This window comes from Nostoc sp. CCY 9925, assembly GCF_963920935.1.
In the GTDB taxonomy this organism is placed as follows: Bacteria; Cyanobacteriota; Cyanobacteriia; order Cyanobacteriales; family Nostocaceae; genus Nostoc.
Map to the genome: position 1 here is coordinate 1 of NZ_CAWUDO010000076.1, position 41,350 is coordinate 41,350.

The following is a 41,350-nucleotide window of genomic DNA, read 5'->3' on the forward strand; positions in this document are numbered from 1 at the left end:
TAACAATGATTATCATTTTTACTATCTGTATATTTTATTTTCTGGAAGTCCCTAAGCCAGAAGCTAAAAAGCTTATTCTGTCAGGATTGAATAAAACTGGAATTGATCAAAGCAAGGATAAAAGTGGAATCATTTTGTCAATAAGGTTCACAAATGAAACTAATCTCAGTAATATGTTTTATTGACAATAGATAAAAACAGAGCTTTAGACCGAACAACGATAATTCAAGGCTTTTGAGGATTTCTTATACCGAACTCAGGTTATTTACAAAGGACGAATGACAGATGTTGGTATAGGTTCAGATGGTTTGTTCGCAGTTGATCATCCACGGTGTCCCGAACTGATCGGTCAACATACCAAAGCGCGATGACCAGAACGTTTGCGCGATCGCCATCTTCACCTTGCCGTTTTCTGCTAGAGCGTGAAAAAGCCGTTCTGCCTCAGCGATTTCAGGAACGCTAATTTGTACGTAGAAACCTTGCGGGGTTTCAAAGTATCCTGGTGGGCAGTCAGATCCCATCAGGAGGCGATCATCTAGTTCAAGGCAAGCGTGCATGATTTTGTCCTGCCATTCCGGTGAGACATTTTCGGCAGAAGGTGCTTCTTTGTGTGTCATCATCATAGTTATCTTGCCACCCAGACATTGTTCATAGAACTTGAACGCTGCCTCACAGTTGCCGTTGAACATCAGGTAAGAATTGAGTTGCATTGATTTCTCCTTTTGTAATCGATTCTGCGTTTTGATGAGTGGATCGTTCGCATATAAACATCATTTGCGCGGTTGCTGATGACCAAGCCCCGTTGGGGCGGGTGTGGGGTGTGGGGTTGCAGGTTCGTGAATATTTAGCCCCAACAACCATAGAGTTACAAGCCCCGTATGAGTCAAGACGATAGCATTGATGGGGGTTCAAGCCCCGACCAATGCAGTCTTCCCTACACCCCACACCCTACCCCCTACACCCTTCTTGTTGACGTTACTCTTGCTGCTGCGTTTCAACCTGAGCGCGAATGCGGTCTTCCTGCTCCCTTAAGGCAGGTGTCAGGACTTCACCAAAATCCTCTGCCTCGAATACAGGACGAATCTCAATCTCGGAGTCTCCTGGCATAGGGTTAGGGCAGCGCTTTACCCAAGCAACTGCCTCTTCCATTGAGTTCACCTGCCACAGCCAGTACCCTGCCACTAGCTCCTGCGCTGGAGTGAAAGGTCCCTGGGTGACGGTGCGATCGGTTCCTGAAAAGTGAACTCGCACCCCTTTTGAGCTAGGATGAAACCCCTCAGCGGCGAGCAAGATACCTGCCCTGGCTAATTCTTCGTTGTACTGCCCCATTTCAGTTAAAAGCTGTTCGCTCGGCATGACCCCAGTTTCGGAGTCTTGGGTTGCTTTGACAAAGACCATGACTTTCATTGTGAAATCTCCTGTTGAATGGTTTTGAGTTAGATTGCGAGGGGTTGGTTGTGCTGATTAGCGCAAAGCGCAACTCCGAAGGAACCGCTAATCAGCAGCGACACGCTTGAGTTCATCAATCTCGATCTTCTTCATTTGCAGCATGGCAGTGGTCACTTTTTGAGAGGTTGCCGCGTCGGGGCGGTTGAGTAACTCAATCAGAATGCGAGGAATAATTTGCCAGGAGACGCCGTATTTGTCTTTGAGCCAGCCGCATTGCTGTGCGGTTTCATCCCCACCGGCAGACAATTTTTGCCAGTAATCGTCCACGTCCGCCTGGGTATCGCAAAAGATTTGGAAGGAAATCGCCTCGTTAAATTTGAAGGTCGGACCACCGTTGAGTGCTGTGAACGGCTGACCATCAAGTTCAAAGCTGACAGTCATGACGGCTCCGGCTGGAAGTCCCTGAATTTCCTGTCCAGCGTCTCCATATCGACTGACGTGGACAATTTTGGAATTGCGAAAAATCGACGTATAAAACTGAGCGGCGGCTTCGGCTTGATCATCAAACCATAAACAGGGAGTGATTTTGGAATTGTTTTGCATGAGGGTTCTCCTTAAGTTCAAGCAGTTAAGGACGGTCAAAAGAGGCAGGGGGGCAGGGAGCAGGGAGCAGGGGGGAGGATTGGAAGGAGCTTGCACTCCCACCAATCAAGAACGCCCTGGAAGGGCGGGGCTTGATACCCATGTTCCGCTCCGCTTCACGGCTTCTCTGCGAGACGCTGCGCGAACGGGACAGGGATTGCTCCCCCTGCTCCCTGCCCCTCCGCCTCTTCGGTCAGGGCTGTGCTGGTAGTCCCGCAACTTCGATGACAGGACGGATTTCGACGGTGCCGACTTTTGCACCTGGGATGCGGGTGGCGATCGCAATGGCTTCATCCAAATCCTGAGCATTAACGAGGAAGAATCCACCCAATTGTTCGCGGGTTTCGGCAAATGGTCCATCGGTCACGAGTGATTTGCCATCACGGACTTGGACACTGGTTGCGGTTGCAACAGGATGGAGTGGAGCCGTCGCCAGAAATTGTCCTTGAGGGGAGCAAGTCCTGGGCGAGTTGGGCAGATTCCCCATAGCAATGCTCCCGCTCGGTGTCGCTCATGGCGTTTTCGTCCATATAAATCAGCAGCAAATATTTCATTCGGTTGCCTCCTTTGTGATTAAGTCGAACGGGAATTGTCCAAATCGACACCTGAGTGCAAAAATTTTGTCTAGTACAATTGAACTTTATCTCCCTTTATTAGTCAGTCGAACGGCAATTGCTCAAATCGACACCTTGCCCAAAATTCTTTATGTCTTTTTGTGAAAGGTATGGCTTCAATCCCAAAAACAGATGTGGCTCAAGCAATTGCTGCCCTTTATCGAACTGAATGGGGGCGCATTGTTGCTATTCTGATTCGGCTGGTCGGAGATTTTGATGTAGCTGAAGAAGCTGCACAGGCAGCATTTACAGCGGCAGTGAATCAGTGGGAAAGCGACGGTATTCCCGATCGTCCCCGTGCCTGGATTATCTGAACTGCCCGGTACAAGGCGATCGATCGCCTCCGACGACGCACGAAACTGACCGAAAAACTGGAGTGGTATGCGGCATCTGGCTTAATTCCATCCACTGAAGAACCAACCTATGACAGTGATGAAATTGGAGACGATCGCCTGCGATTAATCTTTACCTGCTGTCACCCGGCACTGGCAACGGAAACTCAAGTAGCGTTGACCCTCCGAATGTTGGGTGGACTGGAAACCGACGAAATTGCCCGCGCCTTTCTTATACCGACTGCAACAATGGCACAGCGGTTAGTTCGTGCTAAACGCAAAATTCAAGACGCAGGCATTCCTTACAAAGTACCTGAGACGACTGATCTCGCTCCCCGGATAGAGGCAGTCCTGACAGTCATCTATCTCATCTTCAACGAAGGCTATGCCGCAACCAAAGGAGATGCGATCGTGCGGGCTGACCTCTGCATCAAAGCGATTCGCTTGGGGCAACTGGTGCGGCAATTGCTGGCACCCCAACCCCCATCTGAAGTCACAGCACTGGTGGCGCTGATGTTATTGCACGATTCGCGGCGCAATGCGCGTCTAGATGAGGCAGGCGATTTGATTTTGCTAGAAGATCAGGATCGCAGTCGTTGGAATCATCTACAGATTGCTGAGGCGTTACCTCTGGTAGAGGAAGCGTTGCGGGGTGGAACCGGAGTGTATGCCCTGCAAGCGGCGATCGCAGCCCTCCATTGTCAGGCAACCCGCGCCGAAGAAACAGACTGGGCGCAGATCGTGCGGCTCTATGAGGTGTTGGAACGCTTGCAGCCCTCACCCATTGTGACCTTGAACCGAGCAGTGGCGATCGCAATGGCAGACAGTCCTCAAGCCGCATTTGGACTGATTGATAGCCTTGCTCCAGAACTGGACAGCTATCATCTCTTTCATGCCACCCGTGCAGATTTATTCCGGCGTGTTGGAGCATTAGAGGAAGCGACCCAGAGCTATACACGGGCACTAGAATTAGTGACAAATGACAGTGAGCGTCGTTTTCTGGAACGTCGGTTGCGCGAAGTTCAATCTAACATTCAGTCCGGCTAAGGGTTTACAACAGTTTAAAGCGCCAGGCATCCATGATGCCGGTAAAGAAGGCAGGAGGCAGAGGGCAGAAGGGAAGAATTTGAACGGGGCTTTAACCCCGCTCAATTCTTGGCCACCAAATCAGAGATTATGGTGGGGGACTCAGACCCAAGTTCGGTCTGGTCACGGGCAGAGGGCGAAAATAGTATTCCTTCTGCCTCCTGCCTTCTGCCCTCTGCCTTTCTTGTTGAAAAGAAATGAAAAATCTTCTAACAGGGTGAACTTGTAACTTAACAAAAGGCAAAAGAAGACAAGTCGGCTTAGTACTTTAGTACTGTTATAATCCAATCGTTTCATCAAGTTGTGTTAGGGTGCAGCAAATTACCGATCGGCTCTCTAGCACATCCACATCAACTGATAGAGGATTCCGACATGGATAACAATCCCAGCATTCTCTCGCACGTTTCGATTGGTACTAATGATTTTGAACGAGCGATCGCCTTCTATGATGCTGTGTTGCCAACATTGGGCTGTAAGCGATTTATGGAGCATCCGGGGGCGATCGCCTATGGCAAACAGTATCCCGAATTTTGGGTGGGAACTCCCTTCGACGGGCAACCTGCAACGGTTGGCAATGGAACTCACATTGGTTTTATTGCTCCTACAAAAGAAGCAGTCCACGCCTTCTATGAGGCAGCATTAGCGGCAGGAGGCAAAGACGATGGTGCCCCCGGTGGCAGACCCGACTATAGTGAGCCGTATTACGGCTGCTTTGTGCGCGATCCAGATGGACACAAAATAGAAGCCGCCTTCTGGGATGAGCAGCTTGAGCAGCAACTCAACCAGAACAATGGTTGACCAGAGAGTCACAAACCCTGCTCTTAAGAGACAGGGCTTGTAAGAGAAAGACTAACCATCCTTTTGATACAAGACTAAAAAAGTGTCTAGCTTACAGGCGTTAAAGCCTAAACTGAATTGCCTGGGCGTGGTAGCCCACCAAACGTTAAAAATGCTTCCCAAGTTTTTAACCTCTTAGCTCCTCGACATATAATAAGAATGCGTCTAGAAGCGATGCCTGCGGCGGGCTATTCGGTGTCGCCCCCATCTCTTTAGTTTTGTAGTCAGGCGATCGCACCTACAAATGATTAACTGTGATGCATAAGTTGTTAGATTATTTCAGTTAAATATATATATTCAATAACCAACACAGAATCACCTATGAAACTCACTAAACCGCTCAATTTGGCAAATCTTGTTGGTTGTATTTTACTACCTAGAATCGCTAATAATCAAACAGCTACTTCTAACAAGAGTGAAACATCAATTACTTTACCCAGTAATCCCATAAATATCATTTACCTGGAACCCTTTGATACTGCTGTTATTGCTTATCACATGATGGGTCTTGGCAACTTTGAATAAAGCATAGTTTCAGTACAGCCTTTGAAAAGCTACTTTACCTCTCCAACTTGGGAGGGGTTTTTAATTGGTGCATTAATTCTTAAAATCAACATTATATTACTCCAGAAGATAGAGACATCTTAGAAAAGTTAAAGCACACGTAGTAAGAGCAACTTTAACTATTCAATAATGGTATGATAATGTGGCTAAAATATGGTGTAAATGAAGAAGGTATCTTGATATGTATTGAAGATATCAATAGGGGGAAGACTTCACTTCAGTGTCCTTACTGTAATAGTAGTCTAACTGCTAAAAAAGGCAAGGTGAAAGAGCATCATTTTGCTCATAATGAAGAAACCTGCCGCCCCATAGCTAACCGAGAATTCCCTACTCTGCCACTCTATGACAATTTCAACGTTCAATTATCTGGTAAAGATTTGGCACAATTAAAGCTGCTTTGGCAGGAGTACGGAGCCAAAAATTACCCTATTAGTTCCTACTTAATTACTTCTGGTTTACTCAAAGCAGGAGTGTTAAGAAAAAACCTGTATTTAACCCCAACAGAGTATGAATTTAGTGATTTGGGTAAAATTCCCGTTGGAGCGCTAGAGTTTGCGCGGTTCAATGATGTACAGGAGCCACTATTACTTAAAAAACTGCTGAAATTTGAGCTAGCTTTTAAACACGCCGAGTACAAAAACGCCCCAGATTTAGCATATCGACTTACTGATTTAAAACTCTACCGCGCTCAACTTCAACGTATTCTATCCTCTAGCCTATATTTTTTAGAAATACAAACGAATATTGGCACTTTGTACAAAATAGGAGTAACCCAAAGACCAGTTGTCAAGCGAGTAGCAGAAGTAAAAATTGATTTACTTGCTCATTATTCCAGTGTTGCTATTAGAGTATTAGGAACTTGGGAACACAGGGGAAATATTGAATTATATTTCAAACATCGTTATCAAAGCTTTAATCATCCCATAGGGAGTTTAACTGAGTACTATAAATTTAATGCTGAGGATACCGAAATGGTACTGCGTGACCTACAACAAATGCAACCTAAAATACTTTCTCTTGATGAAAAAAATATTCTTGAGGAGAATTCTAGTTGGGAGCAAATTGCTGTGTAGTATTCTCATAATCCCGTAGCAAAATCTAATTAATTACCAAATAAAAATAATTATTTTATTGCTATATCTCTAAATACTCTACTACTGATGATAAGGCGACTGCCGACTCTTGATACAGCAGTATTTACCGAGTAGCGATGGCGTAACCGCCCAGCGTAGCTGATCGCAGTGGTCAAGTGCATTACTTGAGACTATGCACTCAACGATTTAAGAAGCTAGCAAACCCGACATCTCCAATACTCGCTGTGACCAAGTAGACGCAACAGATGCAATATCTGTAATTTCCATTGATTTGTCCCAAACATTAATCCAGTTTTGTAATAAGTTTTGGAGTTGATTTAATTCAACATTATTTATTTCACTTTTTTGTTGTATTAAAGACACGTACAACAAACTTTCTGACAACAATATTGGAACTAATTCACGAATTGCACTCTTTTGTGACCAAGAGTTAAGGCGTGCCAAACTAGCTGCCAATTCTCCTAATTGTTGCGCGTGGGGTTGACGTAAAAAACTCGCTTCAATTGCACTCCAGTTAGGCATTACAATCCTCCTAGCAATTGCTTGGTAATTTGGCTAACTTGTTCTCGAATTTGGTTAGACTGTATTATCATACTACGGTTATTCTGGCTTGGGCGAATGTTGATGATTGACTCAAACACGATTTCTTGAGTCAAAGGAGACCAATCCACACCCCAAATATCTCGTTGTCTGCTACCGTCTTTGAGTAACTCTTGTTCGCATTCATAATGGCGAACGCCACCACCTGCAAGAATTTTGCGTTCGATATCTACTGCTATTTTAATGAATACATCCCAAGTTTTCACCATTTCATCTATTTCTTCACGACTAGCAGGCTCACGGATTATTAAAATCAATTGAATTTAGTCCCAAGTAGCAATCAACAAGATCATTCCATAGATTAGTGAATCACGCCAAACAATTGAACATAACCCAAGTGAGTAATTTTATCTGTGGTGTTGTGGCAAGACATGGAGAATACACTCTTGAAATCGACTACCTTAAGTTACTAAAGTACTTTGCAACACAACTGAAGCAGCTACCTCCAGCCTTGGACGATCGCGCCGCCGAAAATGCTACGATTCACCTCGCTGGTGAAGATGCTATAGGGAAAGGCGGGATCAAGGGCACTGCTCTCGTCCAGCGTCCGGATCTGTTCCGGGGTGAGGCGGATGTCCAATGATGCCACATTGTCATGCAGTTGATCGAGCTTGCTGGCACCCAGAATCGGCGAGGTAATGCCAGACTGCACCAAAACCCAGGCAAGGGCGACCTGCGCCAAGGGGCGATCGACTTGTGCTGCTACCGTTCGTAGGGTATCAAGGACACGCCAGTTACGATCGGTGAACATCTGGTTCCCGAAAGGATTGGGGCCAATCAGCCGTCCTTGACCGCTCGCCCCCGCCTCCTCGCGCTGGTACTTGCCAGTGAGGAAACCGGCAGCAAGCGGACTCCAGGCACAGATGCCGAGACCGCATTCACGGGCGGCGGGCAGATGTTCGCGCTCAATGCTACGTTCAACGAGCGAATACGCCAGTTGCATGGCGATGGGCCCAGGAATGTTATGCGCTGTGGCGATCGCGGCTGCCTTGGCAGTGTACCAGGCTGGCACATTTGAGAAGCCGAAGTAGCGGATCTTGCCGACGCGCACCAGGTCGCCGAACGACTGTAGTATTTCTTCAACGGGCGTCACCATATCCCAGGTGTGCATCCAGTAGAGGTCAACGTAGTCGGTACGGAGGCGGCGCAGCGAACCCTCAAGCGCCCGATGCATGTTTTTGCGTCCGTTGCCGCCCGCATTCGCGTTGCCCGGTTCGCCGCCGTGAAAGCTGAACTTGGTTGCAAGCACTAGTTGGTCGCGTAGGCTGCGATCGGCGATATAGCTACCAATCAGTTCCTCGCTGCGACCCTTGGCATACACATCGGCGGTGTCGATGAAGTTGCCGCCAGCATCGACATAGGCATGGAAGATGGACTCAGAAACCTCATCGGGCGCACCCCATCGCGGAGTGCCGAAGGTCATGGTGCCGAGGGTGAGCGGGCTGACGATCAAGCCGGAGTGTCCGAGAGTGCGGAAGGTGGTAAGGCTCATAGGTTTCTTTTCTGGCTGAAACAACAAAGTCGATGAAGAGTGCTGAGTTAAAAGTGCTGTTAGCGGATAGCTAAGGTTTAGCCCGTGCTGAGTAATAAGAGGAGTACTAAGTACTCAGAATGGTAAAAGTGTCTTGTCTGTGTCAATCAAGCTCATGACGCAAAGAAGGGACACAGAAGTGATGTCTTCAATACCTAGAAGGCGCTGGCTGTCGGGCGGACAATGATTTCGTTAACATCGACATCATCCGGTTGGGACACAGCAAATAAGACAGATTGGGCGATCGCCTGAGGGGTGAGGGCAGTTTTGCGGAGTTCTTTCAAGAAGCCTTTTACTGCATCGTCCGTGATCTCAGAGCCGAGTTCGGTCTCAACGACACCGGGGGATATAATGGTCACGCGAATGTTCTTCGACTCCTGGCGCAGTCCATCAGATATGGCCCAAACAGCATATTTTGTCGCGGAATAGACTGCACTGGTTGGCCCTACCATGTGAGCAGCGATCGACGCAGTATTGATAAACTGTCCGCCGCCTTGTGCTTCCATGATCGGTAAACCAGCCGCAATGCCGTTCAATACGCCACGAATATTTACATCAATCATGGTGTCCCACTCCTCGACTTTCAGGGCATTCATTGAAGACAAGGGCATCACACCTGCATTGTTGAAGATCACATCGACGCGACCAAATTTTTCTTTAGCAAAATGAATGAATGCTTTCACATCCTCGCGATCGGTGACATCCACTGCTTTGAATTCTGCAATGTTTCCCTGGTCGTGGATCTCTTTGACAATCGCTTCTAGCTTTTCTGTACGCCGTGCCCCCAGAACCACATTTGCACCGTTTTGAGCAAGTAACTTCGCGGTGGCTTCACCGATGCCACTACTGGCTCCAGTGATCACAATAACTTTGTTTTCTACATTTAACATGATGACTGTCCTTGCTGTTGAGGTTGATTTGACTTAGAAAAATATGCCTCTAGAGACTTCAATTATTTGGGTATTTACTCATCGGTTTCCGCTATGGGTGAATGGCCACAGTAGGCGATCGCAGAAACAACACTGTTCACTTTTGCCTCACTGCTGCGATCCGTCACAATTACATGAACCCCTTTTTTCGCCAGTGCCAAAGCGGTATTTTTCCCTAGTCCTTGGCTCGATCCCGTGACTAAAGCAATTTTTGCCTTGTTCCTCTTCATTGCCTCATCCTTTCAGCCTTGTCTTTCAGCATGGGTTCATCATAAGCTTGAAAAGCTTTTCCCTAAATACACAAACCTTGCAGATGATTGCCTAATCCTCTCAAGTCAGCCGTTGGCAAGAAAGAAATATTTTCTATAATGAGCGTATGAGGATGGTATCAGTCAGGAATGAGCGCGTGGTGATTGAAACACTGAACTATGAAGCGGCAATTAGCAAGTGTGACGAACTAGCAGCATTAGTCGCTCGGCACACTGACAGTAGGGGAAACGGTGTTCATCCAACAGCAATTAGTCAGTTAGAATTCATGCGGGAATCTGATACTTCAGCCAAAATGCAGGGAGTCGCTGAACCAATTCTTGGCATTGTCGTTCAAGGCAAAAAAGAAGTGTTGCTGAATGAGGAAACCTATGGGTATGGTGTGGCTCAATATCTAGTGGTTTCGGTAGATTTGCCGCTCTGTGGATGTGCGATCGAGGCGACACCTGCGAAGCCGTATCTAGGATTTAAGCTAGATTTAGACCCCGTTCAACTCTGTGACATTATTGCTCAAACTAACCCAGGCATGGGTAAGAAAGAAAACTCGGTTAGAGGCTGGTTCATCAGCGATGCCGATCCATCGTTGATTGATTGTGCTATCAGGCTGACACGGCTTTTGGACACACCGCAGGATATTCCATTCCTAGCACCAATGATCGTCCGCGAAATCTACTACCGTTTGCTAATTGGTGAACAAGGTGAAGCAGTTCGCCAAATTGCCACATCGGGCAGCAATATGCAGCGCATAGCTGAGGTGATAAAACTTATCAAGGCTGATTTTACAAAGCCACTGCGGGTTGAGGATCTAGCTCTTCAAGCCAATATGTCTCCTTCCTCGTTCCATCGCCATTTCAAAGAAGTCACCTCCATGAGTCCGCTGCAATATCAAAAGCAATTAAGACTATTGAAAGCGCGTCACCTGATGCTTGCCGAGAATGCCGATGCGACCCATACTGCCTATCAGGTGGGGTATGAAAGTCCTTCACAGTTTAGTCGCGAATATTCTCGGATGTTTGGTGCGCCTCCTATGAAGGACATTGAACGATTACGAATAGCTTGAGCAAAGACTGTGAATTCGCTACAGCTAACTGCAAACATCCAAGGTACATATAGCGTTATATATTTCTGTTAGGGTACTTTTTTAGTAAAAAAGTAATTTTTCTATTTTTTTTACTCATATATACAAACGTGCTTGCATTATCAATAGGCAGTATGTAACTTGGCTATTGTGCAGTTTATTAGGACATGAACTGAAATTGAGTTGTATTTGAGTTGAGCTATACCTGTACTAAACTGACATGATTTGTAAATTATTTTTTAATCTACAAACAGTTTTGCAAGGTGCTAGTTTAATTCGCTTTCAATTGATGAAGTGTTTCAGTTGGAATAGAGTTTGATGATATGTGAAAACGTTATCTACACCCAGAAAACACTTGCCGAAAGATACGGGATTTCCATTGCCGCTTTACAACGGTGGTATCCCTATGCCGGTATAGTCAAACCCCGAAAGCGGGGAGGATATTTTGATGCAACAACAGTCGAGATTGCCGACATTTTCTACGTCGCTATCAAGATTCGGCGGTTGACTTGTGAGGAATATTTACAGCAGGTGATTCCTGCTGGTGGCTTAGATGCTTATTTACAAAAAGTCAATGACGTAAGCCTTTATGACTTTTTGACTAAGCATATATCTGATGAAGAAAAAAATAACCCGATTGTGCAAGCAGTTATTAGGAGAATTGAGCGAAATGAAGCATATCAACAAAGTGGCAGAGACTTTGCAGGTGTCGCCTGATGTAGTACGTACCTGCTGTCGGTTGTTAGATTTAGCTTTGCAGCCAAATGATACGCTTGATGAAACAATTGAACAGCAATTAGTTCAACTTAAAGAGACAGCCTCCCGTGAAGGTATGTCCCTTGAAGAAGCTGCCCAGCACTTGATTGCAATGCGCGATCGCAAATCAGAAGTAGGCGAACATAAGTTCGACAAGCGCGAGTACATCAAACAGCGATTTGGCGTAGACCCAGAGCAAGCTTTGCCCGACAGCTTTGTAGGAATACTTTACCGAGATGCAGATAGGGGTATTCAGTTAGGGGAATTACGCCATAAGGTGGTGCTTGAATCTTCCACACTTGCTTTAGAAGAATTTGTTTTTCATGGCAGCAGTTTACTTGGTGAAGGTAATACTTCCGTTCCACCTGGTTACGATGAAGCGCAAGAGCGAATTAACTCGCGCATTGATAACGATTTTTTCGGCAAAGTGAACTGGGGGGAAGAGACTCATCCACTGTTAGTCGGTACATCGACACCGCAGCCGAGACAGTTGAAGTCCTCGCAGCCGAAAACCGGGCAATCTCCGAAGAAATAGTAGCTCAAATGCTACCCATCTGCTATCAAATACGGGATGAGAGTTTACTCAACTTGAGAAAGACATCTACCCAGGCAGTTGGTATAAATTTACTTTCGGTAGTAGCTGGTACTGTGATTGGGACGTGGGTAGCAGTTCCCCCAACTCAAGAGAGACAGGAAATTCCGAGTATTCAGCCAATTTTGATTGGTGTAGGCATAGGTGAATTAGTTGGCTTGATTCTGGCACTAGTAATAATTTGGTTTAGCAGGGACGAACAAAAAACCTAATCAACTTTTCTCTCATCAAGGGAATTACTGATTTTAGTCGCATTATTGCCAGGGAGCAGTTATGAGCGCAGCATTTGACTTTTTGGTTAACACATCTGGTGGTTTATTGATGAACCTGGGTGTTTCTGGGATGGTGGGACAATTATTGGGAGTGGGGGCAACCCTTGCCTTGCATCCTCTGTTGCTACTTACTGGGATAGTTGTGGGTGGTGCGGGAATTGCGATCGCACGCGAGTTAAACAAGCGCCCTCAGTTGCAGTTGGTTGTTGATAATACGTGAGGGGTAAATTATGTTTACTCCTATACCTGTGCGAAATAAACAACCAAGTCGAAGAAGACAAAAGGTAAATGTTACCCTGTGGACGGTTTGTTCGACTGTTAGTGCGCTGTCTGTTATAGGGGCGGTTGCATTAATGGTTGGATGGAAGCAACAAATTCCAGGTAATCAGATATCGGAGGTACAACAGGTAAAGGCGCAAGTTTCCCAAATTCGGGAAGTGTACTTAGAAAAGCTTTCTCGTACTGACTACAATATAGACCATCTTTCCAGTTACTCCTCAGTCGAGGGTGCGCCTACTCTTACAGGCTGGCGACAGTTGGCGGCGGCATTGTGGGGACAGCAATTGCGGAGTGAAATATCCAGAATGCAGGCTAATGAGAAATCTGGGTTTTACCGCCTTCACTATATGCCGGCACTGGAGATAGTTAAATTCAACTCGCTGGATGTTTTACTAGAAGCGGCTTCTGGAAATAATACTTTTTATTGGGGGTACCGCAAAACCGATGGTACGAAAGTTGAGGAGAAGATACCAACTGGGGCGGCTGCTGTTTTGATTTTGGGTAAATTAGAGGCGATAGATTACGCTCAAAACTTGGAATCTCAACCATCGGTTGATCTGAATCAAATGCTAATTCAGATTAAGAATGCTCAAGAACCATATTCTCTTGCACAGGCGCAGCTGTTACGAGCGCGGGGGTATTTAGATCCAGTAGAGCAGATGGCACAGGTAGCAGACATCCGCGAGAGAATACACCAACGGGAGGAGCAAAGGCGGATGTATCTCCAACAAATGAAGAAGCAATTACCTCAGCCAGTTCCTAATAAACAGCCTGTTAATAAATCGAGGGGGTGATGTCATGTATGTCAAGTTTGCTGCTGCGATAATTTGCATAGCTTTGTGTTCGCTCAACGTTGTAGCGGCAGTCAAACGTACCCCTATTCGTACTACTCTTGAAGGTTCAACTCGCACAACAATTGAGATGATGCCATCTCCCAATTCAGGAGTGCATTGGATGAGTGCAGTTATATTTCTGGCTGGATTTGCTTGTTTTTTGGGCTGGGGAATTTCTGACTATAACAATGCAATTGAAGAAAGAGATGAACTGTCTGATAACTTGGCTAATCCTGGCAATCGACAACTTCATGTTGGTGCTTCTGATATTGATATTCAGCCTTCTTTAGTGCCCCCGGTGTCACCTTCTTCTGGGATGAGATTCAATAGCGAATTCTCTGCCAAGAATGTAGTCCAATTTTCCCCTCGTTCTAGTGTTTCTGGATTAGGGCGAGTACATAGTAGTCAGTTTATTGAAGATGGAGTGCAAAATCAACCTGGAATGTTATCTCCAGAAGAGTTTTACGCCCAACTTCAGGATGAAGATTTCTGGGAAGATACTAACTCCCAGGTGAATGATAAACCCGCCAGCTAGTTACTTAATTTGAGGTCATATTATGAGCAGAAATCAGCGCCGCAATTTTGATGTTGATTATTCTGAAGGTGGAGCAATTGTGCCTGCAAACCGCTTGCAAAACATGTTGCAGCAGGTACAGCAACAAGGAGGAATAGTAAATCAGCAACCTAACATTTCTCCCATGACTACTTATGAGACTCAGCCAGTAGAAGTTAGGTATATCAATGCACCTACTGCCTATAAGCCGAGGGTTCCTCAGATAGAGATTCCCTACATTGAGATTTGGAAAGCACATCGGCTCCATCCGCAAAACCCCTGGAGGTTTGGTTGGTATCCAGTATATTTTTTATCTGATGTAATTAAATCTCCTGTGGGTGTAGCTGGTGTGGGAGTGTGGTTGTTAATAATGCTGTTGAATTTTTTCCTAAATGGCAGTTATACCGGGCCGGGGTATGCGTCTGGGAAGAAGATTGAAGTTGTACCCAAGGAAGTTCCTTCTTTTGCCCTGCCTGTGGTTAAGCAGTTGGAATAATGTGGGTAAAGGCAATTTTTTGGTTCGTACTGCTGTTATGGATTGCAGATATTTTACAACCAGGATATTTGCAGTTTTATAACTGGTGTAATGCTGTGGCATTGGTACAAAAGCTTCAGTTTTCATCGTCGGCTGTTGTCCCCACTGCCGCACCTGGCGTGAATATGTCTTCTACTCCTGTTCCTAAACGCTATTCTCCTCAAGTAAGGGAACATGCAACATCCGGGGATGGCCTAAATTCTCCTGATTGCCGTGTAGCTAGGAATGATTTTGAGGAAGTATTGAGTACTGCAAAGATTGGTTGTTGGCAGGTTTCTCCTGCTAATGCGAAAAGGCGTTGAGGCAATGCGAATAATCTTTGAAACTGACGGTGGCAAGGAGGTTAGGAATTCAACTGTAACTAGTTTGGATGAGACAGCCGATACTAGTCCGAGTGCAAATTGGAGATATGCGATCGCAACCTCAGTTGTAATTGCAGCTATGGTCATTCCCCAGGTTTCTGGATGGATTGAATCTCAACTGTTAGTTAAATCTCTCCAAGGTCTAATATTACCAAAAACTATTCGTAGTAATCAGGTTTTAAATAACGGTCGAATTGCCTTTCCTACTGCGGCTGGTACTCCTGTAACTAGTGAGTTTGGTTGGCGGATACACCCAATTACAGGCGATCGCAAGTTCCACAGGGGGATTGATTTTGGTGCAGCCAAGGGTACACCAATTTATGCGATTGATGCTGGCCGAGTAGTTTTTGCGGGTGACAAGGGTGGTTATGGTAAAGCAGTTATTATTCAGCATCAGGGAAGTTTATCTACTCTGTACGGTCATGCTAGTCAGCTGTATGTACAGCAGGGACAACAAGTTGTGCGTGGGCAGATGATTGCAGCAGTCGGTAGTACGGGCTTTTCGACGGGGCCGCATTTGCATTTTGAAGTTCACGTTAATGGTGTAACACAGAACCCCCGTTCTTATTTACATAAGTATTTAGCTAACCGTTGAAGGTTATTTAGCTATTGGCAAGAGAGATGCAAATTGTACCGATTTTTATATCAGGTGTAGTTGGTGCAGCCTGCTCTGTTGCATTTTCTTACGGAGTAGCTTCACTGCCATGTAGATTGGTATCAAAGAGTGCAGATACTGTTTGTCAGGAGCGTAGCTTTGGTAAGGCACTTGATAGTTGGAAATTTGGGTTTATTGTTGGTGGTTTGACTGGGTTGATTTTGAGTCCTCGCCGTCAATTTATATCCCGTTTTCAACCCATTCATCTATCAACTGCTTCCTTAATTACTTTGGGCATTTATTTTTCAATTTCTCAAAGTACTGGTGTTTCTTCAGCGTCGTCAAATAGTTTAAGAGGAAGAGTTAGTACAAGTTATTACTCACCACATCCTGATTCTCCACGGTTGAGTGCTTTTTTAGCAACAATTCGTTGGGCAGAAACAGGAACTAGTGAGACAGAAAGTTATCGCAAGTTAGTATTTAACGGAACTTTTAATGATTTTTCTACACACCCGTTAAAGAAACAGTGCGCTCCTATTAATGGTAAAAATGTTTGTTCAACTGCGGCTGGTGCTTATCAAATGTTGGATAAAAGTTGGTATGACCTTCAGCCAAAGTTAAACTTAAAGGACTTTAGTCCAGCTTCTCAGGACAAGATGGCAATTGAATATATTCGTCGTAATAATGCCTTAAGTGATGTTGATGCAGGAAAGTTTGATACTGCTGTATGTAAAGTAGGTAGAGTTTGGGCTTCATTTCCTTGTAATAATTACAACCAAAATGCTAAATCAATCGATAAACTAAGAATTTACTATCAGCAGCAATTACAAAAGTTTGAAATTTCTAGGAGGTAAAAATCAGTGATGTTATTACCATCCAATAACATTAATGGTAATATTGAAGTTCAAAAACAACTGCTTTTGACCGCAATTGTGCAGGCAAAACAAGATGGTTTGGGCAATGAAGAGATTATAGCTAATATACGGGAAGCTTTACCTGATGTAATGGTTTCTTATGCTGAAACTGTTTTAAAGCAGATTGACTTTAGATCAAAATTATCACGTCAGGTTATAGAATTTAATTTAGAATTTTTATTTCAGGTAATATACGAATCAGTAATTGCAGGTACAAACGATGATGAAATATTATCAATATGTGCAGAACACTGTACTTTAAACCAATATGAATTTGTACGTTATGCACTTGAGTATATTCACGCTAATCGGTTTCCATCGCAGTGGGAGCAAAATAACATATATCAAAAAATGATTGAGATACTAAGTATCTCACCCATTGAATCTTTATTTGAATATATTGAATCAATCAAAAATATTTATCTCAAGCAGATTGGCTATGAAGTAGTTCAGGAGAATCTTTATAATTTATTTTTGAGCAATAAAGAAACTAGTTATTTTACTGATTTAGCTAATAAATCTAGAGATAACTTCATTAAAAACTATTGCTGCCGAACGGCAGTGCTTGTTGCGCGTGCCACAGGTAAGCCATTAGATTTAAAACTGACAGGTGATGGTTCAATTCTTTTAAAAGAGCCTAAATATTTAGATATAAATAGTGGTGCAAATGAGATTGCTACTTCACAAAATTTAACTATGGGACAGGCAGGAAAACTATTAGTTAATACCTTAGAAGAATTTAGTATTAATGCCAAATATGTTGAAGCTAAAACGGGGCCAACATTCAACCGCATTAAGGTAAAATTAGGACGAGGTGTAAGTTATAAAAAAGTAGAAGATATTGGCAATGACTTAGTGCAGCAGCTTGGTGAAGAGTTAAACTTGAAAGTTGCACCAATGGTAAGTGTTGTGCCTGGGGGAGTTGTATTTGACATACCCCGATTAGATAGACAATTTGCTTATTTCCGCGATTATTTTACTTTTGACAGTGAATCTGACATTCATTCTGTATCTATTCCTGGTGGTGTTGATGTAGATGGCACCTATGTTGAAATTCCACTTTATAGCGACAACGTAACCCATATCTTGGGTGGTGGGCGGACGCGGGGTGGGAAGTCACAATTTGAGAAAGCAGCAATCTTATATTTAGTGCGGCAGTATCCACCTTCCGTCGTTCGATTAGCGCTTTCGGATGTCAAACGCGTGACCTTTGGTAAATTTGATGGGCTACCCCATCTTGTTGCCCCAGTTGCGCGTGATGCAGAGTCTACCGCTAACTTGCTTGATTACTTGGTAGGAGAAATGGAATTGCGTTACCAAGAATTTGAGCGCCACAACAGTATTGAAACGATCGCACAGTACAACCTGCGGTTTGCACCTGATTTTGTCATGCCGCGAGTGATTTGTCTGATTGACGAGTGTTTTGATCTACTTTCCGATGATAACTACTGCGATCGCATTGAGACTGCGTTGATGAAGTTGCTTGCAAAAGCTGGTGGTGCAGGGATTCACGTACTTTTGTACACCCAGCGACCTGATAAAAACGTGATTGATCCGTTGATTCGCTCAAACTTTCCAGCCAAGACAGCCTTTGTTACGACTCGCCCTGAAGACAGTTGTATTATCCTTGGGGACGATAAAGACAAGCGTGCGGTTTACTTACTGGGATACGGAGATTTCTTGTATAAAACAACTGAAGTGCTGCGACTCCAGGCGCTTTATGTAGCTGACGATGAAGACCCTGAATACTTTCAGCAGTTACTCCTAGAAGCTAAAAATCAAAACGACCCCTACACAGCTTGGCAGTCTGGGTTAGACTTTGATGAATTTGTCGCTAGTTTGTATGGTGAGAGCAATAGTAAGGACATAGGTAAATCTAAAGCTGCTGCTGTTACTAAAACTAAACAGCATAAAACTGATTTTGAGGGCAGTTTTAACTTTAAGGTACAGCTTGACGAGGAAGCAAGAAACTCAATTTTGAATTTGCATCAAAAAGGCTATCAACTTGATGAAATTGTCAAAGCGGTATTCAATTTATCCCGTCAAGATGGTAGGTCATACAAGAAATTTAGAAACGTTATTGAGGAATTTTTAAATAGTTTGAAAGGGAGTGAGGAAGATGATATTTGAACTAACGATGCCTTTACCCCCTAGTATGAACGAAATTATTAACCAGGCACGGTCAGGTTGGCAAGCCAGCGCTGGGCTTAAGAAGTACTGGACAAACTTAATTGGTGAATTTGTTCGAGAATGTGAATTTTGTTTAGATGGTGCAGTTTGGATTGAATTTCATTGGTATCTCAAAAATTTTGGACGAGATAGCGATAATGTAGCTGCTGCCGCCAAATTTATCATGGATGGTCTGGTTACAGGACAAGCAATCCGTAACGATAACTTGACAGTTATCCAATCACCTGTAGTTCATTATTATCATCGCAGTAGTGGTGATGATGGTGTGCTGTTGAGACTTTCACAATCACCTGACTTTCTGTTAGATAATTTTATTGTATCTAACCAATTTTCCCGACACAGCTTAGAAAAGCATAGCCAAAAAATTGCATATTTAGTGTCAATTTAATTGATGGATATATTGAATTTAAAGGATGACGATAATGTTACGTTATAAAGACTACCGTCAGTTAATCGATCGGGTAAATGCAGGCAAGAATATTAACCTATGGGGCAAGCCAAATATTGGTAAGACTCTTACTGTTAAAAACTGTTTACTAAAGGATATTAACTTAGAGTCTGTTTACCTCAATCTTGAATATCCTTTTAGTGTGGAACATCTATTCAACGTTATTCCTATGAGCTTCAGCTTTTACTACCAGCACGATTGGCAAAATATCATAAGCAAATTATCTGATGGTTATAATAGACTGCTGGTGATAGATAATTTTGATAGATTACACTTTGTTAGCAATACTTTTAGCGACGACTTATTTCGATTACAACAGTTAGCTCAAATAGAAAATTTTTCTTTACTATTAATATCTCGGATGCCGCTAGAATATTTCCATTTTTCAGGTTTTGCTAACTATTTTGAAAAATTGGAATTGAACGAAACTAATACTTGGACTTTTGGACAGTAGATATATGGCTTTTAGATATCGTTTTTTGGTGATATCCGCTCTGGGTGGAATGTTGGTTTAAGCAATAAAGCAAGTTCGACTTTTGCTATCATCATTGAGGATGAAACTACTGCCGATACTGAAAAATAACCAGTACGAATCTATTAAATAGTTTTGGAATTGTTAATAGAGTAAGGGGTAGGTTAGTAGTGTAGTTCTCAGTAAATCCCAATCCTTACCGGGGCGAGAGTAATTAAAACCTTGTGACCTGTATTTTGGAGGGATGAATTATGTTGAAGAAGTTTGCGTTGAATTACTTGAGAAACATTAATGCTGCTTTTGGAATGGTGTCTTTGACTGCTATTGGTTTGGGCGCTATAGCAACTTTTTCTGGTTTGGGTTTATTGTACTTAGCTAGGGGCGGATTCCCAATTGTTGAGGAAGAACGCTCTGAACAAATTGCCTCTATCGGCACTGGTGCTATTGTATTGGGCTTTACCGGAATTATTGTTGCTTCCTTGGGCGGTGCTTTCTTAAGTGTTGTTGAAGAATTGGAGGAAACTAATTCGAGTAGAGAAGCTGCAAAAATAGCTGACACGAAACCGCTTGTATTAACAAAACCTGAGAGCTTTGAAAAATCTGATTGTCTACCTTCAATTTACATTTACACGGTGATGAATTTCGATGGACATTCTGATTTAAAGGGCTTGGTTGTTTGCAGATTTGAGGAAGAACCGTATCGGAAATTGGTACTTTACGAGGAATTACGTTCTCACCATATTGACGACTTGACAGTAATCTGTGATGAAATTGATCCAGACAAATTAATTGGACAAACCTTTTCCTCATATAAGCCTTTACCTTGTGAAGCTTTAGAGGAACATTTAGATATACACCGACGCTATGTTAATGCAGTTAATAGCGAAGAATTTAGTTCTTGCTATTTGCAAGTGTGTGCTGGGTGTAAGTTACTGTATGGTGCCAATAATATTGTTTGTGGCATTCATCCATACGGATGGTTTGAAGATGGTTGCTGTCCAGATAAGCAATGGGATGAACGTAAGGCGTTGTTTCCATTTGAAGATGATGCTGTTGTCGAAAGCTTAAATAGAGAAATATCGTCCAATCAGGCGAATCTTTGTAAGTTTTACGGCGACCTTATTTTGTGGGATGAATACGCTAATCGTAGGTTTTCTTTTTCTTATTCCGGTATCTTGCTGAAACATTCTGACAAACAGCTTGAGCTTGGTACGGAAGTGAGACTTCTTTCCTACATCCAGTATTTCCGCACTCGAAATGTAGTGGTCTTTGACTACGTAGCATCAGGGCGAGTTTCGGAGTTTACGAAAGAACTTAAGGGTATAGCCCAAATCGAGGTTGATGGTGATGAGATATCTATCTTTTTTGATATATATGCGCCCTGTCACCGCTTTCGCCGTGATGGTGTAGCGCTGCATCCTTACTCAACTTTTGTTCCCCAAGAACTCAAATATAACTACAACTTGGTTAGTTACGTCAACTACCTTAAGAGTAAAAAATTTGGAGTGCTGGGATGAATAAGGAAGTTTCTAAAAGCTGCGGATGCAAGTCGGAAAAATCGCATTTTTGTAATTTCTGTATCTTGGATTGGTAATTTCTAAAATTCAACAACTGCAAATTTTGAAAAACTTGGTTCGTCTAATTGCTTAAAGGCAATTTACCCTCCTACCTCCTACTGGTCGATGGGATACGTGTAAAAGCTCTCACTCAGTACGGGGGGAAACCCCCGCTACTGGGTGGCAAGCCGCTACAACGCCGCCCATCAGTAATTCATGGAGGAATCACATTATGTCTGCTTTTGCAACATCACCTTTTGTGCAATCTGTTAACGATGTTTTGTTTCCAATCGAGTTGTTTTTGATTATCTTCCCAATCTTGCACGTGATTTTTGTCCCTGCTCAATCAGCATCACTTCAAGTTAGTAATAGCGCTGGGGTGATTTCTGAAGAGTCGCTAGTTTTGGAAACTCAGGGGTATTTGACTGTGGTTGGTGCTGTTTATGATGAAAAAGAATTTTCTGAACCAGAATCTTCGATTATTGAAACTGCGCCGCCATCTGTTGAAACTAGGTTTACGGATGAAGCCAGACAACTTGTGCTAATAGATGTTACGGAAGAGAGGAAGAAGCTTTTGGGTTTAGGTGCGCGGAAACTGCGACAGTTCTGCAAGGAACGCCAGATTCAAGGCTATTCTACCGTCTATAACCGTAAAAAACTCGATGGACTCGTTGACTTTCTGATCGCACAACAAGTGACTTCTGCTCAAGTAGTCGAGTTTGTGGAAATGCTTGCTTAGAGTTTGATAAAAAGCCTCGGTAAAAATTGGGATTTCAAAACTACTTCCTTGATATAGGATGGTACTTGCTTGATAATTCCTTCTATTAAGTTTGGGCTTCTAAGATGCGTCCTATACTTCTTGGCGATAATGTCGGTAATCCCCTCCGAGTGGCTTCCTCAGCTACCTGCGTATGGTAATGATGCTTTGAGCGACTGGGTTTCCGGTTTTTGCTCCATTCGCTGATTTCGACGATTTTGCTTGCTTCTGTACTTTTGCACTTCTTAGGTCTACCTACGTTGACACCTAGCACCTCATTAGCTTTTGCGATCGCCCCCTCCTGGGTTTCTGACAAGATGGTACTTGATGTCCATCTTTTTTTCCACTTTGCTATTGAGTTTTCGGTTACGCCAATCTCTTGGGCTAAGGCTACATATTTTTTGCCTTCGTTTAGTCCTAGCAGAATTTTCGCTCTTTTGCTAACTTCATCGCTGCTGGTCGCTGCTATGTGCTCTAGTGCTTGCTTTTCAATAGAATTTAGTATTTGAAGACGAGGCATGTAAAAATTTACCCCTCTTTACTGTACAATTTTGCCAAATGGAATGAAGCCTGATATACTTTTTTTGTAGAGTCCATTTTTCCTAAAGATTCACTCAAAGCCCTGGTGCAAACAGGGCTTTGAGAAAAAAACAAACCCACCTGTTACTAAAACAGGACGGAATTTTGTTTTGTCAATTTAGTTATCTAGAGCCATCATATCATGAGTTTACACAGTTTTACAAATCTTTCTTCGGATAGATGCTTTTTGTGCCAATATCAGTGTCTTAAATATCTCTTCAGTTGTATTGGTTGTCAATGGGTTGAGAATAATAGTGACTGCGGGAGAAAATCTTTCAAAGAGAATCTTCTGGTAGGTAATTTTTGGTATTTACAAGAATTAATTATTTTTTAAAATAATCAATTTTCCCAAGCGATAGAAGCGCTGCAAATGTTGCTGTATAGGCTTTTTCTGCTTTATTGTTGGGATTTTCACTTCTTGAAATTATCTTTTAACTGACAATTTGTGAACCGGAGTATAAATATGTCTGAGGTGCAAAATCCGGCAATCGTATATATTTCGCCTGCGGAGTTGGTTGTTCATCCGAAGCTGATAGAAATATATGGTGAGAATGAGGAACGTCCGGCTTTAGAAAAAAGTATCTCTGAAAAAGGGATTCTTGAATCTTTAAAGGTATCTGCACGTACTGGTGTAAATATCGTCTTGGCAGGTAAGTGTCGCTTGCAGATAGCTCGCCAGTTAGGAATTTCCACTGTAAAAGTGGAATTTGTCGAGTCTGGTTCGCCTGAAGAAGATTTGAAACTAGTGCTTGACTTTAATCTCCACCGGGAAGGTGGGAAGACTCATTACCAGAAATTTCACGAGGGGCAGTACTGGGAGAGCGTACTTCGTCCCCAGGCGAAAGAAAGACAAAGGGAAAGCGCTCGTCGTTTGAATGAATCGAAGTGTTCAAATTTGAATTATTCGATAAATGAGAGAAAGTCTCAATTAAAGAAGGGTAAACCCGTGATTCGGGAGGTTTCAGAAAACCTAAATATAAGTGTTGGTAGTTATCACAAGGGCAAGAAAGTTTTTGAATTAATTTCTCAATTACGAGAAATGGAAAAATTTAAGGCAGTTGTTGCACTGGAGATGGAGTTTAACCGAAGTATTGATGCAGCATACAAGTTTGTTTGCAATCAAGATATCTGTTACCAGGTAATAGACCTTCTGGAGGCAGATGAGATAGGTAGTATAGGTGATGGTATTGCTTGGATGCGAAATGGCGAGCGCAATCCGTTTCGACGTTTCCAGCTTGACCAAGTATATCAATTCAAGAAGAGACTGCGGCCCGAATTGGAAATTGTGGGACGGGTTATTGATATAACTAATGAGTTTGTTGTGTTTGGATTGAGGAATTTAGGGAATATGAGCCTAGAAATTGTGAATCTACGTCCGCGACAAATTGATGCAGAATTGCAGGATGAACCATCTGCATCACAGAGGAAGAGAATATTTCACTTAATGCAAAAGTTTAGTGATGTTTTCCCAGTTCAGGTATCTTTAGCGGAGTTGTTAAAACTCCCAAATTTAACTGAAAAAGAGGAGGTTTTGTTGCGGATGTATGAGTCTGACGTATTTGAAAAAACTTGGGAGGATTATAAGACCCAAATGAAAGCAATGGAAGTATCTACAAATAGAAAAAAGGATAAAATTTGTGCTGCATAGGTAGCTGTGGGCTGCTAATTTAGTAGAGAACTTGTCCCACAATTTAACATTATTTACTAGATTAGCATTTCAATACTAATTGCAATACGAGTTCACTATTGTGGGTGCTGAACTCGTATCAAGATATTTGACTGTTTTTTGTTTTTAAACTCAATGGTGGAGTATGAGTAATTTCATCTTCACCAGTTGTACTAACAAGAGCCAATGTGGGGTAACGCTTGTGGGTGTTACTAGCTTTGCATTGTCATCCCAAAACTCTTTTGTCGATTTAGTGACAACTTCGCTCGAACTGCCTCATTTAAATAATTACCAAAAAAAAGTTGGGTAGTCGCATTGTTGTTGGTGAAGCGTGTTGGACTAAATCTTAGCCTAAGCCTACGTATGTCTAAGCCTAAACAAGTATAAACCTTTGTTTGCTTTCAACCACGAGACGATTACCAGTCGCCTCCAACAAGCGGATAACCAACCGCTTAAACATAAAAATTTCAAATTTAGGCTAACACATTTTGACCAACAGCGAGACTACCTGATGCACAAAAATCATCAGGACAGTCACTCATGTACCAAGAAAATTTCGGGGGAGATTTTGAGAACAAGCCCCAATTAAGCCTTTCACAGCCTTCAAAAAAGAAAATCAAACCCCACCTGCCCGCAGAATCCGTGGGCAAACGCTACGTAGAGCGCTTTTGGCATCCATTTGGGGCGATAGTTGCCCCAAATCAAGCACAAGGTGTAAAACCAGCATGGCGCACTATCGATTATTACCTCCAACCTTCCCAACTGTGGAACCTGCACCAAGACAAGTCGAAACTAGTAGGTCTGCGCTTTAACGACACAACTCGTTACGCCACAATCGATTTAGACCTAGAAGGCGACTACCATAACATTGAATCCATAAATCGCATCAAAGCGGTGCTAGAGGACATCGGCATAGTCGATATCATCATTCTCCAGTCCAGCTTTAGTGGCGGCTATCACCTAATCCTAAGCTTCGCATCCCCCCTACCCACCTTTCCCCTAGCCTGCGCCCTAGAGATTACCTTAAGAAACGCAGGCTTTATCCTCCGCCAAGGACACCTAGAAATCTTCCCCAACACCAAACCATATAGTGCCAAACAAATAACTAACTACAAAGCCATCCGTTGCCCCATGCAACCGGGTAGTGGGTCATTTCTACTTAATGATGACCTACAACCAATTAGCGACTCAGTTTCTATCTTCCTCGATTATTGCGATCGCGCGGCAAGTCGGCAAGATTTAACCAAACTAAAACAGGTAGGGAACAAAGCCAAAAAACAAATTTCACGGGAGAGATATCGTAAGCAAGAGTCTGCTGATGCTGCCCAGTGGCGTGCCAACTGGGAAGAAATCATCACCACAGGCTGGACAGGAAAAGGACAAACAAACACCCTCCTACAAATCTTTGTAGGCTACGGAATCGTCTTTTTAGACTTAGAGAGTGATAAATTAGTCGAATTTTGCCTTACTACCGCAATTAACGCCCCCGGCTACAGCCAATATTGCCGACATCAACACGAAATCGAAGCTAGAGTGCGGCATTGGGTAGAATCCACAATTCGCAACAAATGGTACAGCGCCTACATTAGTTATCCCGAAAGGCTATTGGGTACATTTGCCAACACATTTGCAGAAGCCATAGCAGGCATTAGCAACATAGATAAACCCAAAGATAACGTAATTCCATTTGACCGTCGTAAGCAACAGAACTGGGAACGCAGCCAACAAGCTCAACGACGCATCCAGTTAGTGGTAAAGACAATAGAGTGGGATAGAGGGTTGCCAGTAGGGGCTACTGAACGGGGTAAAGCAATACGTGCTGAATACAAGCGCCGCTTTCACAAAACTATCTCACAAGAGACACTACAAAAGCACTTGCATTTGTGGCATCCCACGCGCTACATCTTAGATCCGTGGACGGAAAATAGCTTAAACCCTTATCAATCAAGTAATGACGGGCAATTTAATAGCGTTCAAAACTCATTTGCAAAACAGAGTGTTGAAAACCCTTACCAAAAGCAAAGTGACGGTCATTTTTACTATATGAAGGTTTTTTGTAACTGTTTACCTCCGGCTGCCGATGCCCCTACAGGGCAGTTGGCAGTAGCAAGTTTTGAAGAAGTTGCTAAGTCTGAAGGGGAATTGTTTTTACCACAGGTACAAGATGAATTTGAGGAAACTAATTTTAATTCTGAAGAATTGAATTTATTACAGCCAGAAGATTTGTCTTTAACCTCAACTGTCAAGAAATCTGATAATTCATTAGTTTCTTCAAATATTATACAACTGGATAAAAACGTTAATCAAAGTAATTCAGATAAGGATTTTAAATACCTCTCTACCCCCAGCGCGGCTGAAAATTACAATAACAAAAACTTATTAATCAATTCTGTCAGTATTCCACCTACTGCATCTACACCTGCAATTGTGCTGCCTGAAGCGTTACAAAAAGCCGAAGTTAGCGAGCAAAGTACATCTTCAGGCGATTCAGCAACAACTCTCGCTTTGTCAGAACTGAAGAATCTGACTAAGTTGCGACTCCAAGCAGCATCCCATGCCAAACGTGTAGCTAGAGAGTATTGCCTGATTGCGCGATGCTTGATTGGAGGTAAGGAACGCGAACGTTTGGAGCAGACTGCCAAAATGCAATTTTATCTCGATTCAAGTAACAAAACTCTAATTGCAGAAGCTAACGAGTGGGCGGCTGTCAATCCTGGATGCCTACCATTTTCGTTGGAGTTAGCGTTTCAAGAAGGTGAGACGTGATAGCTGGATTTTTCTGGTTGTTTATTTTTTTGCTGGCATAGGCGCTGAAATAATCTTTCACTTTTTCATCCCCCACCCCAGCATTGAGAGTTTGGGAATTCAATGCTAATCTGTATTTGATAGTTTGGATAGTAATGTAAAAAGATAATTTTTTATAGCTAGTTAAGAATATTTAACAAAAAAATATTACTCATAATTTTTTTACTCAAATATTTTGAATTAAGAAAGAAATTCCTTTTTAGTCATTACTAGTGAAGACTAACCAGCATTTCTTAATTTTATATCGCTAGAGTGGGCGTATTTACAGGATATGAAATTTTAAATGTTAATCCTGATCGAGATAGCAACTAATCCTACATATACAAGATATATCCAAATTTCTTTGCTGGCAATGATACTTGGCGGCTTTCTACTAGCTACAATTGTTGGTTCAATTGGCTGGTATATCTCTAAGCGCCCTGCTGGTTGGGAAAATGCAGAGACTCCAAACTGGATTGTACAACTTACTAAAAAGCTCAATAAACAGAAGTCATCGGATAATTAGAACTAAGATAGTTAGATGAAAATTTATTTGTGAAAATAATTAAATTAACCAGAATTAAAAACCTTACAAAACCGTCATCATAATTTATCTAAAATTGTTTAATTTCCGATGTCTTTGTTAGCATTCTGCTACCTAAAGAAAGTTAACAAAGGAGAATATAAGCATGGAAGCAGAAGAAGTATTGCAGAGGTATGCAGCAGGACAACGTAATTTCTGTGGGATAAACCTTCAAGGAATATACATGAGAGGGGTGAATTTGAGAGGAGTAAACCTTAGTTGGGCTGACTTAAGTAGGGCTTCTTTGATGGATGTTAATTTGAATGAAGCTGATCTGCGTGGAACTTGCTTCAAAGAATCTTTTCTGATATTAGCAAATCTAACTCAGGCAGATTTGAGTTATGCTAACTTCACATCAGCTTATCTAACTTTAGCTAATTTGAGTCAGACCAATCTAAATCAGACGAATTTCACTAAAGCTAACCTCACAAAAGCCAATTTGACCGGAGCAAGATATCTAATTTCAACCAACCTTCATCAGGTTATTATAACTGATGCGATTATGCCAGATGGAAAAGTACACAGCAAAATGAGTTTGTGGAAACAAACAGGTATTTGTCTAAAAAATTGGACAAAGAATGGATTTTATAATTGCTCTCATGTAAAACAGTGATATACTAAGTTATCCCTTTAACTTCTGTAGGCTATCTATCAGAAGTAAGGTAAAAACAAGAGTATAAATCCGGCACTTTGGTATAACTGTGAATGAGACAAAAGTCTCTAAGTTAGAATACCCAGCGCCTGTTTATCAACTTTTATTTTTTATCTGTGAATTGCGGATATAAATAAAAGTATTCTTAAAAAGATTGCACTTTACACCCTTGGTTGTTATGCCAGCAAAATTTTACATTCAGACAGAGTGGGCAACTGGTTTTCTTCACTAAAAGTAGGCAGAAGTCCTACACAAGTTGCGTATCTGGAAGAAAAGGGAATGGCTGGTCAATAATTATCGGCTATTTAGATATTTAGAAAAAATCCATCAGTATCAAAGTTGCGTATATCTTTGATATGCAGACCGAAGAAAAGTGAGTTGCAGTATTGCTCTCATTGTAAATAGCGCCCTGCAATTGGGAACTATAAAACGAAGAACTGAACGGGATTTTTTCAAATTATGCTCATACCTGTTGAATGTCTCATTCAATTGGTAGTCTTTCAGATATTTTCTAGTTTTATTTCAACCCCTCAAAGCTATCAGGAGTAAATATGCAAGCAACAAACGTAACTCTGGGAATTCCCAACCTCAACACTATGAATAGCCAGGATTATATTGAAATAGAACAACAATATGGTGCTGATAATTACCATCCTTTAGATGTAGTCATTACTAAAGGGCAAGGAGTGTGGATATGGGATATAGAAGGTAAAAAATACCTAGATTTTCTTTCAGCTTACTCAGCATTAAATCAAGGTCATTGTCATCCCAAAATCCTTGCAGCCATGATTGAGCAAGCCGAGAAAGTTACACTAACTTCCAGGGCTTTTCGCAATGACCAATTGGGAAGATTTTATGAGAAGCTTTCTGAGATTTCTGGTTTACCTAAAGTGCTACCCATGAATTCGGGAGCCGAAGCTGTGGAAACGGCTATCAAAGCCATTCGTAAATGGGCTTATAAAGTAAAAGGTGTACCAGAAAATCAAGCAGAAATTATTGTTTGTAGTAATAATTTTTCTGGACGCACTATTAGTTTAATCAGTTTTTCTACAGAAGAACAATATCAAGATGGATTTGGGCCTTTAACTACTGGGTTTAAAGTTATTCCTTTTGGTGATGCTGAAACATTAGAAAAATCAATTACTCCTAACACTGCTGCATTCTTGGTAGAACCAATTCAGGGTGAGGGAGGTATTATTGTTCCTCCTAATGGGTTTTTAAAGCAAGCAGAACAAATCTGTCGCCATCATAATGTATTACTGGTTTTTGATGAAATTCAAACTGGTTTAGGAAGAACAGGTAAAATGTTTGCCCATCAATATGAGAATGTTAAGCCAGATGGCATAACTGTAGGTAAAGCTTTATCTGGTGGATTTTATCCCATTTCTGCGTTTATTTCGACAGAGGAAGTGATGGGTGTATTTCAACCTGGAGATCATGGTAGTACCTTTGGCGGAAATCCCTTAGCTGCTGCTATTGGAATTGCCGCACTTGATGTAATTCTAGAAGAAGAGTTGTCAGAAAAAGCCTTACAACTAGGAGAGTATTTCATCACGAAATTACAATCAATTGAGAGTTCATATATCAAGGAAGTGCGTGGCAAAGGTTTATTAATTGGGATGGAATTGCACCCCGAAGCTGGTGGTGCTAGACGTTTTTGTAAAGCCTTAGCTAAAGAGGGATTATTAGCTAAAGAAACTAGAGAGAATGTCATTCGTTTTGCTCCACCCTTGGTTATTTCCCAAGATGAAATAGATTGGGCGTTGGAAAGAATTGAGCGAGTTTTGACAACCACTTGTTAGTTTGGCGTAAATTGAGTATGATGGGTGACTTGTAGTGTTTGAGAAGTCATTAGTAGCAAAATTGAACAATCGTCTCACCCAACTCATGAGTATCTGGAAATTGCACGTCAAGTTAAATAAAAGACGGCAATCTGATCCTGGTTTGTCCTGGTACGACCACTGCGAAGCGCCTAGTACGTTGGCAAGACTTGCCTTCTAGTCGCTATGCAGACCGTATGATTTTTATTTTCAATAAAAAGGACAATCTACCATGAATCGTGAAGAACTTTTGCAACAGACTGTGCAACCAATTGACATTAAAGCTTTCGATGTTGTTGGCTTAGTGGAAGCTATGGGTAAGACAGCTTTCCAAGGTCGAAATTTAGGACGGGCAGCAAAAATTTATGACGCAATGCTGCAAGATAAAGAATGTACGATTATTCTGTGTTTAGCTGGGTCTTTGTTTAGTGCTGGACTCAAGGGAATAGTCCACGACTTAATTACTCACAATATGGTAGATGCGATCGTGTCTACTGGCGCTAACATTGTTGACCAAGATTTCTTTGAAGCGTTAGGTTATCGTCATTATGTTGGCGACCCCTTTGCTGATGATGAGATACTGCGTCAGCAACGAATAGACCGCATATATGACACCTACATTGATGAAGATCAACTGCGGGTGTGTGACATGACGATCGCCGAAATCGCCGAGAATTTAGAGAAGCGTCCCTATTCTTCACGGGAATTTATTGAGCAGATGGCGGCTTATTTAGAACGTCGGGGTAATTATGGTCAATCTGTAGTGCAAGCTGCTTATCAACACCAAGTACCAATTTTTGTCCCTGCTTTTAGTGACTGTTCGGCTGGCTTTGGCTTAGTGCATCACCAATGGAATTCCCCAGAATCTCATTTAACGATTGACTCGGTGCGAGACTTCCGGGAGTTGACGCAGTGCAAACTGGCTTCCAATTACACTGGTTTGGTGATGATTGGTGGTGGTGTACCGAAAAACTTCGCCCAGGATACGGTGGTAGCTGCGGAAATGCTGGGGTTTGAGACGAGTATGCACAAGTATACAATTCAAGTCACGGTCGCCGATGAACGGGATGGTGCTTTATCTGGTTCTACTCTCAAAGAAGCGCATTCTTGGGGGAAGGTGGATAAAGCTACTGAACAGATGGTGTTTTCTGAGGCGACTGTGGCGTTCCCGTTAATTGCGGGGTATGCGTATCATAAGGGGAACTGGCGCGATCGCCAACCACATCATTTAGCTGAGTTATTCACTAAACCTCAACCCAAGGTAGTGACTGTGTAGAAATTTTCAGGGGGTAAATTTACCCCCTTCTCACATGACAAACAGCAATCTCAAAATATTACTCATAGCGTGCTTTGCTCTCCTTCATCTTTGCAGCAAGGTGAAGTTCTTATTTATCTCTTGTGTTATCTAACACAACTAAGTGTTCAACTTTTGGCAGAAATTGTTTGTTTCTTTGGCGTAAATTCTTTGGTTTTTTTTGTGTAACTTTTTGTATCGTTGGGAAGACGAGGATTCTGTAAAGTTTTTTTAAGATGGGAGACAAGATAGATAAAGTACAAACACTCTTCTCAAAAAGGCAAGGAATCATGCAAGAAATAAAAGAAGCAAAAGGAAGTCAGGATTTACTCCCAGAAATTAAAGAGCCTTACTATTACGCCGGTACACGTTGGAGATGGGGCTTTCAACCAAGTGCAGAGATTTGGAACGGACGCTTGGCTATGATTGGCTTCTTTGCAACCGCACTGTTTGAAATATTTGATAAAAGTGGGCTTCTTGGAGGACTGTTCTGGGGATTTTTCTCATAAAAAATAATGTTGTTCTTTAGTAGAGTATTGTAGAGCAACAAAAATCTTCATCTTTGTGAGAATTGGGTTTAGACAAGTATGCAGGATAATGTGCTCCATTCAAGATAGTTAATATCATGAATGGAGCGTAATAATTTTGGTCATGTGTCCTCATCTGGATATTCCTGCGCACTGTTTTGACACTAGATTGTAAGTTGATTAAATGGATTGTCCAGATTGAAAATTTGAACTCACTTTAGGGATATACCTGTGAACTATTCCTAACCCTTTCTGATAACCACTTATACCAACTCTCTAACCCAGTTCCAGTCATTGCTGAAACTTGAAAAACCTGAATTTGAGGATTAACCTGCTGGGCGTATTCTATGCAACGTTGAACGTCAAACTGCACATAAGGAAGCAAATCAATTTTGGTGAGAATCATCATCTCACTGGCGCGGAATATATGAGGGTATTTTATCGGCTTATCTTCTCCCTCAGTGACAGACAGAATTACCACTTTGAGGTGTTCTCCCAAATCAAATAGGGCGGGACAAACAAGATTGCCCACATTCTCAATCATTACGACTGAGTTCAAAGGTGGATTTAATTGTTGCAAACCCTGTTCTACCATTACTGCATCTAAATGACAGCCTGTACCTGTGTTAATTTGTACTACTTTACAGCCTGTATCTTGAATTTTCTTAGCATCATTAATCGTTTCTTGGTCTCCTTCAATAACGCTGAGAGGCAACTGATGCTTTAAATCATTAATAGTGCGAGTTAATAGTGTTGTTTTTCCTGAACCAGGAGAACTCATTAAATTTAAAGCAACGATATTACGACCTTTAAACCATCCCCGATTTTGGGCTGCTATTAAATTATTTTTTGCTAAGATATCTTGTTCTAAAGATATAGTTGTACTATGTACTTGAGCATGAATCTGAGATGCTTCGGAGATAGAATCATGACTGTGAGAATGGGTGACTACAGTGCCATCTGGTAAAGTGTGAGTGTGAACATGATGAGAATCATGATTGTGAGAATGGGCGATCGCTGTATCTTTAGGTGAAGTATGAGTGTGGTGATGATGATGCTCATTTTGGGAGCTAATTACTGCTACTTCAGTTGTTTCAATAGTGATGATTTTAACTTCAGCATCGTCAGAACAACCGCAGGTTACACACATAATTTTTATCTTCAAATTTCATGCCTTCAAAAAGCGTATCAATTGTCTCATGAGAAAAAAGTTTATTAAATACAGATGTAGATGTTCAATCTCATCAGATAATATTTATTTCTATTATTTTAAAGGTAGCTACCTCTAAAGAGAGAGAGACAAACTTAACTCAAGTTAACTTTACTGACATCAAAAAATATCTAATTTTGACAAATTTTTAGGTGCTTTATAACTTTTTTTATTGTTACTAAAAACACGAAATAAAGAATCACTAGACGTATCCATTACTGCATCGTAGCGCTGGCGTTCGTTTAGATCCTGATTCCACTTATCAAGTAGAGAACGAGCGGCAGCAGGTATTACATAACGAAGTAATTCTCCTGTTTTTTTATTCTTAATTACAACAACCCCAAAGTTACTTGAGTCGCTTTTAGAGGGTATAACCCGTAGAGAGTTTTGTCCTGGTGTGGCAACTGTAGCAATCATAATGCCATCAACAACGCAAGGACATGGTGCATTAGCACCATCAAAATAAGTAACATCCAATTCGCGTGGTTTGGCATCAAGACGCTTCATTGCATCTAATCCTATACGGATTCCTAGAGCAATGTAACTACCAAAACCTCCATGTATGCGCTTTCCTAGAGTGACCCATTCTTCTGGAGTTTCCGCTTTGACTGGTACAGACGGAACTAAAAAACACAAACAAATTAGTAAGCATATAAATCGCTCAAGTTTGTTAGACATCACTATATTTTGCCAAGATAGTTATTATAAAATCGGAATTAAGTTGAATAAACAATATCTAAAGTTTTAATCAATTTGATAGCAGTAACTAACGAGTAATACACTGTGTAGCAAAGCTAAATCTAAGTTAAAAAGCGATCTAACACCGTCTTTAATGCTTCAATCTCAGTTTTAATATCTCCCTCTTGGGCAGTTCGAGCAACGGATTCCTTGAGATATTCATTCAAAATAATTCTACCAACCTGCTGAATTGCCCCTCGCACAGCAGCTATTTGAACTAATACATCTGGACAAGGACGACTTGTTTCAACCATATTCTTTACACCTCGAACATGTCCTTCAATACGGGACAATCGCTTCACCAAATCCTGTAGAGATGCTTCACTGTAGCTATGCTTTATATTGGATAAGTTTTCTTGATGAGAATCCATGTGGCTATTTTTGGTAAATTTTTATGGGTTTAAAATTGCTCAGTGACACTTTACTAATAGTTTTCAATCTAAATTACTGCTAAAAATCTTCTTAGTAGCAAATATCTGTTTGAGTAACAATTTAATGTGATTGACTCAAACGAATTTACACTCTGCGAGATGGGCTGATAGGTGCATGTTCCAGCTGACAGTAAGGGCGACTATAGCTTAGTGGTGACTCTAAAGCGTGCCCAAGCAAAAACTCTGGGTTGCTCATTACCTGCTCAGTTTTGCCATCATATACGACCTGACCTTGACTCAGAACAACTGTGCGATCGCATAAATCCAAAGCTAAATCTAAATCGTGGGTTGCAATCAGTTGCGTCAGAGGTAAGCTTTGCAGTAGCTCGATGAATTGACGGCGAGAACGGGGATCTAACTGAGCAGAGGGTTCATCAAATACTAATATCTGTGGGTTCATTGCTAAAACTCCAGCGATCGCAATCCGTTTCTTTTCACCTCCAGATAAATTACCTGTATAGCGTTGCCCATACCATTGGGGATCGATATCAACTGCTGCCATTGCATGAAGAACTCGCTGTTGTAATTCTTCACCTTGTACACCCATATTCATCGGGCCAAAAGCAACATCTTCCCAAACTGTTGTCATGAACAACTGATTATCAGGATTCTGGAACACCAAGCCGACAAAATTCCGAATGTTTCGCAAATTTTCAACAGTTATAGCCCACTCTCCAATCGTCACTTGTCCCGACTGAGGCATGATAATTCCATTGAGATGTAACAGTAACGTAGATTTTCCCGAACCATTGGCTCCGATTAATGCTACTCGCTGGGTTGCTTTGATAGACAAATTAATTTCTCTCAAAGCTTGAGTTCCATCAGGATATATATAGCTAAGATTTTGAATTGATATTGGATTATGGTGCATTGAGAGAATCTGAACAAGAGTTATTTCCGCCAGTAAATAGCCTGACCTAGCAGCGCCAAAATTATAGTTAAACTCAAAGCCACAATGTCAGATCGTCCTCCTGACGAAACTTTTTCCATCATCGGTGGTACTCCTTGATAACCTCGTGACAGCATCGCCTGATAAACCAGATTACCTCGGTCATAAGTGCGGATAAACAGCGCTCCAATCATGTTGCCAACAATTAACCGGATCGAGCGATTGCTGTTCATTAGGTTTCGGGACTCGGCTGCTCGACGCATAGCGTTAAACTCGCCAATCAACACGCTGATGTAGCGATACATAGATGCCAAAATTGCTACTAGTAGTGGTGGAGTTCTCAATTCAAGCAGGGCATGAAGCAGCGCCGTTACCGAAGTTGTTAAAGTTAGTAAATTTAGTATCAACAGTGATAGCAATGCCTTAAGCGTTACACTACCTAAGACAGTTAGCCCCACTGTTGTAATCTGTAATGGCCCCCAAGACCATAACACCTCGCCCCCACCCCGGAATAAAGTACCCAGGAGAACGACACCAATAAATGTGAACTCAACTGCCAACCGTTTCAGTAGTACTAATAGGGTGACTTGACTCAGCAATAGCAGGCTGACTAGAGCCAATCCATAAATAGCCCAAGTCCACCAATGTCCATCTGGCGTTAGGACATTGGCAAACACGAATAACAATGTACACAGTATTCGGGTACGGGGAGCGAGTTTGTGCCAGGGAGTAACCTGCTTGCTATCGATATCCAGCACAAATGCCCCAACGTGTAGCAGCATTCTGTTAAGTTCCTATCTATATTTAATCTGGGGCATCTGAGTCTGAATAGCCATCATGTTCTGTGGAAGGTGAAGTTGAACCACGCACAACTAATTTGCCAATGCCCCAAGCTAAACCGAAAGTTGCTAATGTTCCGATTAGACCAGCTAAAGGAGTGGCGATCTCGGATGGTACACCTCTGAGGGCATACTCATCAAAAATGCTGTAAAAGGGTAATTTCTGAGCGGGTTTCTCTTCAAGTTCTTTGCTGTCAAACTTCAGGTCTTTTGAGACTCTATCTAGCCCATCGGGATTTTTGCTAGCCAATGGCGAAAGGAAAATTGCAATCAGCAGAGCAATGCCTAAGCCAGCGATGACAAAGGCACGGTTGCGCGAATGCGATAGGTTGCTACTCATAAGCATTCAGTCCTGATTTCATAAATACCTTTTAATACCGGGAGAGGGGACGAGAGATAGGTGATTTTGATTTTGTCTGACGGGGCGGATCGTAAAATAAATCAGGTCGAGTCCGCCAAATAAAACTGAGTGCTACCACAGTAATCAGCGCCTCACCAATGCCAATTAAGATGTGCCAAGAAGCCATAGCTGTTAAAGCCACCGCTAGAGGAATCGTTCCCGATAAAGCAAGTTCCAAAGCACACACAATTGAGGCTACCACTACGCTTGTCCAGGCTGCGATCGCTGCGCCAATTACCACTCCTCGCAAGGTATCGCGCCCAGTAGCAAATCTAACTGTTCGATAGAGATAGTAACCACCAAACGTACCGATCAATCCCATGTTAAAGATGTTGGCCCCTAATACCGTCAGTCCTCCATCTTGAAACAGAACACCCTGAACGATGAACACTGTTACCATCACTAGTGACCCAGCCCACGGTCCTAATAAAGCTCCTGCAAGCGTTCCGCCTAAAAGGTGTCCAGAAGTGCCTCCAGGAATTGGAAAATTAATCATTTGTGCTGCAAAGATAAATGCTGCACAAACTCCCATTAAAGGTACAGCTCGTTCTTGGTATTCTGCTTGCGATCGCCTAATAGCGACTGCAATTAGGCCAATGGCGATTATCCAGGTGATCGCGATAACGGGTAAGTTCAGGAAGCCATCTGGAATGTGCATAGCTAAATGCGGCTGTATTACCCAGTACAGCCAGCCGAAGGACGAAATACCTGTGAACGCTACCGTGTTCATATTTAAGAAGTGTCCTTTGCAGCCAAATTATTTGAGGGTCTAGCTTCTCAGTAGACCATGTATTCTCTAAAAACTTCAATCCGGTAGGGGGGGATAAAAAGTGCAAATCGATAGTGTTATGCTGCTTTTTGTAACCGTACACTGGTGAAAATACTTCTCTTTTCCTATCGCAGTTCGCGCAGCATCTGCGGGCTAACTGTTGGGCGACTTTGCAAGTCAATAAGAAAGCTATTGGCTGAGGCGTGACTCCAAGTCGTTAAGACTCTTGACTTTTCCCGTTAAGTCATGAAACAACCCAATAGCAAGAGTTTCACACTATATTTTATTCTCGAAAACTTAATTTTAATGAGAATGAATTATGAGAAAATAGGGCTTTGAGTTAGGGGTATAGTAAGCGTAGGCGTAGCCCGTCGTAGACAACATCGCTACATGCTTTCAGTGTTGGCTGCGGCTCTCTCAAACTCAGACCCTCTGGCATAATCGCCCTGCCATTAGGGTTTGAGACGCGCTAACCCTGATATTGGACTGAACCACATCTTGATTAATTTGCTAAATCTATTACTTTTGAATAGATGGCATCTCGGACTTTTGGACGATCCCAAGTATTTTTGGATTGTGCGACCTTACATAAGTAAGCATAAAGACTCAATGTTAAGGAGTATAGGGAAAAACAATGCCCGATCAAACATTTAGAACAAATATTCCAGAAGTTGACCCAACGGAGATTGAAGATTCTCGAACTGCGATTGCCGATGAACATCACTCGTTCTTGGAAAAAGTCATGGTCAAAGCCGGATTTGCAGATTTGTATGATGCAAGAGACTTTACCGAAGTGGTGTTCCGCGTTATGCGCGACTTAATGACGACCGAAGCCAGCGATCGCGTAGAGGCAGAATTGCATACAGAGGCTGTACCTACTGATGAGAAAGCACTCCAGTTCGAGGTAGCCGATCTTTGGAAAGATACCAATCCGATAGTAGGATTTTTGAGCCGGGTTCGCCCACCTTGGCAAGGCCCTGGCATCTTCAAGATAGATTCAGATCGCTTTTTGTTCCGAGTTGCTAATGAAGGCGGTAAGCCAGGAACAGTTGACCGAGAACAGGCAGTGAAAGCGGTATTTTCTGCCACTAAAGACAAGCTTTCTAAAGAACGGATAGAGGAAATTGCTAGTTGGCTACCCGATCATGTGCGTGAACTCTGGGAGCAAGCTTAATTAAAAACCAGAAAATAAGTTAAGTCTGTTTGCGAGTGATTATCACAAACAGACTTCTACACAATTGAAATTGCTAAATTATAACCATTAATTTATAGTCAGATGAAAAAATTAAAAGGCTGCTTTTGCTCTAATATCTTTAACTAGTCAGTAGATAATCCTTGATTTTTTTCAACTATGTTTGTTCAACTATTCTTGAGATTTTGAAATAATAAACTAAAAATTAACAGTCGCCCTAGAAGGGCGATACTTATTCTTACTTAACTGCGATCGATTTTGAGCAATAATTAATTGTTGGAAACAAGATGAAGCACATCTCGCAAGACACTGTAGCCTTTAAGATCCCAAATTAAATAAGCAATAAAACCGATCATAGCTAAACGACCGTTCCAAAGTTCGGTTTGAGGAGTAATACCAATATCCCCCGCATTACGGTCTTTGCCATTGTATGCAGTTTCAGTTGCGTCACTAGGATAAAGTCCCATTGTTAATTTCCTTTAATAATCTGTTTATATGCTTTATGTTACTTAACTTTATTATGGCTTGCTATCTGTCTATAGTTTTAAAGCAGAAATAACTCTAAAGAATGAGGTTTTAAGATAATTTTAAGGCTTTATATTTACTTAAATCAGTCTATTAACTAATCAATAAAGTTTACTGTATTACAGATAAAAAAATGAATATGTAATCCCTCTTAAGAATTAATTAGTTAATATAATAATTATTTATTGTGATGGGTATACATATAAAAAATTAGCTATTGTTCTAAATTAAAGTAAGGTAATCATCGAAACTTAATTTAATTAATTTTGATTGTACTAATCCTGACTTTTCACAGCCAATCCTCAATCAAATAACGTCACTTTTTCCACAAGCTTATTTGCAATAGCTAGGAGTGAATGTGGAAAGCTAACAAAAAAATACAAGTTTTCTAAAAACTAAAAATGACCTTTTCCACATACCGTGAAAAGTCAGGTACTAATGATTGATTTTTAAAACTAAAAATGATAATTTAAATATGTTTATTAATTTTGAGTTAAAAGATCACTCTGCTTAAATATGAGTGATCTTTTTCTTCTAAATAATTTTCTATAATCACTTTATACAAACTTACAACTCCTGTCTTCTAACCCTGGAAAAATGGGCGAACCAAGAGTAATTCAGCAATTCTCATTATGAGAATAGTTATCAAGACTTGAGATTAAAATTAACAGATGGAAGCTGGGATCTGTTGAAAATACTTCTAAATGCTGAATTGAAGGTATGTCTGGCTATTTAAAACAGATTGTTAGAGACAACGATCTACCAAGTAATACATGGGATCAGGTAGAATATCCATGTATTACACGGAATTGTGAGTATTCTCAAAAAATGATGTTTTCAGCTTGTGTTGGGATGAAACTCTAATTCCAAACCGTGGATCATAAAGTCAAGTAGATTTTCCCAGCTACCAAAGTAAAGATAACGGGTTAAAGCTCGTAAGTCATCAAAAAAAGTTTTGCGCGTTGGTAAATGCTGGCGAATAAAATAAATTGGTATTTTTCCGAAGTGAGGTCAAGTAGAGTATGAAACAGAAACGCCAGAATATTAAAGGTAGCTAATAGGGAAGATAAATTGTTTTGGCTCTTGCGTTGGTTTTATGGTACGGCATTAAAATAGCCGTTTTATAGAAAGGCTCAAAAATTTAAAATCCAGTCATAGCAAGGAACATAGGCTTTGATTAGATTTTATTTATTATTCGACTCCATAAGGCCATAGCATGTGAAAGATCGCCGTCAGTGCAAACTGCATCCGCGATAGGGCAACGGTGTCTGATAGAAAATCCATGAACTAACCTCTGAATTCGTTTAAATCTTGACTTGTACAGCATCTTTGGGTCATAGCCATCTGTGAGAGTTTAAGAAAAAGTACATTTTGTCAATCAGCTAAAATACTCAAAAAGTTTTAAATAAAAATGATAATCGTAGCAGAGGTGGGGGGAGGAGGCACTTTGCTGCAAAAGAGAATCAAGATTTAGGAGTAGTCAAAGCTCTGCAAAAACCAGTCCTCAAGCTGAATCTATCCCGTTTTTTTGCACCATCGCAGACATTTGTGCAATTCTCTTAACCTCTCACGGGGGAAGTGCGGGCAACATGAACAGCAGAAAGAAACGAGAGTTGTACGCTATCTCCAAATTTTTCTAGCTTCTGGCGCAATTCTGCAAATAGTAACTCTTTGGCTTGTGGCTCTACTCTCCGTAAGGTACTCAAAAGCTTGAGGTAGTCATCAATGCTATAGGTGACTTCACACGCAGTTTGCTCGACAACCAACTCTTGAAAACAATTGGAGTCTAAAATCTCTTGTTCAAACCCCCTCAAAATCTCTGCTTGAATCTGGGCACCTTCATATCGAACAAGGGAGGGCGCATAAGCTTGATACACTTCCTCTAGAACTTGGTAAACTTCGTATTTCGGTTCTGGGGTCAGATTCCATAGCAAAATAAGAAAACCGTTATCGCACATTGCCAATGCTGTCTTGGTATATCTAATCTCTGGCGGTATCCAATGAAAGGCATTGGCAGATAGAACGGCATTGAACTGTTTTGCTTCTAGTTCCCACTCCTCAAATGAAGTATTGCAAATTGTAACTTTTGGATAGCGATCGCAGTTGTGTTGTGCCAAATGATAAAAATCCTGGTTTGGCTCAATACACGTCATTGAAAAACCAAATTGAGCAAAAGCCACCGTCGCATTTCCTGGGCCACAACCAACCTCAAGAATCGATGCATCTGAGTCAAGTTGGGCTAAAGCCACAGACCGGTCAATTAGTTCCTTTGGATAGTGCGGTCTTGCATTGTAATAAACATCAGCAACGGGAGAATACCAACGCAAATTTCTCACAAACAATAAAAAATCAATTCACATCGCTTGATGTAAGAC

49 protein-coding genes and 1 pseudogene are annotated in these 41,350 nt (G+C 41.9%); 30 read left to right on the plus strand and 20 right to left on the minus strand.

The annotated features are described in order from the left end of the window. The coding region (locus ACM0OY_RS28690) for a hypothetical protein (RefSeq protein ID WP_414572186.1) at window positions 1-185 on the plus strand (185 nt) is incomplete at its 5' end. 114 nt (window positions 186-299) lie between these two features. On the opposite strand, the gene ACM0OY_RS28695 is transcribed toward ACM0OY_RS28690, so the two are convergent. The 4 genes from ACM0OY_RS28695 to ACM0OY_RS28710 all read right to left on the minus strand — a co-directional run bounded on the left by ACM0OY_RS28695 (window position 300) and on the right by ACM0OY_RS28710 (window position 2,518). Next, window positions 300-710 (minus strand): VOC family protein, encoded by a 411-nt coding sequence (locus tag ACM0OY_RS28695; RefSeq protein ID WP_094332174.1) that lies wholly within the window; start codon window positions 708-710, stop codon window positions 300-302. A 265-nt stretch (window positions 711-975) separates the two neighbouring features. After that, window positions 976-1,407 (minus strand): YciI family protein, encoded by a 432-nt coding sequence (locus tag ACM0OY_RS28700; protein ID WP_334891203.1) that lies wholly within the window; start codon window positions 1,405-1,407, stop codon window positions 976-978. 87 nt (window positions 1,408-1,494) lie between these two features. Continuing rightward, on the minus strand, window positions 1,495-1,992 hold the full coding sequence (locus tag ACM0OY_RS28705) for a VOC family protein (protein ID WP_414572187.1): 498 nt from the start codon (window positions 1,990-1,992) through the stop codon (window positions 1,495-1,497). A gap of 232 nt (window positions 1,993-2,224) precedes the next feature. After that, entirely contained in the window at window positions 2,225-2,518 is a 294-nt protein-coding gene (locus ACM0OY_RS28710) for a YciI family protein (RefSeq protein ID WP_322648155.1), read from the minus strand. Between the two features lie 237 nt (window positions 2,519-2,755). Between ACM0OY_RS28710 and ACM0OY_RS28715 the strand changes: the two genes are divergently transcribed. The 5 genes from ACM0OY_RS28715 (at window position 2,756) to ACM0OY_RS28735 (ending at window position 6,537) form a co-directional block, all read left to right on the plus strand. After that, a complete protein-coding gene (locus ACM0OY_RS28715; RefSeq protein ID WP_414572188.1) occupies window positions 2,756-2,959 on the plus strand; it encodes a hypothetical protein in 204 nt (67 codons plus the stop codon). Window positions 2,960-3,154: 195 nt separating this feature from the next. Next, entirely contained in the window at window positions 3,155-4,024 is an 870-nt protein-coding gene (locus ACM0OY_RS28720; RefSeq protein WP_414572189.1) for an RNA polymerase sigma factor, read from the plus strand. 411 nt (window positions 4,025-4,435) lie between these two features. After that, complete coding sequence (locus ACM0OY_RS28725; protein WP_229500702.1) at window positions 4,436-4,861, plus strand: VOC family protein; 426 nt, start codon at window positions 4,436-4,438, stop codon at window positions 4,859-4,861. Window positions 4,862-5,221: 360 nt separating this feature from the next. After that, window positions 5,222-5,425 carry a hypothetical protein gene (locus tag ACM0OY_RS28730; RefSeq protein ID WP_414572190.1) on the plus strand — a complete coding sequence of 68 codons (204 nt, stop codon included), beginning with the start codon at window positions 5,222-5,224 and terminating at the stop codon, window positions 5,423-5,425. 179 nt (window positions 5,426-5,604) lie between these two features. Then, window positions 5,605-6,537, plus strand: coding sequence for a GIY-YIG nuclease family protein (locus ACM0OY_RS28735; RefSeq protein ID WP_414572191.1), 933 nt, complete (start codon window positions 5,605-5,607; stop codon window positions 6,535-6,537). Window positions 6,538-6,744: 207 nt separating this feature from the next. Here the strand turns inward: ACM0OY_RS28735 and ACM0OY_RS28740 are convergent, their stop codons facing one another. The 5 genes from ACM0OY_RS28740 to ACM0OY_RS28760 all read right to left on the minus strand — a co-directional run bounded on the left by ACM0OY_RS28740 (window position 6,745) and on the right by ACM0OY_RS28760 (window position 9,848). Next, a complete protein-coding gene (locus tag ACM0OY_RS28740) occupies window positions 6,745-7,080 on the minus strand; it encodes a hypothetical protein (RefSeq protein WP_414572192.1) in 336 nt (111 codons plus the stop codon). Continuing rightward, window positions 7,080-7,415 carry a DUF5674 family protein gene (locus tag ACM0OY_RS28745; RefSeq protein ID WP_289794363.1) on the minus strand — a complete coding sequence of 112 codons (336 nt, stop codon included), beginning with the start codon at window positions 7,413-7,415 and terminating at the stop codon, window positions 7,080-7,082. The genes ACM0OY_RS28740 and ACM0OY_RS28745 overlap by 1 nt, the downstream gene beginning before the upstream one ends. Before the next feature lie 182 nt (window positions 7,416-7,597). Next, on the minus strand, window positions 7,598-8,650 hold the full coding sequence (locus tag ACM0OY_RS28750) for an aldo/keto reductase (protein WP_414572193.1): 1,053 nt from the start codon (window positions 8,648-8,650) through the stop codon (window positions 7,598-7,600). Between the two features lie 194 nt (window positions 8,651-8,844). Then, entirely contained in the window at window positions 8,845-9,579 is a 735-nt protein-coding gene (locus tag ACM0OY_RS28755; RefSeq protein WP_414572194.1) for an SDR family oxidoreductase, read from the minus strand. A 74-nt stretch (window positions 9,580-9,653) separates the two neighbouring features. Then, window positions 9,654-9,848 carry an SDR family NAD(P)-dependent oxidoreductase gene (locus tag ACM0OY_RS28760; protein WP_414572195.1) on the minus strand — a complete coding sequence of 65 codons (195 nt, stop codon included), beginning with the start codon at window positions 9,846-9,848 and terminating at the stop codon, window positions 9,654-9,656. A 179-nt stretch (window positions 9,849-10,027) separates the two neighbouring features. Between ACM0OY_RS28760 and ACM0OY_RS28765 the strand changes: the two genes are divergently transcribed. The 16 genes from ACM0OY_RS28765 (at window position 10,028) to ACM0OY_RS28840 (ending at window position 22,059) form a co-directional block, all read left to right on the plus strand. Further along, on the plus strand, window positions 10,028-10,945 hold the full coding sequence (locus tag ACM0OY_RS28765; RefSeq protein ID WP_414572196.1) for an AraC family transcriptional regulator: 918 nt from the start codon (window positions 10,028-10,030) through the stop codon (window positions 10,943-10,945). A 336-nt stretch (window positions 10,946-11,281) separates the two neighbouring features. Beyond that, the gene (locus tag ACM0OY_RS28770) at window positions 11,282-11,680 is read left to right on the plus strand and encodes a hypothetical protein (protein ID WP_104899257.1); all 399 of its coding nucleotides are present in this window, start codon (window positions 11,282-11,284) and stop codon (window positions 11,678-11,680) included. Window positions 11,681-11,702: 22 nt separating this feature from the next. Then, the gene (locus ACM0OY_RS28775; protein WP_335062291.1) at window positions 11,703-12,254 is read left to right on the plus strand and encodes a hypothetical protein; all 552 of its coding nucleotides are present in this window, start codon (window positions 11,703-11,705) and stop codon (window positions 12,252-12,254) included. An 8-nt stretch (window positions 12,255-12,262) separates the two neighbouring features. Continuing rightward, complete coding sequence (locus tag ACM0OY_RS28780) at window positions 12,263-12,523, plus strand: hypothetical protein (RefSeq protein WP_414572197.1); 261 nt, start codon at window positions 12,263-12,265, stop codon at window positions 12,521-12,523. 61 nt (window positions 12,524-12,584) lie between these two features. Further along, window positions 12,585-12,803 (plus strand): hypothetical protein, encoded by a 219-nt coding sequence (locus tag ACM0OY_RS28785; RefSeq protein WP_414572198.1) that lies wholly within the window; start codon window positions 12,585-12,587, stop codon window positions 12,801-12,803. Window positions 12,804-12,813: 10 nt separating this feature from the next. Further along, window positions 12,814-13,656, plus strand: a complete 843-nt coding sequence (locus tag ACM0OY_RS28790) for a phage terminase large subunit family protein (protein WP_414572199.1) — start codon at window positions 12,814-12,816, stop codon at window positions 13,654-13,656. A 4-nt stretch (window positions 13,657-13,660) separates the two neighbouring features. Beyond that, the gene (locus tag ACM0OY_RS28795) at window positions 13,661-14,230 is read left to right on the plus strand and encodes a hypothetical protein (protein ID WP_414572200.1); all 570 of its coding nucleotides are present in this window, start codon (window positions 13,661-13,663) and stop codon (window positions 14,228-14,230) included. A 22-nt stretch (window positions 14,231-14,252) separates the two neighbouring features. Further along, window positions 14,253-14,744 (plus strand): hypothetical protein, encoded by a 492-nt coding sequence (locus tag ACM0OY_RS28800; RefSeq protein ID WP_414572201.1) that lies wholly within the window; start codon window positions 14,253-14,255, stop codon window positions 14,742-14,744. Beyond that, window positions 14,744-15,085 carry a hypothetical protein gene (locus tag ACM0OY_RS28805; RefSeq protein WP_414572202.1) on the plus strand — a complete coding sequence of 114 codons (342 nt, stop codon included), beginning with the start codon at window positions 14,744-14,746 and terminating at the stop codon, window positions 15,083-15,085. The genes ACM0OY_RS28800 and ACM0OY_RS28805 overlap by 1 nt, the downstream gene beginning before the upstream one ends. 4 nt (window positions 15,086-15,089) lie before the next feature. Beyond that, on the plus strand, window positions 15,090-15,740 hold the full coding sequence (locus ACM0OY_RS28810; protein ID WP_414572203.1) for a M23 family metallopeptidase: 651 nt from the start codon (window positions 15,090-15,092) through the stop codon (window positions 15,738-15,740). A 26-nt stretch (window positions 15,741-15,766) separates the two neighbouring features. Beyond that, the gene (locus ACM0OY_RS28815) at window positions 15,767-16,594 is read left to right on the plus strand and encodes a lysozyme (protein WP_414572204.1); all 828 of its coding nucleotides are present in this window, start codon (window positions 15,767-15,769) and stop codon (window positions 16,592-16,594) included. A gap of 9 nt (window positions 16,595-16,603) precedes the next feature. Continuing rightward, entirely contained in the window at window positions 16,604-18,784 is a 2,181-nt protein-coding gene (locus ACM0OY_RS28820) for a DNA translocase FtsK (RefSeq protein ID WP_414572226.1), read from the plus strand. Continuing rightward, window positions 18,774-19,232 carry a hypothetical protein gene (locus ACM0OY_RS28825; RefSeq protein WP_414572205.1) on the plus strand — a complete coding sequence of 153 codons (459 nt, stop codon included), beginning with the start codon at window positions 18,774-18,776 and terminating at the stop codon, window positions 19,230-19,232. Before ACM0OY_RS28820 ends, ACM0OY_RS28825 begins: the two co-directional genes overlap by 11 nt. A gap of 34 nt (window positions 19,233-19,266) precedes the next feature. Further along, window positions 19,267-19,746, plus strand: a complete 480-nt coding sequence (locus ACM0OY_RS28830; protein WP_414572206.1) for an ATP-binding protein — start codon at window positions 19,267-19,269, stop codon at window positions 19,744-19,746. Between the two features lie 269 nt (window positions 19,747-20,015). Beyond that, a complete protein-coding gene (locus ACM0OY_RS28835) occupies window positions 20,016-21,281 on the plus strand; it encodes a hypothetical protein (RefSeq protein ID WP_414572207.1) in 1,266 nt (421 codons plus the stop codon). A 271-nt stretch (window positions 21,282-21,552) separates the two neighbouring features. Continuing rightward, the gene (locus ACM0OY_RS28840; RefSeq protein WP_414572208.1) at window positions 21,553-22,059 is read left to right on the plus strand and encodes a hypothetical protein; all 507 of its coding nucleotides are present in this window, start codon (window positions 21,553-21,555) and stop codon (window positions 22,057-22,059) included. 85 nt (window positions 22,060-22,144) lie between these two features. On the opposite strand, the gene ACM0OY_RS28845 is transcribed toward ACM0OY_RS28840, so the two are convergent. Further along, on the minus strand, window positions 22,145-22,597 hold the full coding sequence (locus ACM0OY_RS28845; RefSeq protein ID WP_190895174.1) for a helix-turn-helix domain-containing protein: 453 nt from the start codon (window positions 22,595-22,597) through the stop codon (window positions 22,145-22,147). A gap of 522 nt (window positions 22,598-23,119) precedes the next feature. Here ACM0OY_RS28845 and ACM0OY_RS28850 point away from each other — a divergent pair. The 7 genes from ACM0OY_RS28850 to ACM0OY_RS28880 all read left to right on the plus strand — a co-directional run bounded on the left by ACM0OY_RS28850 (window position 23,120) and on the right by ACM0OY_RS28880 (window position 31,964). Further along, on the plus strand, window positions 23,120-24,304 hold the full coding sequence (locus ACM0OY_RS28850) for a hypothetical protein (protein ID WP_414572209.1): 1,185 nt from the start codon (window positions 23,120-23,122) through the stop codon (window positions 24,302-24,304). A gap of 558 nt (window positions 24,305-24,862) precedes the next feature. Then, on the plus strand, window positions 24,863-27,088 hold the full coding sequence (locus ACM0OY_RS28855; protein WP_414572210.1) for a hypothetical protein: 2,226 nt from the start codon (window positions 24,863-24,865) through the stop codon (window positions 27,086-27,088). Between the two features lie 322 nt (window positions 27,089-27,410). After that, window positions 27,411-27,632 (plus strand): photosystem II assembly protein Psb35, encoded by a 222-nt coding sequence (gene psb35 / locus ACM0OY_RS28860; protein WP_414572211.1) that lies wholly within the window; start codon window positions 27,411-27,413, stop codon window positions 27,630-27,632. A 163-nt stretch (window positions 27,633-27,795) separates the two neighbouring features. Then, on the plus strand, window positions 27,796-28,302 hold the full coding sequence (locus ACM0OY_RS28865; RefSeq protein WP_414572212.1) for a pentapeptide repeat-containing protein: 507 nt from the start codon (window positions 27,796-27,798) through the stop codon (window positions 28,300-28,302). 590 nt (window positions 28,303-28,892) lie between these two features. Then, the gene (gene rocD / locus ACM0OY_RS28870) at window positions 28,893-30,143 is read left to right on the plus strand and encodes an ornithine--oxo-acid transaminase (protein ID WP_414572213.1); all 1,251 of its coding nucleotides are present in this window, start codon (window positions 28,893-28,895) and stop codon (window positions 30,141-30,143) included. 250 nt (window positions 30,144-30,393) lie between these two features. Next, complete coding sequence (locus ACM0OY_RS28875) at window positions 30,394-31,437, plus strand: 1,9-bis(guanidino)-5-aza-nonane synthase (protein ID WP_414572214.1); 1,044 nt, start codon at window positions 30,394-30,396, stop codon at window positions 31,435-31,437. 308 nt (window positions 31,438-31,745) lie between these two features. Further along, window positions 31,746-31,964, plus strand: a complete 219-nt coding sequence (locus ACM0OY_RS28880; protein ID WP_414572215.1) for a chlorophyll a/b-binding protein — start codon at window positions 31,746-31,748, stop codon at window positions 31,962-31,964. A 235-nt stretch (window positions 31,965-32,199) separates the two neighbouring features. Here ACM0OY_RS28880 and hypB read toward each other — a convergent pair whose 3' ends face one another. The 7 genes from hypB to cbiM all read right to left on the minus strand — a co-directional run bounded on the left by hypB (window position 32,200) and on the right by cbiM (window position 37,219). Continuing rightward, window positions 32,200-33,132 (minus strand): hydrogenase nickel incorporation protein HypB, encoded by a 933-nt coding sequence (gene hypB, locus ACM0OY_RS28885; protein WP_414572216.1) that lies wholly within the window; start codon window positions 33,130-33,132, stop codon window positions 32,200-32,202. A 180-nt stretch (window positions 33,133-33,312) separates the two neighbouring features. Next, the gene (locus tag ACM0OY_RS28890) at window positions 33,313-33,870 is read right to left on the minus strand and encodes a formylmethanofuran dehydrogenase subunit E family protein (RefSeq protein ID WP_414572217.1); all 558 of its coding nucleotides are present in this window, start codon (window positions 33,868-33,870) and stop codon (window positions 33,313-33,315) included. Between the two features lie 122 nt (window positions 33,871-33,992). Further along, window positions 33,993-34,301 (minus strand): metal-sensitive transcriptional regulator, encoded by a 309-nt coding sequence (locus ACM0OY_RS28895; protein ID WP_414572218.1) that lies wholly within the window; start codon window positions 34,299-34,301, stop codon window positions 33,993-33,995. Window positions 34,302-34,446: 145 nt separating this feature from the next. Then, entirely contained in the window at window positions 34,447-35,232 is a 786-nt protein-coding gene (locus ACM0OY_RS28900) for an energy-coupling factor ABC transporter ATP-binding protein (protein ID WP_414572219.1), read from the minus strand. Window positions 35,233-35,252: 20 nt separating this feature from the next. After that, window positions 35,253-36,032 carry a cobalt ECF transporter T component CbiQ gene (gene cbiQ, locus ACM0OY_RS28905; protein WP_414572220.1) on the minus strand — a complete coding sequence of 260 codons (780 nt, stop codon included), beginning with the start codon at window positions 36,030-36,032 and terminating at the stop codon, window positions 35,253-35,255. Between the two features lie 22 nt (window positions 36,033-36,054). After that, window positions 36,055-36,429: a PDGLE domain-containing protein gene (locus tag ACM0OY_RS28910; RefSeq protein WP_414572221.1), complete on the minus strand. Its 375-nt coding sequence runs from the start codon at window positions 36,427-36,429 to the stop codon at window positions 36,055-36,057. A gap of 31 nt (window positions 36,430-36,460) precedes the next feature. Further along, window positions 36,461-37,219 carry a cobalt transporter CbiM gene (cbiM, locus tag ACM0OY_RS28915; protein WP_414572222.1) on the minus strand — a complete coding sequence of 253 codons (759 nt, stop codon included), beginning with the start codon at window positions 37,217-37,219 and terminating at the stop codon, window positions 36,461-36,463. A gap of 673 nt (window positions 37,220-37,892) precedes the next feature. Here cbiM and ACM0OY_RS28920 point away from each other — a divergent pair. Then, on the plus strand, window positions 37,893-38,432 hold the full coding sequence (locus ACM0OY_RS28920; RefSeq protein ID WP_414572223.1) for a DUF2267 domain-containing protein: 540 nt from the start codon (window positions 37,893-37,895) through the stop codon (window positions 38,430-38,432). A 287-nt stretch (window positions 38,433-38,719) separates the two neighbouring features. On the opposite strand, the gene ACM0OY_RS28925 is transcribed toward ACM0OY_RS28920, so the two are convergent. From ACM0OY_RS28925 to ACM0OY_RS28935, 3 genes and pseudogenes are all read right to left on the minus strand, one after another. Then, on the minus strand, window positions 38,720-38,917 hold the full coding sequence (locus ACM0OY_RS28925; protein WP_414572224.1) for a chlorophyll a/b-binding protein: 198 nt from the start codon (window positions 38,915-38,917) through the stop codon (window positions 38,720-38,722). Window positions 38,918-39,812: 895 nt separating this feature from the next. Then, window positions 39,813-40,054 (minus strand): annotated as a pseudogene (locus tag ACM0OY_RS28930) (ISNCY family transposase); the annotation flags it as partial. A 480-nt stretch (window positions 40,055-40,534) separates the two neighbouring features. Beyond that, window positions 40,535-41,311: a class I SAM-dependent methyltransferase gene (locus tag ACM0OY_RS28935; protein ID WP_414572225.1), complete on the minus strand. Its 777-nt coding sequence runs from the start codon at window positions 41,309-41,311 to the stop codon at window positions 40,535-40,537. Window positions 41,312-41,350: the final 39 nt, after the last annotated feature.

What these genes read in the sequence shown, in the direction of transcription:
- ACM0OY_RS28695 (WP_094332174.1), bottom strand. Translation starts at nt 710, where the DNA reads ATGCAACTCAATTCTTACCTGATGTTCAACGGCAACTGTGAGGCAGCG.
- ACM0OY_RS28700 (WP_334891203.1), bottom strand. Translation starts at nt 1,407, where the DNA reads ATGAAAGTCATGGTCTTTGTCAAAGCAACCCAAGACTCCGAAACTGGG.
- ACM0OY_RS28705 (WP_414572187.1), bottom strand. Translation starts at nt 1,992, where the DNA reads ATGCAAAACAATTCCAAAATCACTCCCTGTTTATGGTTTGATGATCAA.
- ACM0OY_RS28710 (WP_322648155.1), bottom strand. Translation starts at nt 2,518, where the DNA reads ATGGGGAATCTGCCCAACTCGCCCAGGACTTGCTCCCCTCAAGGACAA.
- ACM0OY_RS28715 (WP_414572188.1), top strand. Translation starts at nt 2,756, where the DNA reads ATGGCTTCAATCCCAAAAACAGATGTGGCTCAAGCAATTGCTGCCCTT.
- ACM0OY_RS28725 (WP_229500702.1), top strand. Translation starts at nt 4,436, where the DNA reads ATGGATAACAATCCCAGCATTCTCTCGCACGTTTCGATTGGTACTAAT.
- ACM0OY_RS28730 (WP_414572190.1), top strand. Translation starts at nt 5,222, where the DNA reads ATGAAACTCACTAAACCGCTCAATTTGGCAAATCTTGTTGGTTGTATT.
- ACM0OY_RS28735 (WP_414572191.1), top strand. Translation starts at nt 5,605, where the DNA reads ATGTGGCTAAAATATGGTGTAAATGAAGAAGGTATCTTGATATGTATT.
- ACM0OY_RS28740 (WP_414572192.1), bottom strand. Translation starts at nt 7,080, where the DNA reads ATGCCTAACTGGAGTGCAATTGAAGCGAGTTTTTTACGTCAACCCCAC.
- ACM0OY_RS28750 (WP_414572193.1), bottom strand. Translation starts at nt 8,650, where the DNA reads ATGAGCCTTACCACCTTCCGCACTCTCGGACACTCCGGCTTGATCGTC.
- ACM0OY_RS28755 (WP_414572194.1), bottom strand. Translation starts at nt 9,579, where the DNA reads ATGTTAAATGTAGAAAACAAAGTTATTGTGATCACTGGAGCCAGTAGT.
- ACM0OY_RS28760 (WP_414572195.1), bottom strand. Translation starts at nt 9,848, where the DNA reads ATGAAGAGGAACAAGGCAAAAATTGCTTTAGTCACGGGATCGAGCCAA.
- ACM0OY_RS28770 (WP_104899257.1), top strand. Translation starts at nt 11,282, where the DNA reads ATGATATGTGAAAACGTTATCTACACCCAGAAAACACTTGCCGAAAGA.
- ACM0OY_RS28780 (WP_414572197.1), top strand. Translation starts at nt 12,263, where the DNA reads ATGCTACCCATCTGCTATCAAATACGGGATGAGAGTTTACTCAACTTG.
- ACM0OY_RS28785 (WP_414572198.1), top strand. Translation starts at nt 12,585, where the DNA reads ATGAGCGCAGCATTTGACTTTTTGGTTAACACATCTGGTGGTTTATTG.
- ACM0OY_RS28790 (WP_414572199.1), top strand. Translation starts at nt 12,814, where the DNA reads ATGTTTACTCCTATACCTGTGCGAAATAAACAACCAAGTCGAAGAAGA.
- ACM0OY_RS28795 (WP_414572200.1), top strand. Translation starts at nt 13,661, where the DNA reads ATGTATGTCAAGTTTGCTGCTGCGATAATTTGCATAGCTTTGTGTTCG.
- ACM0OY_RS28800 (WP_414572201.1), top strand. Translation starts at nt 14,253, where the DNA reads ATGAGCAGAAATCAGCGCCGCAATTTTGATGTTGATTATTCTGAAGGT.
- ACM0OY_RS28805 (WP_414572202.1), top strand. Translation starts at nt 14,744, where the DNA reads ATGTGGGTAAAGGCAATTTTTTGGTTCGTACTGCTGTTATGGATTGCA.
- ACM0OY_RS28810 (WP_414572203.1), top strand. Translation starts at nt 15,090, where the DNA reads ATGCGAATAATCTTTGAAACTGACGGTGGCAAGGAGGTTAGGAATTCA.
- ACM0OY_RS28815 (WP_414572204.1), top strand. Translation starts at nt 15,767, where the DNA reads ATGCAAATTGTACCGATTTTTATATCAGGTGTAGTTGGTGCAGCCTGC.
- ACM0OY_RS28820 (WP_414572226.1), top strand. Translation starts at nt 16,604, where the DNA reads ATGTTATTACCATCCAATAACATTAATGGTAATATTGAAGTTCAAAAA.
- ACM0OY_RS28825 (WP_414572205.1), top strand. Translation starts at nt 18,774, where the DNA reads ATGATATTTGAACTAACGATGCCTTTACCCCCTAGTATGAACGAAATT.
- ACM0OY_RS28830 (WP_414572206.1), top strand. Translation starts at nt 19,267, where the DNA reads ATGTTACGTTATAAAGACTACCGTCAGTTAATCGATCGGGTAAATGCA.
- ACM0OY_RS28835 (WP_414572207.1), top strand. Translation starts at nt 20,016, where the DNA reads ATGTTGAAGAAGTTTGCGTTGAATTACTTGAGAAACATTAATGCTGCT.
- ACM0OY_RS28840 (WP_414572208.1), top strand. Translation starts at nt 21,553, where the DNA reads ATGTCTGCTTTTGCAACATCACCTTTTGTGCAATCTGTTAACGATGTT.
- ACM0OY_RS28845 (WP_190895174.1), bottom strand. Translation starts at nt 22,597, where the DNA reads ATGCCTCGTCTTCAAATACTAAATTCTATTGAAAAGCAAGCACTAGAG.
- ACM0OY_RS28850 (WP_414572209.1), top strand. Translation starts at nt 23,120, where the DNA reads ATGTCTGAGGTGCAAAATCCGGCAATCGTATATATTTCGCCTGCGGAG.
- ACM0OY_RS28855 (WP_414572210.1), top strand. Translation starts at nt 24,863, where the DNA reads ATGTACCAAGAAAATTTCGGGGGAGATTTTGAGAACAAGCCCCAATTA.
- psb35 (WP_414572211.1), top strand. Translation starts at nt 27,411, where the DNA reads ATGTTAATCCTGATCGAGATAGCAACTAATCCTACATATACAAGATAT.
- ACM0OY_RS28865 (WP_414572212.1), top strand. Translation starts at nt 27,796, where the DNA reads ATGGAAGCAGAAGAAGTATTGCAGAGGTATGCAGCAGGACAACGTAAT.
- rocD (WP_414572213.1), top strand. Translation starts at nt 28,893, where the DNA reads ATGCAAGCAACAAACGTAACTCTGGGAATTCCCAACCTCAACACTATG.
- ACM0OY_RS28875 (WP_414572214.1), top strand. Translation starts at nt 30,394, where the DNA reads ATGAATCGTGAAGAACTTTTGCAACAGACTGTGCAACCAATTGACATT.
- ACM0OY_RS28880 (WP_414572215.1), top strand. Translation starts at nt 31,746, where the DNA reads ATGCAAGAAATAAAAGAAGCAAAAGGAAGTCAGGATTTACTCCCAGAA.
- hypB (WP_414572216.1), bottom strand. Translation starts at nt 33,132, where the DNA reads ATGTGTGTAACCTGCGGTTGTTCTGACGATGCTGAAGTTAAAATCATC.
- ACM0OY_RS28890 (WP_414572217.1), bottom strand. Translation starts at nt 33,870, where the DNA reads ATGTCTAACAAACTTGAGCGATTTATATGCTTACTAATTTGTTTGTGT.
- ACM0OY_RS28895 (WP_414572218.1), bottom strand. Translation starts at nt 34,301, where the DNA reads ATGGATTCTCATCAAGAAAACTTATCCAATATAAAGCATAGCTACAGT.
- ACM0OY_RS28900 (WP_414572219.1), bottom strand. Translation starts at nt 35,232, where the DNA reads ATGCACCATAATCCAATATCAATTCAAAATCTTAGCTATATATATCCT.
- cbiQ (WP_414572220.1), bottom strand. Translation starts at nt 36,032, where the DNA reads ATGCTGCTACACGTTGGGGCATTTGTGCTGGATATCGATAGCAAGCAG.
- ACM0OY_RS28910 (WP_414572221.1), bottom strand. Translation starts at nt 36,429, where the DNA reads ATGAGTAGCAACCTATCGCATTCGCGCAACCGTGCCTTTGTCATCGCT.
- cbiM (WP_414572222.1), bottom strand. Translation starts at nt 37,219, where the DNA reads ATGAACACGGTAGCGTTCACAGGTATTTCGTCCTTCGGCTGGCTGTAC.
- ACM0OY_RS28920 (WP_414572223.1), top strand. Translation starts at nt 37,893, where the DNA reads ATGCCCGATCAAACATTTAGAACAAATATTCCAGAAGTTGACCCAACG.
- ACM0OY_RS28925 (WP_414572224.1), bottom strand. Translation starts at nt 38,917, where the DNA reads ATGGGACTTTATCCTAGTGACGCAACTGAAACTGCATACAATGGCAAA.